Source organism: Stenotrophomonas sp. STM01 (assembly GCF_014852135.1).
GTDB classification, from domain to species: domain Bacteria; phylum Pseudomonadota; class Gammaproteobacteria; order Xanthomonadales; family Xanthomonadaceae; genus Stenotrophomonas; species Stenotrophomonas capsici.
The window spans coordinates 857,507-914,520 of sequence record NZ_JACVBA010000001.1; the positions used below are offsets into that span (position 1 = coordinate 857,507).

A 57,014-nucleotide genomic window follows, 5' to 3' on the forward strand; every position below is an offset into this window, starting at 1 on the left:
TTCGTGCTGCAGGAAAAGCAGTTCGGCCCGTTCAAGCTGGAACTGGGCGGCCGCCATGACCAGGTCAAGCTCGACCCGGCCGACGGCTATCGCCCACGCACCTTCGACGCGACCAACCTGTCGGCCTCCGGCATCTGGAAGCTCAATGATGCGTTGGACCTGCGCTTCGGCCTGGACAGCTCCGAGCGCGCGCCGACCAACGAAGAGCTCTATGCCGCCGGTGCCCACATCGCCACCCGCTCGCTGGAACTGGGCGATGCCAACCTGAAGACCGAGCGCGGGCAGCGTGCGGAACTGGGCATCCACACCCACACCGACCGCCTGGACTTCACCGCATCGATCTACCAGACCAGGTTCAAGGACTTCATCTACCTGGCCGACACCGGCGTGACCGAATCGCTGCCGGTGCGCCAGTGGACCCAGCAGGACGCCACCTTCAAGGGCGCCGAGGCCGAGGCCACCGTGCACATGTTCGAAGGCGACAGCGGTGACTGGGACCTGCGCCTGTTCGGCGACTACGTGAAGGCCAAACTGGATGGCAGCGGCAGCCGCCGGGTCGACATCGCCGTCCCGCACGGCGACCACAACCACAACTACACCGTGGACCTGGCCAACAGCGGCTACCTGCCGCGCATCTCGCCGACCCGCTTCGGCGCCGACCTGCGCTGGTCGCGCGACGGCTGGCGTGCCTCGATGGGGGCGGTGCGTTACGGCAGCCAGAAGGATGTCGCGCAGAACGAGGAGCCCAGTGCCGGCTACACGCTGGTGGATGCACACTTCGCCTACCGCTGGGACCGCAACGCCAGCAACAGCTACGAGGTGTTCCTGGATGGCAGCAACCTGACCAACCGCGAAGCACGCCCGCACACCTCGCTGCTGCGTGACTACTCGCCGTTGCCCGGCCGTGGCGTCGCCTTCGGCATCCGCGCCTGGTTCTGAGCCCGGACAGGCAGGTGCCGGGCATGCCCCGGCACCTGCCTTCCCATCCAAGGGCCAGCACAGCACCGCAGCGTTCCATCCCATCGCGCTCCGATATAGGTGCATATGCACCTATAATCGCGTCCACCGATTCCCCGGATCCCGCGATGGACGCCACCCGCCCCTGCACCTGCTTCCAGCTGCGCCGTGCCGCGCGCCGGGTGAGCCAGCTCTACGACCAGCACCTGGCCGCCGCAGAGCTCAGCCTCAACGCCTATTCGATCCTGCGCCGCGCGCGGGACCCGCGTCCGCTGGGGGAACTGGCCGACGCCCTGGGCATGGACCGCACCACCCTCACCCGCAACCTCAAGCCGCTGATCGAGGCGGGACTGGTGCAGACCCGACCGGGCAAGGCCGATCCCCGCCAGCGCCAGGTCCTCACCACCGCTGCCGGCATGCGTCGCCTGCACAAAGCGCTTCCGCTGTGGCAGCAGGCGCAGGATGACGTCCAGTCGCGTTTCGGCAACGCTGCCACGTCCCAGCTCAACCAGCAGCTCGAGGCACTCGCCCGCGCGCTCGAGCCGGAGAGCCACGCATGAGCGCCACGCCCCTGCAACGCACGCCCTGGGGCATCCTGCTGGTCGCCTCGGCCCTGCTGATGGTGACCATGGGCGTGCGCCAGACCAGCGGCCTGTTGATCGATCCGATCCACGTCTCCACTGGCCTGGGCATCGCCCAGATCAGCTTCTCGCTGGCCATCGGACAACTCGTCTGGGGCGCGGTGCAGCCGGTGTTCGGCGCGCTGGCCGACCAGCGTGGCCCCCTGCCGGTCCTGGTCGGCGGTGGCCTGCTGCTGGCTGCCGGCCTGGCGCTGGCCACGTGGGTGCCGACCGCCTGGGGCCTGAACCTGAGCTTCGGCCTGCTGCTTGCCGCCGGTGCCGGTGCCGGCAGCTTCTCGGTGCTGATCGGCGCCAGCAGCTGGCGCATCCCGCCTGCCCGGCGCTCGATGGCCGCCGGCATCATCAACGCCGGCGGCTCCCTCGGCCAGTTCCTGTTCGCGCCGCTGGTACAGGTGCTGCTCACCGCCTTCGGCTGGGTGCGCACGCTGTACGCGCTGGCGGCCATCGTGCTGGTGTCCCTGCCACTGGCCTGGCCACTGCGCCAGCGCGCACCGCGGGTGGAAGGCGGCGCCGACGGCGAGGCGCTGGGCGTGCAGCTGCGCCGGGCACTGCGCGACCGCAGCTACTGGTGCCTGCACCTGGGGTTCTTCACCTGCGGCGTGCACATCGCCTTCCTGGTCACCCACCTGCCCGGCGAGATCGCCCTGTGCGGCCTGTCGCCAACCGTCTCGTCGATCTCGCTGGCGCTGATCGGCCTGTTCAACGTCGCCGGCAGCCTGATCATCGGCGCGCTGGGCGAGCGCTTCCGCATGAAGTGGCTGCTGTTCTGGATGTACCTCAGCCGTGCGGTGTTGATCATGGTCTACCTGCTGTCACCGCCGACACCCACCACCTTCTACCTGTTCTCCGCCGCGCTGGGCTTCACATGGCTGGCGACGGTGCCGCCTACCGCGGGCCTGGTCGGCAAGCTGTTCGGGCCGCGCCACATGGGCACGCTGTTCGGCCTCACCCTGCTCTCGCACCAGATCGGCGGCTTCTTCGGCGCCTGGCTGGGCGGCGTCGCGCTGGAGCATGGCGGCGACTACAGCTGGATGTGGTACGGCGACATGGTGCTGGCGGCACTGGCCGCGCTGGTCAACCTGCCGATCCGCGAGCAGGCCCCGCGTCCGGCGGCGCTGGCCGCGAGCTGAATCGCCCAGAACCGGGACAGCGGGTTTCACATCGCGTCGATTGAAATCGGACATTTTTGTCCGGATCATGATCTCCATGCCCTCCTTACGTTCCGACGCTGCCGCTCGTCGCGCCCTGCTGTTGGACGCTGCCGATGCCGTGTTCGGTGAACACGGCATCACCGCACCGCTGGACCTGGTGGTCGAGCGGGCCGGCCTGGGCCGCGCCACGCTGTACCGCAACTTCCCCGACCGCGCCGCGCTGATCAGCGCGATGCTGGAGCGCTCGGTGGCCCAGCTGGAGGCCCATATCGCTGAACTGGGCGAACGCGACGATGCGCTGTTCGAACTGCTGGCCGGCATGGCCGGGCGCATCGTGCAGTCGCCGGCGCTGGCCGACTACTGGCGTGCGGTGGACCAGGATGATCCGCAGGTGCGCGATGCCCGCCAGCACGTGCTGGCGCTGATGGAGCCCGCCCTGGAGCGCGCCAAGGCCGCCGGCTTGTGCCGCGCGGACATGCAGCTGCGCGATATCTCGCTGATCTCCAGCATGCTCGGCGCCGCCCTGCGCGGCCGTGACCGCGACGAACGTGCGGTGCTGGCCAAGCGCGCGCTCGAACTGCTGCTGCCCGGACTGGCCACCACGCCATGACCACACTCACGCCCCTGAAGCCGATCCCGGACTGGGAGGACCACGAGAAACCCACCCTGCCCGGTGGTGCCTCGATGCCATGGCACCCGCCGCACCGACGTGCCGCCTATGCGGCGGTGGCGGTGCTGGTCGCCGTCACCGGCGGCCTGGGCAACGCGCTGATCACCGCCAACCTGCCGTGGATCACCGGCCAGATGGGCCTGCAGGCCACCGAGGCGAACTGGCTGGTGGCCGCGTACATGATGGTCAACGTCAGCGCCAACCTGCTGGTATTCAAGTTCCGCCAGGAATACGGCATCCGCCTGTTCGCCGAGATCGGCCTGGGCGTGTACGCCGCGCTGGCGGTGCTGCACCTGTTCGTCGGCAACCTCACCACCACCTTGCTGGTGCGTGCAGGCAGCGGCTTCGCCGGCGCGGCCTGCACCACGCTGGGCACGCTGTACATGCTGCAGGCGCTGCCACGCAAATACGTGGGGCAGATGCTGGTGGTCGGCATGAGCCTGTCGATGCTGGCCACGCCATTGGCCTGGTTGCTTTCGCCCGGCCTGCTCGACCATGGCGAATGGCAGAACCTGTACCTGTTCGAAGCCGGGTTGGCACTGTGTTCGTTCGCCGCCATCGTGGTGCTGAAACTGCCCCCCGGCATCCAGATCAAGGTGTTCGAGCCGGCCGACTTCCTGACCTTCGCGCTGATCGCGCCCGGCCTGGCGCTGCTGGTGATCGTGCTCAACCAGGGCTTCGTGCGCTGGTGGTTCGACACGCCCTGGCTCGGCTGGGCACTGGCCGCGTCGGTGGTGTTGATCACCACCGGGTTGTGCCTGGAACACCAGCGCCGCAACCCGCTGCTGCAGGTGCGCTGGCTGATGGGCCCGACCATGCTGCGTTTCATCGCCGGTGCGTTCCTGATCCGCTTCCTCACCAACGAACAGAACTACGGCGTGATCAACATGCTGCGCACGCTGGGCATGGGGCCGGACCAGATGGCGCCGTTGTTCGCGGTGATCCTGTGCGGCGTGCTGGTCGGCATCGCGGTCGGCGCGCTGACCTTCGGCCCCAAGGCACTGATCCCGCAGTTGCTGGCCTCGATCATCCTGCTCGGCAGCGCCGCCTTCCTCGACCAGCACCGCACCAGCCTGGACCGGCCGATGGACTTCGCGTTGAGCCAGTTCCTGGCGGCGGTGGGCAGTGGCATGTTCATGGGCCCGTTGATGCTGATCGGCATCCGCCAGGCGATGGCACGCGGGTTGGACCACATCGTGTCCTTCGTCGTGGTGCTGTCGCTGACCCAGAACTTCGCCGGGCTGGCCGGCTCGGCCCTGCTCGGCAGCTACCAGCTGCATCGCGAACACGTCTACTCCAGCGCGCTGGTCAGCCAGCTCGACGCCGCCGACCCACAGGTGGCGCAACGCCTGCAGCAACAGCAGCAGGCCTACGCCCGCATCATCACCGACCCGGTACAACTGCGGGCGCAGGCCAGCGCCGCGCTGGCGACCACCGCCAGGCGCGAAGCCAACGTGCGCGCGTTCAACGACGTGTTCGCGCTCAGTGGCTGGGTCGCCATCTGCTTCCTGAGCTGGCTGCTGCTGGAAGTGACATTGCGCAACCCCCGCGTCAAACAGGCGATCCGGCCCGGCAAGGCCACGCCGTCCTCCCGTTGAGGCACCGATGAGCAAGAACACCCCACCCGCCGAAGCCGCCACGCCGGCACCGGTCTCCAAGTACGCCACCCCCAGCCGCACCGCGGTGGTGGTGATGATCGTCGTCGCCCTGCTCGGCCTGGCCCTGATCCTGCGCGCATGGCAGCTGTGGCCGTTCAACAGCAACCACGTGCATACCGACAACGCCTATGTGCGCGGGCAGGTCACGGTGCTGGCGCCCCAGGTCAACGGCTACGTCACCGAGGTACTGGTCAAGGACTTCGACTTCGTCAAACAGGGCCAGCCGCTGCTTCGCATCGACGACCGCATCTACCGGCAGAAGGTGGAACAGGCACAGGCAGCCTTGGCCGACACCCAGGCGCAGCTGGCCAATTCCGACCAGAGTCAGGCCCAGAACCGCGCGCAGATCGCTTCGGCGCAGGCCAACCTGTCCGCCGGCCGCGCCCAGCAACAGCAGAGCCAGACCGAACTGAAGCGCTACGAGCAGCTCGCCGCCCAGCAGCTGGTCTCCAACAGCGACCGCGACAAGCTGCGCGCCAGCGTGCAGTCGGCCAATGCGGGCGTGGCGCAGTCGCAGGCGGCGATCCGCATCGCAGAGGAGAACCTCACCTCCACCCAGGTGGCGCGTCGCGGCCTGGAGGCCAAGGTCGCCAATGCCGAGGCTGCCCTGCAGCTGGCCCAGATCGACCTGGACAACACCGTTATCAAGGCACCGCGCGATGGCCAGGTCTCCGAGGCCACGGTGCGCCTGGGGCAGTACGTCAGCGCCGGCAGCCAGTTGTTGTTCCTGGTCCCGGACACCTTGTGGGTGGTGGCCAACTTCAAGGAAGGCCAGACCTGGAACATGGCCATCGGCCAGCCGGCCACCTTCAGCGTCGATGCCTTCCAGGGCCAGACGCTCACCGGCCACATCGAACAGATCGCGCCGGCGACCGGCTCGGAGTTCTCGGTGCTCAAGCCGGACAACGCCAGCGGCAACTTCACCAAGGTAGTCCAGCGCCTGCCGATCCGCATCGCCATCGATCCCGGCCAGCCGCTGGCCAAGCGCCTGCGCCCGGGCATGTCGGTGGTGGTGGAAGTCGATACCGCAGCCCGCCCCCGGTAGGAGAGGCCAAGGCCGCTCCCGCACGGTGCGTTGCTTCCATGCGTTAGGCTGTGACTCGCCTTGATGCTGGGAGAACCATGATGCGCATCCCTCTGGCCTTTTCGATGCTCGGCATGCTGGCGGCCCCTTGCCTGGCCGCCGACACGCTCTACAGCGGCGGCCCGATCATCACGCTGGACGACCAGCGGCCCTCGGCCGAAGCGATCGTTGTCCGTGATGGCCATATCGCCTTCGTTGGCACGCGCCGTGCCGCGCTGCGATTCAGCCCCGCCGCCACGCAGGTCGACCTGCAGGGCCACGCACTGACCCCCGGCTTCATCGATGCCCATGGGCACGTTTCCGGCGTGGGCCTGCAGGCGTTGTCGGCCAACCTGCTGCCTGCACCCGACGGCGAAGGCAATTCAATCCCCGCGCTGCAGAAGATCATGCGTGACTTCCGCGCGCAGGCCACGGTCCCCGGCGGCTACAAGGTGCTGATCGGCTTCGGCTACGACGACTCGCAACTGGCGGAAAAGCGCCACCCCACCCGCACCGAACTCGACGCCATCGCCACCGACATCCCGGTGATCCTGATGCACCAGTCCGGGCACCTGGGGGCCTACAACAGCAAGGCGCTGGAGCTGGCCGGCATCACCGCCGACACGCCCAACCCGGAAGGCGGCGTGATCCGCCGTGAGCCGGGCAGCCAGGTTCCCGATGGCGTGCTGGAAGAAAGCGCGCACAACCTCGCGCTGGCCAAGCTGATGCCCGCCTTGAGCCTGGACCAGGCCATGGCGATGCTCGAAGCCGGCCAGGCGCTGTACATGAAGTACGGCTACACCACCGCGCAGGACGGCAAGACCGACGCAGGCACGCTGGCGATGCTGCCGATGGCGGGCAAGGCCGGGAAGCTGAAGATCGACGTGGTCGCCTACCCGGACATCCACGTCGCCCTGGAAAGCCCGGCCATGCAGGGCCCGTATTACGCGCCGACCTATACCGACCACTTCCGCATCGGCGGGGTGAAGATCAGCCTGGACGGCTCGCCGCAGGGCAAGACCGCCTGGTTGAGCCGGCCCTACTACCAGGTTCCCGAGGGCGAAAAGCCCGACTACGCCGGCTACCCCGCCTATACCGACGCGCAGGTCGATGAATTGATCGGCAAGGCCTGGCAGCACGGCTGGCAGGTGCTGGCCCATGCCAACGGCGATGCCGCCATCGACCAGCTCATCCACGCCGTCGCCGCCGCCGAAGCCGCCTATCCGCAGCGCCACCTGCTGCCTGTGCTGATCCACGGCCAGACCCTGCGCAAGGACCAGGTCGGCGAGATCCAGCGGCTGGGCATCTTCCCGTCGCTGTTCCCGATGCACACCTACTACTGGGGCGACTGGCACCGCAATTCAGTACTGGGCCCGGAGCGCGCGGAGAACATCTCGCCCACGCGCTGGGTGCTGGATGCCGGCATGAAGTTCACATCGCACCATGACGCGCCGGTGGTGTTCCCGGACGCGATGCGGGTACTGGACGCCACCGTCAATCGCACCACCCGCAGCGGCCATGTGCTGGGGCCGGGGCAGCGGGTGACGCCGGAGCAGGCATTGAAGTCGCTGACCCTGTGGGCCGCCGAGCAGTACGGCGAACAGGCCAGCAAGGGCTCGATCGAAGTCGGCAAGCGCGCCGACCTGGTGGTGCTGTCCGGCAACCCGCTGACCATCGCGCACCGCGACCTGCACACCCTCAAGGTGCTTCAGACCATCAAGGATGGGCAGGTCGTCTATGAGGCGGTGCCATCAGGCCCCTGACACCATCAATCCCGCGCCTTGCGCGCTGGCGCCGGTGCCGTGAATAGGAAAGCCTGCACCGCGATCACGAGGATGAGGTAGCGGCAGCACCACGCCGAACATCGCGAACAACTGCACCGCATCGGGATAGTCGAAGGTGGGCGTGCAGCACGGTCACGCGGATTTGCAGCACCAGCCCGCCCGCTTTATAAACGACACGGCACTGGAAGAAGGGTTCCTCCGCAATCCGATGGGTTCATCGTAGAAGGAATTTCCATGGAACTGCATCTGCTCCGAATCCCGGCCAATATGACCCCGGTCTTCCGACTATTCACATCCCATCGGAAAGGAGTCGTCCGAACGACCTCGTCGGCAGCACCCCATCACCGCACCTCCAGCTGCTTGAGCAACCGCTGATGAAGTTTCATGCGACGGTTCACACCACCTTCCCCTGGATGTTCATGCTTTCTGCTTTCGGCTTGATGGCAAACCCGCCTGCCGAGGAAAGTGGCCCGCTGTACAGCCAACTGGTCGCATTGAACAATCAATTGCGCGATGAAAGTGGACAGCGACGTGTGGCCGCCATCGTTTCCAACTATCGAAGACTCACTACCGGCATTTCCGTGTGCTCACACCCCATAGGCGACGCGGCACGTACCGATGACCTGTTCAGGGCAACCGCATTCACCGAGTTCTATTCGCTGGCGGAAGCTGACGTGGATACCCTCGGCTGCCTGTATCGGGAGCTGTTGACGGACGGCAGGGCCACCGACTGGCACACTCGCACCTATGCAGGCGCCCTTGTCACGGTCGCCCGCTTCGACGATGCCAACCGCCTTTTGGCGCACCTCGAAAGTGGACAGGCTGCCCTCCTGCCACATATCACAGCCACTCCCAGCCTCACCCCAGATGGGCCATGGCGATACCTGTCACTGGAGGATGGCCACAGCGCCGCCACCCGAACCTGGACGCCCGTGGCCGGGCACCTGCAGGTCATCGCCATTGTCCATCCTGCATGTGCCTTCTCGACCCGAGCCCTGACCGACATCGGATCAAACGAGGATCTGCGCTGGCTGCGTGAACGCTTGCTGCTGCTTGTTCCCCCAGATCCCTCGCTACCGGGCAAAGGAATTCTTGACTGGAACAATGCGCATCCGGATCTGCCCATGCAGCGCATGTACACATGGGGTGACTGGCAGCCACTCACCCGTCTCGACACCCCGACGTTCTACTTGATGCAAGGCGATCGTGTCATACAGACATTCGAAGGATGGCCGAATGTCGAAGGCATGGCACGGATGCGTTCCGCCCTGCCCCGCTGAGGGAGATGCCCGACAGCCATTTCCCTGCACTGCCGGAAGCCGCCCTATCGTGCGGCTTCCGGATCGATCACCCCGCGCAGTTCGCGCACAGGCCATGCACTTCCAGCGTCTGCGCCTGCGGCTTGAAGCCCAGCTCCTTGGCGCGGGCTTCAAGCTGGCGGACGATGTCGCGGTCCTCCAGCTCCACCGCGCTGTGGCAGCGGTCGCAGATCAGGAACGGCACCGAATGCTGGTTGCTGCTGGGGTGGTGGCAGGCCACGAACGAGTTGACCGAGGACAGCTTGTGCACGAAGCCGTTGGCCATCAGGAAATCCAGCGCGCGGTACACCGTGGGCGGGGCGTCGGCACCGACGCCCTTGCCTTCACGCACCCATTCCAGCAGTTCGTAGGCCTTGACCGGCTTGCCCGCCTCGGCGATCAGGCGCAGCACGTTGGCGCGGATCGGCGTCAGCCGCAGCCCGCGCTCACGGCACACCCGCTCGACCACCGCGATGAAGCCCGCCGCGTCGTCAACGTGGTGGTGCGGCGCAGTACAGGAGTGCGATTCGGTCATGTCTACCTCGTGGGAATCAGGCCTTGGGAACCTTGATGAGTGCGGCGTCGATGCGTTTCAAGGCTTCATCGCGGCCCGCCAGGTATACGGTATGGGAAATGTCAGGGCTGACCTGGGTGCCGGTGATGGCCACGCGCAGCGGCTGGGCGACCTTGCCCATGCCGATTTCCAGTGCCGCGGCGGTATCGTGCAGGGCCACCCCGACCGCTTCGGCGGTCCACTCCGGCAGCGCCGCCAACAGCTCACGGGCCTTGCCCAGCGCCACGTCGGCACCGGCCTTGAAGTGCTTGGCCACGGCGGCTTCGTCGTACTCGGTCAGCGGGGTGTACCAGACCACGGCCTTCTCGGCCATTTCCTTCAGCGTCTGCACGCGTTCGCGCAGGGCGATGACCACGTCCACCGGGGCCGGGCCGGCGTTCACGTCCAGGCCCAGCTTCTCCAGCTGGTAAACCAGGTGCGGCATGATCGAAGCCGGCTCCTCGGTCTTGAGGAAGTGCTGGTTGACCCAGCCCAGCTTGGCCATGTCCAGGCGCGAGGCCTTGGAGTTGCAGTTGGTCACGTCGAACAGGTCGATCAGTTCCTGGCGGCTGAACAGTTCCTGGTCGCCGTGCGACCAGCCCAGGCGGGCCAGGTAGCTTAGCAGCGCGTCAGGCAGGTAGCCGGCGTCCTTGTACTGCATCACGTCGGCTGCGCCGGTGCGCTTGGACAGCTTGGCGCCCTGCTCGTCCAGGATCATCGGCATGTGGCCGAACTTCGGCACCGGGGCACCGATGGCCTCGTACAGGTTGATCTGGCGCGGGGTGTTGTTGATGTGGTCGTCACCGCGGATGACCTCGGTGATGTTCATGTCCCAATCGTCCACGACCACGGCGAAGTTGTAGGTCGGGTAGCCGTCCGGGCGGAAGATGACCATGTCGTCGAGCTCGCTGTTGGCGATCTCGATGCGGCCCTTGATCAGGTCGTCGAACACCACGCTGCCGTCCAGCGGGTTCTTGAAGCGGATGACGCGGTTCGGGTCATCCTTGAACGGCAGGTTCAGCTCGCGCGCCGCGCCGTTGTAGCGCGGCTTCTCCTGCTTGGCCATGGCGGCCTCGCGCATCGCGTCCAGCTCTTCCTTGGTCTCGTAGGCGTAGTAGGCCTTGCCCGAGGCGATCAGCTGCTCGGCCAATTCCTTGTAACGGGCGACCCGGTCGGTCTGGTAGATCGGGCCCTCGTTGTAGTCCAGGCCCAGCCAGTCCATGGCCTCCAGGATGGCGTCGATGGCCGCCTGGGTGCTGCGTTCCCGGTCGGTGTCCTCGATGCGCAGCACGAACTCGCCGCCACGGTGGCGGGCCTCCAGCCAGCAATACAGCGCGGTGCGGGCGCCACCAATGTGCAGGTAGCCGGTGGGACTGGGGGCAAAGCGGGTGCGGACGGTCATGACAGGCGCAGATGTGGGAATCCGGCCATTTTACCCCGTCCCCCCTCAACCTGCCGTGCCCGCCGCAGGAGCGCCCTCGGACGCGAGGCCGGCGGTCGCGGGGGCTCGGCAGCATCAGGGGGGCGTGAAATGCGCTGGAGAAAGGCCGTGGGCATGTTGAAGGGCGGCGCTTGTGCCTTCAGGGCGAAAAGCGCCCCTTCCCCAACCCTCCCCTGCGCTGCGCGCAAGGGAGGGGGCAACCGCAAATGCAGGAGCCGCGCCTTGCTTCTGGATTCGCCTTTGCTCTGCTTTTGCCCCCTCCCTTGCGCGCAGCGCAGGGGAGGGTTGGGGAGGGGCGCCTTGGCTTTGGCCCTGCCGTTGCTCCAGAAAGCAGGCAGCCGGTCCTGCCCCGGAAACGAAGAAGGGCCGCATCGCGGCCCTTCCTCATTCCCCCATGAACGCCAGCCGCCTTACGGCTCCAGCAACGGCTTGCGCGGGAAACGCTCCTCGCGCATCGCCGCGTTGTACACGAACGAGGCCACGATCGCCGCCGCCTGCTTCAGGTCCTCGGCCTCGGCGTGGTCCCACGTGTCCAGGTGGCTGTGGTGGACGTTGCTGAAGTAATCCAGGCGATCCTGGACGAACTGGAAGCCCGGCAGGCCCACCCGGTCATAGCTGATGTGGTCGGTGCTGCCGGTGTTGCGGCTCACCACCGTCGTCGCGCCCACGTCGTTGAACGGCTTCAGCCACTGCTCGAAGATCGGCATGGCCGCCATGTTCTCCTGCGCGTAGATGCCACGGAAGCGGCCCGAGCCGTTGTCCATGTTGAAGTACACCTGGAACTTGTCGTAATCACGCAGCTTCTGCAGCGCGCCGGTCGGTTCGCGCAGCGAGGCCGGCAGCGCCTTCTGCGCCGGATCGGTGGGCTCCGGGTAACGCGCGAAGTGCTGGGCCACATAGGCCTGCGAGCCGATCAGGCCCTGCTCCTCGCCGCTCCACAGCGCCACGCGGATGGTGCGCTTGGGCTTGGCGCCCACGGCCTTGAGGATGCGCATGGCCTCCATCATCACCGCCACGCCGGCGGCATTGTCGGCCGCACCGGTGCCGGTGTGCCAGGAGTCCATGTGCGCGCCCAGCATCACGATCTCGTCGGCCTTGCTGCTGCCGCGGATCTCGGCCAGCGTGTTGTGGCCCGGCTGGTCGGCTTCATCGGTGAAGCGTGCATCCACGTTCACCCGCAGGCGCACGACCTGATTGTCCTTGAGTGCACGCACCAGCGGATTGAAGTGCTCGGCGATCATCGCCAGCTCCGGGATGCCCACCGACTCACCGGCCTTGCGCGAGCCGCCACCGGCCACGCGGATGATGCCGTTGTCCCAGCCGCTGATGCTGATCGCCGCCAATGCACCTTCCTCGACGAAGAAGGCATTGGTGGCGCGGATCAGCTCCTGGCGCTCGCCGTATTCCTTGACCCGCTTCGCACGGTCATCGGCTGCGCTCTTGGGAATGGTGAACTCCTGCAGGCCTTCCAGCGAGGTCGCATCGTGGCGGTGCGAGTCCGGCTCGGTGCCGCGCTTGTACTCGCGCGCCTCGCCCAGCAGCAGGATCTTGCCGCGCAGCTTGCCCTTGTATTTCTCCAGGTCGGCCAGCTTCTTGATGTCGACCTGGATCAACTCGCCCTCGACCGGACCGTGGGTGCCTGGGGTCCAGGCCTTGGGCAGCGCATGCAGCGGCTGCACGCGTTCGGACAGCATTTCCACGCTGGCCGAGGAGAACTCCCAGCCACGGCCGAAGTCATCGAACGCCTCGTCGTGCACGTTGACCAGGCCCCATTCGTTGAACTTGCCGCGGGTCCAGCGGTTGGCCTCGGCCATCGCCGGTGAGTTGGTCAGGCGCGGACCAATGCTCTCGGTCAGATGACTGAAGGTGTCCATCACCTGCGAGCGGTGGAAGGCCTCCTGGCGGATCTTGCCCACCATGTCCAGGTCCACCTGTTCGGCTGCCTGCGCCGTAGCGCCCACCGCCAACCCCATGCACAACGCCAGCAAACCGCGCTTGATCACCGTGTATCCCCCGGCCTTCGGCCAAATGACGACAAAGCACCGAGTCTAGCCAGCCCTCCATACTGACCGAGCCGGCCAATGGTCATGGTCCGCCGGTCTCAGGGCACGTTTGTCACCACCGCCTGGGCCAGTGCCGGCTGCAACTGGCCTGGCCAGTCGCGGTCGTTGGCCACCTGGGCCTGCGCGCGGTGGGCCTCGAAGGCAGCGAAATCCAGCTCCGCCAGCGCCCATAGCTGCCCTTCGGCGGTCTGCACAAGCACGCCATCGGCCGGAAAACCCACGTCCATCGGTGCGTAGATCGCCGCCTGCCCGGTGTTCACGTCCAGCGCCGGGCTCCATTCGGCCAGCCCGGCGGTCACCGACTGGGCCACGAACATGCGGTTCTCCAATGCCCGTGCCAGGCAACCGATGCGCACCCGGGTCGCGCCGGCAGCGGTATCGGTGCAGCTCGGCACGACCAGCAAGCGGGCACCGGCCTCGTACTGGCGCCGTACCGGCAACGGGAATTCGCTGTCGTAGCAGATCGCCACGCCGACGCGGATGCCGTCCACCTCGAACACCTTCAACACGTCGCCCGGATCGATCAGGCCGGTGCCCTTCTCGAACCCGGTCAGCTGCAGCTTGTCCTGCCACAGGTGCTGGCCATCGGGGGTCAACCAGTCGCAGCGGTTGCGGTAGCGCCCGTTGCCGGTATCGAGCAGGAAGCTGCCCGCCACCACGTGCAGGTCGAACTCGCGGGCCAGTGCCGAGAACAGCGCAAGCCATTGCGGGCGGTATTGCTGGATGGCCGCAAGCGAGGCCGGCAGGTCGCTGAAGATGTGCCTGCGGAAAGTGGCCGCCAGTTCCAGCGACAGGTATTCGGGCAACACCGCGATACGCGCACCGGCGGCGGCCGCCTCGCCCAGCACCTGGCGCTGGCGTGCGGCGAAGGCATCGAAGTCGGCGGGCGAGCCCACCGGGTAACGGGCAACGGCAATCTTCATGCGGCAGGCTCCAGCGTGCGGGTCCAGAACGTCAATGGATGCATCACCTCGCCCTGCCCCACCTCGTGCCACAGCAACTGCAGGGTCATCCCGGGTTGCCGGGCATAGCCGCGCTTGTGCCAGAACACATCGTTGTCGCGGTGTCCCGGCGGGCGCCGCGGGTCATCGGCCGCACGGTCCACCGCGCAGAAGGCCGTGATGGCAAAGCGCCGCAACGCCCGGGCATGCGCCTCGCGCGCATCGAAGAACGCATGGCCGATGCCGCGTCCCCGGTACGACGGCAACAGCACCGACTCGCCGAAATAGAACACCTGCGCCGGGTCAAGGCCCGCTTCCTCGAATGGCTTGCGGAAGGCCGCGCCGTCATCGAGCAACGGCAGGCCGGTGGACGCGCCCACCACGGCGTCGCCATCGCGAGCAACCACGCAGACCGCATCCGGCGTGGCGGCATAGGCGGCCAGGTAGTCACGCTCGTAGTCGAGGCTGCCCTGGTAGAGGTAGGGCCAGTCATTGAACACGCCGATGCGCAGGCGGGCCACGTCATCCAGCACGGGCAGCAGTTCCGGTCCGCGCAATGCGGCGAGGGTGAGGGGCGATTCCATGCGGGAATTCTAGTGCGTGGCAGGCGTCGGGTGCGGCCCCCTCCCCCCAACCCCTCTCCCGCACGCGGGAGAGGGGATTTATCCAACGCACCCTGGAACATCACCGGCTGCGACTCAATGCATCCACCCGTACAGCACCAGGCGTTCCACCGGCAGCACCGCCAGCCACGACTGCGCATCCAAGGTGGCGGCGGCATACATCGGGCTGGTGCCGGCGGCGCCCTGCCCAGCTCCTCCGCGCACCTGTCGCCAATGGCCATAGCGGGCCGGTGCATGCCGCGGCAGGCCGGCGCGGGCCTGCCGTGCCTGCGCGAAGAACACCAGCCCTTGCCGTTGGATGGCAGCGGCGGTGCGGCTGGCAAGGCGCAGGACCACGATGCCGCCGGCATCACCGCCGAAGATGCTCTCCAGCACGATGCCGGCCATCTGATCCGGCGACATCCCGAACTGCAGCAGCCCACTGGTTTCAATCGCGGCAGGCAGCAACTGCTGCGCACGACGATGGATCGATATGCGATTCATTGCGGTCACTTCCTGGGAAACGGGGTGGCCTTCGCCACCCCGTTTCGATCACGGCAGGGTCGGCGGTGCGGCCGGCTTGCCCAGCGCGCGGTTGCTCAGCTCGTACCAGTCCATCTTGCGGGTGATCCACATGATCACCGCCAGGATGCCGAACAGCAGCAGCGAGCCCATCAGCAGCGAGTTGGTCTCCGAGGCCAGCAGCAGGTACAGCACGCCGTACAGCAGGGTCAGCATGGTCGAGAACACCAGCGCGTACTTCCAGCTGCGCAGCACGCCGCTGAGATAGAAGCCCTGCAGGCCGATACAGGCCGCCGCGGAGACCAGGTAGGCCTGCCAGAACGGAATGTGCTCGGAAAGGCTGACCAGCAGCAGGAAGAAGATCGCCAGCGCCAGGCCGACCAGCAGGTACTGCAACGGGTGGATCTTCAGCTGCTTGATCAGCTCGAACAGGGCAAAGCCGACGAAGGTCAGCAACACGAACAGGATGCCGTACTTGGTCGCGCGGTCGGCCTGGGTGTAAACGTCCACCGGGTCCACCAGCGCCACGTTCAACGCCTCGACGCTGCCGCCTTCGCCACGGATGGCACGGACCAGCTGCGTCTGCGCCGCCGAGGCCAGCGAGGACACCGCCCATTCGGCCTTGAACCCGCTGCCGTCGATGCTGCGCTCGTTGGGCAGGAAGCTGCCGCCGAACAGGGGATGCTGCCACGGCGAGTTCAACGCCACCCGGGTGTCGTCGCCGATCGGCGCGACCGACAGCGAACGCGTGCCGCCGAGCACGAACTCCAGCTGCACCTTGCCACCTTCGGCCAGGACGCCCTGGCTGGCGTCCGCCAGCACCGACAACGGTGCATGCAGGCCCTTGGAGGTGTCCTGCATCACGCCGGCGCCCGGTTGCAGGGTGACCGACTTGCCGTCCACGCGCAGGTTCGGGGTACCGACCAGGCCGCGCACGTCGGACAGGCCCAGTGCCAGATAGGGCCGCCCATACACCCGGCCCGGCACCGCGTTGTAGCGGGATTCGGCGAACTCGGCGCTGAGCTGGGCATGCCAGCGGTAGACCGGTACCTTGAACAGGCCGATGCGGCGCTCGTCGGTTTCCAGCTTGCCCTGCACGTCCAGCCGTGCTGGCATCTGCAGGTCATAGCCCTGCTCGGTGCGCAGCTCGGTCTTGCGCTGGGCGCTGCCCTCCACGGCCACTTCCACCTCGCGCGTCTGCGTCCATGGCAGCACCCGTACCGGGCCGACCAGCGTCTGCTCGCCGGCGTAACTCTGCGCCACCCGCTCCACCGCCTCGTCGCGGTAGCGTTCGCGCTCGTTGATGGTGCCGCGGATCAGCAACAGGGGAATCAACAACAACAACGCCAGGCCGCCGACGATGGCGAAGCGCAACAACAGCTTGAGGGAAGTCATGTCCCGTCCTCGTGTGGAAACGGGGCCAGCTTCGGGGCTGCCGGTGAGCAGGGTTTGTGTCGAACTTGAAGCGAGTGTGAAGTCAGCCGGCCGGCAGCAGCAGGCGGGCCTCGGCGCCCCCTTCGGGCGCATTGCGCAGGCCGGCCTGGCCGCCATGCAGGCGCGCCACTTCGGCCACGAACGGCAACCCCAACCCGGAACTGCGCTGGCCGGTGCCTGGCCGGGCCAGCGAATAGAAGCGCTCGAACACGCGTTCCAGCGCGTAGTCCGGAACCCCGGGGCCGGCATCACGCAGGCGGACCTGCCACTCCCCCCCCTGCTGCTCCAGCGCCAGCTCGATGCGGCCACCGGCCGGCGAGAAGGCAATGGCGTTGTCGAGCAGGTTGGACAGTGCCTGCCGCAGCAGGAACGCATCGCCCTGCACCAATGCGCGCTCGGGCAACTGGCTGTCCAGCAGCAGCTGCGCGGCCTGCAGCCGCGGCGCGGCGTCCTCGGCCAGGCTGCGACACAGCGCGACCAGGTCCACGTCGGTACGCCGCTGCAACCAACCGTGCTGTTCCACCTCGGCCAGCCGCAGCAGCTGGTCGATGGTCTCGGTCAGGCGCCGCTCCTGCTGCACGATGTTGCCGGCGAAGCGTTGGCGCTCGGCCTCGGGCAAGGGTTCCTGCAGCAGTTCGGCCGCCCCGCGGATGGCGGCCAGCGGGCTTTTCATCTCGTGCGTGAGCGACTGCACGTACTGCTCGACGTAGGCCTTGCCCTCGAGCTTGCGGCGCATGGTTTCCAGCGCCTGCCCGAGGTCGCCGATCTCGTCATGGCGGCGCCGCGGCGGCGGCACCGGCTCGCCGGCACTGACGGCCTTGGCATAACGACTCAGGCTGCCGATGCCGCGTGCCAGCCACCAGGTCATCAGCAGGCCGATCAGCGCCGACAGCCCGATCAGCCAGGCGCCGCGCGCCACGATGGCGCGCTGGCTGGCAGCGATGAACGGGTCGAAGGTGTCGTTGGGCTGGGCCAGGGTCAGCACGCCGATCAGCGTGCGGCCATCGGCCGGGTCGTACACCGGCGCGGCCACGTGCATCACCGTGCTGGTCTCGTCACCCGGGGTGCGCGCACTGGAGCGGGCGCCGTACTGTCCGCGCAGGGTCAGGTAGACGTCGTTCCAGCGCGAATTGTCGCGCCCCACGTCCTGCCCCAGCGAGTCGTAGATGACGATGCCCCTGGCGTCGGTCACGGTCACCCGGTAATCGATGCTGCGCTTGGGGAAGCGCCACACCATCGCGCGCGGGTCGCGCCGTTGCGCGGTGGCCATGTGCGCGGCGAACGCGCCGTCGGCCATGTGCCCGGCCTTCAGGTCCGGCGCGGCGATCACCGCCAGCACGTTGGCCGCGTCCACCAGCGTGGACTCCATCGCTTGGCGCACCCCCGGCTTGACCTCGTTGACGAACACGCGCATCACGAAGAACGCGGCGATGCCCACGATCAGGAAGAAGCCCAGGAACAGTTTCAGGCCGAGCCGCATCTAGATTTCCAGTGCGTAGCCCACGCCACGGTGGGTGCGGATCGGGTCGTCCTGCGCTCCTGCCGCGCGCAGCTTGGCGCGCAGCGTCTTGACGTGGGTGTCGATGGTGCGGTCGGCGCTGTCGCTGGCATGGTCCCAGCCGCGCTCCATCAGCTGGCTGCGGCTGAGGATGGACCCCGGGCGGGCCAGCAGCGCCGCCAGCAGGGCGTACTCGTAGCGGGTCAGGTCCAGCGGCGTGTCGCGGTAGCGGATGCGCCGGCCCTCGCCGTCGATGGCGAAGGCGCCGTGGACTTTCCACCCCGCACTGGCCGGCGTGGACGGCGCCGGCACGCTGCGACGCAGCCGCGCACGCACCCGCGCCACCAGTTCGCGCGGCGAGAACGGCTTGGTCACGTAGTCATCGGCGCCCAGCTCCAGCCCCAGCACGCGGTCGAACTCGTCGTTGCGCGCGGTCAGGAAGATCACCGGCACCTGGCTGAAGGTGCGCAGCTCCCGGCACACCTCGAAGCCCCCCAGGTCGGGCAGGCCCACGTCCAGTACCACCACGTCGGCCCCGTCCGCACGCAGCGTGGCCAGGGCCTGCCGCCCCAACGCGCAGTGCTCGGCGGCGTAGCCTTCGCTGCGCAGGGCATACAACAGGGTATCGGCGATGGCGGCCTCGTCTTCGACGACGAGTACCCGGGCAGGTTGATCGGACATGCGCCCAGCATAGCCGCCACCCGGGCGCCCCCGTACACTTCCCCCATGAATTACCGCCACGCCTTCCACGCCGGCAACCATGCCGACGTGCTCAAGCACATCGTCATGCTGGCGATGATCGACGCGCTCAAGCGCAAGGACTCCCCGTTCTTCGTCCTGGACACCCATGCCGGACGCGGGCGCTACCTGCTCTCGGCCGAGGAAAGCCGCAAGACCGCCGAGGCCGACGACGGCATCCTGCAGTTGATGGCCCTGCCCCAGCTGCCGGAGGTGGTCGAGCAGTACCTGCGCGCGGTGCAGGCCGACAACCCGGTCGGCGCGCTGATTTCCTACCCCGGCTCGCCACTGATGGCCGCCCGTGCCCTGCGCGAGCAGGACCGCATGGCCGCCTGCGAGCTGCAGAAGGAGGAGGCCGCGGCGCTGAAGGAGCTGTTCGCCCACGACCGCCGCGTGCAGGTGCACCCGGGCAACGGCTACGACAGCATCCGCGCCTTCCTGCCACCCAAGGCCGGTGCCACCAAGATCGGCCGCGCCCTGGTCTTGATCGACCCGCCGTACGAGGTCCAGGACGCCGAGTACCCGCAGATCCTCGCCACCGTGCGTGAAATCCTGACCCGCATGCCGCAGGCGCAGATCGCGGTCTGGTACCCGATCAAGCAGCGCCGCAGCCTGCAGCAGTTCTTCCGCAAGGCCAGCCACCTGCCGGCCAAGTCGGTGCTGCTGGCCGAGTTCATGGTCCGCCCGGACGACTCCCCGCTGCGCCTGAACGGCAGCGGCATGCTGCTGGTCAACGCCCCGTGGCAGTTCGACCAGGTCATCGCGCCCGCCCTGCCCGTGCTGAAGAAGCACCTGGGCGAAACCGGTGCCTCGACCCGCCTGGAGTGGCTCAAGGCCTCCGAATAACGCCTTTTTGACACCCGCCGGAAGCTGAACGAATCGCCGTGTTGATCGCGTTCACAGAACTTAGCAGGGCGGGTGACAGAATCGACGGGTCTTTGGAGGAACCGTAGTCATGGCTACCCGTAATCGCATGCCCCCGTGGCATGAAAATTTCAAGGCGCCCAGTGGTCGCGAGTTGTTGATCCGCCCCATCCGTCCGGAAGACGGCGCACCGCTGCAGGGCGCATTCGCCCTGTTCGGGCCGGAAGAAGTGCGGGATCGCTACCTGCAGGCAGTGGACTCCCTGTCCGACGAGACGGTCCAACGCCTCACCCACCCGAATCCGAAGTCGGAGATCGCACTGGTGGCGGCCGAGCCGCTGCCCCCGGGTGAAGCCGTGGTCGGCGCCGTCGCCCGCGCCACCATCATCCCGGGCACCCGGGATGCTGAATACGCCATCCTGGTCAGCCGTTTCCTCGCCGGCCAGGGCCTGGGCCGGCAGTTGATGCGCAAGCTGGTCAAGTGGGCACGCGGCAAGTACCTGGACCGCATGTACGGCGATATCGCCCAGGACAACGAGCCGATGCTGCAGCTGGCCGCGTCGCTGGGCTTCAAGCAGGTTCCCCATCCCACCGGTGCCCCGGGCCTGGTACGCATGGAGCTGGACCTGGCCGGCTGAGAACCAAGGAGGGGAACACGCCGCGCGCTTGCTCCCCTCCCCGCCAGGCGCCCGGTTTCGCGCACGCGAACCGCAGGGCAGGCATCGGCAAACCGGTGCCTGCCCTTTTCGTCTGCGTCGTCTGGAATGCCCCTGCGCCACAGCGCCGTCGCGGCGGTCCCCGGCAGGTGGTCTGTTAAGATCGGCGGTCCATGTCAGCCCACCCCTACCCCATTCCGCCGCTGCCCCGTTCGGGCCAGCTCCGCGCCTGGTGGCGCGCCCCGGCATCCAGCACCGCCCTGGCCTGGCACGTGGCCCGTGCCGCGGACGTGCATGGCAAGCCGCTGTTGCTGGTCACCCGCGACAACCAGAGCGCCAACCAGGCCGTCGCCGACCTGCAGACCCTGCTAGGCACCGGTCCCGGCGTGCTGCCGGTGCTGTCGTTCCCGGACTGGGAAACCCTGCCCTACGACCAGTTCAGCCCGCACCCGGACATCATTTCCCAGCGCCTGGCCGCGTTGCACCACCTGCCCACGCTGACCCGCGGCATCGTGGTGGTGCCGGTGCAGACGTTGCTGCAACGGCTGGCCCCGCTGAGCTACATCGTCGGTGGCAGCTTCGACCTGAAGGTCGGCCAGCGCCTGGACATGGACGCGGAAAAGCGCCGGCTGGAAAGCGCCGGCTACCGCAACGTCGGCCAGGTGATGGACCCGGGCGACTTCGCCGTGCGCGGTGGCCTGCTCGACGTCTACCCGATGGGCGCCGAGGCTCCGCTGCGCATCGAGCTGCTGGACGAGGACATCGATTCCATCCGCGCCTTCGACCCCGAGTCGCAGCGCTCGCTGGACAAGGTGGACGCGGTGAAGATGCTGCCCGGCCGCGAAGTACCGATGGACGAAGCCAGCCTGGCGCGCGTCCAGGCCGCGCTGCGCGAACGCTTCGACGTCGACACCCGGCGCAGCCCGCTCTACCAGGACCTGAAGGCCGGCGTGCTGCCCTCCGGCATCGAGTACTTCCTGCCGTTGTTCTTCGACAGGACCGCGACCCTGTTCGACTACCTGCCCAGTGGTTTCCTGACCGTGGTCGGTACCGGCGTGGCCGAGGCCTCCGACGCGTTCTGGACGCAGACCGGCAGCCGCTACGAACAGCGTCGCCACGACATCGACCGGCCGCTGCTGCCGCCGGAGGAGATCTACCAGTCGCCGGACAACCTGCGCGAGCAGTTCAACAAGCAGCCGCGCGTGGAAGTATGGCCGGCCGACCATCCGCGCATCGCCGAGGCGCAGCCGCTGGGCGACCAGCCGCTGCCGCCGCTGCCGGTCGCCGCCAAGGATGCCCCCGCCGGCCAGGCACTGAAGTCCTTCATCGACAACTATCCCGGCCGGGTGCTGATCGCCGCCGACTCGCCGGGGCGCCGCGAGGCGCTGCTGGAAGTCCTGCAGGCCGCCGAGCTACGCCCGCCGGTGGTCGCGGACTTCACCGCGTTTCTCCCTTCCCCGCTCGGCGGAAGCGGGCCGGAGGGGCCGGAGGGAGGGCGTGCCAATGGCAAGAGCAAGCGCGCCGCCCTCCCGGAAGGAGACGGGCTTGCCAGGTTCGCCATCACCGTCGCGCCGCTGGACGACGGCTTCGCCCTGACCGAGCCGCCGCTGGCCGTGCTCACCGAGCGCCAGCTGTTCCCCGAGCGTGCCGGCCACGCACGGCGGACCCGCCGTGCCGGGCGCGAGCCGGAAGCGATCATCCGCGACCTCGGCGAGCTGACCGAAGGCGCGCCCATCGTCCATGAGGACCATGGCGTCGGCCGCTACCGCGGCCTGATCGCGATGGACGTGGGCGGCATGCCAGGCGAGTTCCTCGACATCGAGTACGCCAAGGGCGACCGCCTGTACGTGCCGGTCGCGCAGCTGCACCTGATCAGCCGCTACTCCGGCGCCTCGCCGGAAACCGCGCCGCTGCACTCGCTCGGCGGCGAGCAATGGACCAAGGCCAAGCGCAAGGCCGCCGAGAAGGTGCGCGACGTCGCCGCCGAGCTGCTGGAGATCCAGGCCCGCCGCCAGGCCCGCGCCGGATTGGCGCTGGACATCGACCGCGCCATGTACGAACCGTTCGCCGCAGGCTTCCCGTTCGAGGAAACCCCCGACCAGCTGGCCGCGATCGAAGCCACCCTGCGCGACCTGCAATCCAGCCAGCCGATGGACCGCGTGGTCTGCGGCGACGTCGGCTTCGGCAAGACCGAGGTCGCCGTGCGCGCCGCCTTCGCCGCCGCCAGCGGTGGCAAGCAGGTGGCGGTGCTGGTGCCGACCACGCTGCTGGCCGAGCAGCACTACCGCAACTTCCGCGACCGCTTCGCCGATTACCCGCTCAAGGTGGAAGTGCTCTCGCGCTTCAAGAGCACCAAGGAAATCAAGGCCGAGCTGGACAAGGTGGCCGAAGGCACCATCGACGTGATCGTCGGCACCCACCGGCTGCTGCAGCCGGACGTGAAGTTCAAGGACCTGGGCCTGGTCATCGTCGACGAGGAACAGCGCTTCGGCGTGCGCCAGAAGGAAGCCCTCAAGGCGATGCGCGCCAACGTGCACCTGCTCACGCTCACCGCCACGCCGATCCCGCGCACGCTCAACATGGCCATGGCCGGCCTGCGCGACCTGTCGATCATCGCCACGCCGCCGCCGAACCGGCTGGCGGTCAAGACCTTCATCACCGCCTGGGACAACGCGCAGCTGCGCGAGGCGTTCCAGCGCGAACTCGCGCGCGGCGGCCAGCTGTACTTCCTGCACAACGACGTGGAAAGCATGGGACGGATGCAGCGCGAGCTGTCCGAGCTGGTACCCGAGGCGCGCATCGGCATGGCCCACGGCCAGATGCCCGAGCGCGAACTGGAGCGGGTGATGCTGGATTTCCAGAAGCAGCGCTTCAACGTGCTGCTGGCCAGCACCATCATCGAGTCGGGCATCGACATCCCCAACGCCAACACCATCATCATCAACCGCGCCGACCGCTTCGGCCTGGCCCAGCTGCACCAGCTGCGTGGCCGCGTCGGTCGCTCGCACCACCGCGCCTATGCCTACCTGCTGGTGCCGGACAAGCGTTCGATGACGCCTGATGCGGAGAAGCGCCTGGAAGCGATCGCCTCGATGGACGAACTCGGTGCCGGTTTCACCCTGGCCACGCACGACCTGGAAATCCGCGGTGCCGGCGAACTGCTCGGCGAGGACCAGAGCGGGCAGATGGCCGAGGTCGGCTTCAGCCTGTACACCGAGCTGCTGGAACGCGCGGTGCGCTCGATCAAGGCCGGCAAGCTGCCCGACCTGGACACTGGACAGGAAGTGCGCGGCGCCGAGGTCGAGCTGCATGTACCTGCCCTGATCCCGGACGACTACCTGCCGGACGTGCACACCCGCCTGACGCTGTACAAGCGCATTTCCAGCGCGCGTGACAGCATCGCCCTGCGCGAGCTGCAGGTGGAGATGATCGACCGCTTCGGCCTGCTGCCGGACCCGGTCAAGCACCTGTTCGCGATCGCCGAACTGAAGCTGCAGGCCAACACGCTGGGCATCCGCAAACTGGAACTGGGCGAGAACGGCGGCCGGATCGTGTTCGAGGCGCAGCCCAACATCGACCCGATGGCGGTGATCCAGCTGATCCAGAAGCAGCCCAAGCTCTACCAGATGGACGGCCCGGACAAGCTGCGCATCAAGCATCCGTTGCCGGAGAGCGCGGACCGCTTCAACGCGGCACGAGCGCTGCTGACCACATTGCATCCCGGCAGTTCCTGAACGGGGAAAATCGTGAAATTTGCGTGAAAGGGGAGGCGTGCGGAAAATGCCCCCCTTCCCTTTCGCCGCGCCCTGTCCCGCAACCCGATACCGCATGTCGCCGATCAGCACGCCCGTGGGCCTGTCCCTTCCGCCGGATGACCCGTCCTGCACGATCACCGTGCTGGCCGCGGCGCTGGACCAGCGCGACAGCTACACCGACCACCACTGCGACCGCGTCTCGCGGCTGGCACACGCGATGGGGCGCCACTGCGGCCTGGACGAGGAACGCCTCGGGCATCTGGTGCTGGCCGCGCGCTTCCACGACGTGGGCAAGATCGGCGTGCGCGACGACGTGCTGCTGCACCCGGGCAAGCTTGATGACCCACGGCTGTCGGCCATGCGCACTCACCCAGAGCGCGGTGCGCGGCTGTTCCTGGCCACCGGCCGCGACGACGCCCTCCAGGTGGCCGCACTGATCCGCCACCACCACGAAGCGTGGGATGGCAGCGGCTACCCGCATGGCCTACAGGGCGAGGAAATCCCGATGGAATCGCGCATCCTCACCATCGTCGATGGTTTCGACGCGATGACGTCCGAGCGTCCCTACCGCGGGCCGATGCCGGCCCAGCGCGCCGTCGAACTGCTGTCCAATGAACGCGGCCGGTTGATCGACCCCCGCCTGTTCGGCGAATTCATGGGCCTGATGCGCCAGGGCGAACTGCCGGCCTAGAGCACCGGCGACATCATCGCCACCGCGTTCTGCACCAGCCGTGCGTGCAGCGGCCACTGCCGCACCTGCGGCAGGCTGACCGGGGTCGCCACCTGCAGGTACTTCTGCTGGCGCTGGCGCAGCACGCCGACCACCGCCGGATCGGCGATCAGCAGGTTGTTCTCGAAGTTCAGCTCCAGGCTGCGGCGGTCGATGTTGGCCGAGCCGACCAGCGCCACCTCGCCGTCGAACGTGAGCGACTTGGCATGCAGCAGGCCCAATGGATACTCGTGCACCTGCACGCCGCACTGCAGCAGGTCGGCATAGGTGCTGCGGCTGGTCTGTCCCACCAGCCAGGAATCATTGCGCGCCGGGAAGATCACCTGCGTGGCCACGCCCCGTCGCGGTGCCGCGCACAGCGCGCGCAGGATCGATTCGTCCGGCACGAAGTACGGCGTGGAGATCACCAGTTCGCGGCGCGCGGCGTAGATGCAGGCCACGAACATGTCGGCCATGGCGTTGTGGCGGGTGATCGGCCCGGTCTCGAAGGCCATCGCACGGCTGCCACGGTCGCAGGTGGCTGCCGCACCCCGCGCCGCGTAGCCCTCCATCGCGGTTTCACCGGTTTCCGGAATCCAGCCGCTGAGGAACAGGTACTGCAGCTGGCGCACCACCGGCCCTTCGCAGCGCAGCAGCAGGTCGATCCACGGCGCATAGGCCGGCTTCACCCGGAACTCGGCATCGGCGCAGTTCTGGCTGCCGCAGTAGGCGATGCGGTTGTCGATGACCACGATCTTGCGGTGGTCGCGCAGGTCCATGCGGCTGAAGGCCATGTGCTGCAGGCGGTTGACGTCGTCCAGCGTCTTGAGCAGCGCCACCCCCGCCCCGGCGAGCTGGCGCCAGCGCGGGCCATCGATGAACGCGCGCGAGCCCAACGCATCCACCATCACCCGGCAGGCCACGCCCCGGCGCGCCGCCGCCGCGACCGCATCGGCCACCCGCCCGCCGGCGCCATCGTCCAGCCAGATGTAGAAGGCGATGTGCACGCTCTCGGTGGCGCGATCGATGTCGGCGACCAATGTCGCCATCGCGGCCCGGCAATCGGCCACCGGATCATCGGCGGCGCTCCCCTCGGCACCCAGCAACGCGATGCGGTTGCCCGCCTGTGCGTGGAAGCCGTTGATCGAATGCGCCAGCTCGAACAGGGGCGCGATGTTGTCGGCCAATGCGGCATCCGGGCCAGCCACCGGCTGTCCCGGGTCGGCCTCGTGCAGGCGGCTCATGTTGTGCCGCACCTGCTGCAAGCGCCGGAACCGTGAACGGCCAATGCTGGTTTCGCCCAGCAGCAGGTAGGCCACCATGCCGACCAACGGCGCCAGCATGATCACCGCCACCCAGGCCGCGCGCGACGCCGGCGCACGGTTCGGCCGGGTCAACGCCCGCGCCGCGGTCAGCAGGTGCGCGATGAAAACCAGCACCGTGCCACCCAGCTGCAGCAGGCCCTGCCAGTTGCCAGGATCGAACGTCATTGCCCCCTCTCTCCCCGAACTCGCCTGCGCTGCCGGACGGCGACATCCATAGCATGCGACCGGTGTTGCCGCTGTCGGCGTACTGCAAGCGCGGCCGCCGTCATGGCCATGGCGCTTGACCGATGGCCGGTCGCAGTGAATATATGATTCATATATACTCCATATAAACCTCCCGGGAGATGACCCGCATGGGCATCGTGAACATCGACGACGACCTGCACGACAACCTCCGCCGGGCCAGCACGGTATCGGGGCGTTCGATCAATGCCCAGGCCGGCTTCTGGATCCGTATCGGCATGCTCTGCGAGCTCAACCCGCACCTGAGCTACCAGGAACTGGTCGCGCGGGAACTGGCGGCGGCCGGGGTCCGGCCCGCGCCGTTGTTGGCGCCCAGCCCATGATCAAGCAACCCCACGAACTGGCCCTGATGGCCGAATCCGGCCGCCTGCTGGCATCGGTGTTCGAAGCGCTGGACCGGTTGCCGCTGGAAGGCCTGAGCACCCTGCAGGTCAACGACTGGGTCGAGCGCTTCATCGTGCAGGAACTGAAGGCCCGCCCGGCCAGCAAGGGGCAATACGGCTTTGCCTATGTGCTCAACAGTTCCATCGACAACGTGGTCTGCCATGGCATTCCCTCCGCCTCGGACATCCTGCGCGAGGGCAGCATCGTCAACCTCGACATCACCCTGGAGAAGAACGGCTACATCGCCGATTCCAGCAAGATGTACCTGATCGGCGAGGTCAGCCATGCCGCGCGCCGGCTGGTCAATGCCACCCGCGAAGCGATGTGGAAAGGCATCGCCAGCGTGCGCCCCGGCGCGACGCTGGGTGACATCGGCTTCGCCATCCAGCGCCATGCCAAGGATGCCGGCTATTCGGTGGTCAAGGAGTACTGCGGGCACGGCATCGGCCGCGAGATGCACGAGGAGCCGCAGGTGCTGCACTACGGCCATCGCGGCGCCGGCCTGGCGCTGGAGCCGGGCATGACCTTCACCATCGAGCCGATGATCAACCAGGGCCGCGCCGCCATCGACAGCAGCGACGATGGCTGGACCGTCACCACCCGCGACGGCAAGTTGTCCGCGCAATGCGAGCACACCGTCGAGGTCACCGACAGCGGCGTGCGCGTGCTCACCCTGCGCACGGAGGAGCGCGCGTTGGCCGAGCGCCTGCTGGGCAAGGCCGGCTGAGTTCGACGCCCGGCGCGTCACCCCGCAGCATGCTCCTGCAGTCGAGGCGATCTGCGCGACGAAGACCGCACGAGCGGAACGCCACGCGTCACCCGACGAAAGAAGGCCCGGCAATGCCGGGCCTTCTTCGTTCCACTCACGCCATCATGCTGGCGTGCCGGTTACCAGATCACCACGCGCTTGTCGTCGGCGCGCACCATCGCATCGCCGGCCTTGCACTGGAACGCGGCCGCGAACGAGGGCATGTTCGACGGTGCGCCGTTGGCGCGGAAGTTGGCCGGTGCGTGCGGATCGGTGTTCAGGCGCACACGCAGCTCGCCGTCGGTGAAGTTGCGGCGCCACACCGTGGCCCAGTTCATGAAGAAGCGCTGGTCCTGGGTGTAGCCGTCCACCGGTACATTGGCCTTCGGGTCTTCCTTCAGCGCCATCTGCAGCGCGTCGTAGGCCACGGTCAGGCCGCCGAGGTCACCGATGTTCTCGCCCAGGGTGAGCTTGCCCTTCACGTTCACGCCCGGCAGTGCCTCGTAGCCATCGAACTGGGCGACCAGCTGGTCGGTGCGGCTGGTGAAGGCCGTGCGGTCGGCATCGGTCCACCAGTTGTCGAAATTGCCGTTGGCGGCGAACTGGCTGCCCGAGTCGTCGTAGCCGTGCATCATCTCGTGGCCGATCACCGCGCCGATGCCGCCGTAGTTCAAGGCCGGGTCGGCCTTGGCGTCGAAGAACGGCGGCTGCAGGATGGCGGCCGGAAACACGATCTCGTTCTTGGTGGCGTTGTAGTAGGCATTCACCGTCTGCGGAGTCATGCCCCACTCGGTCCGGTCCACCGGCTTGCCGATCTTGCCCAGCATGTAGCGGTAGTTGAACGCGCGCGCGGCCTGCACGTTGGCCAGGTAGTCCTCGCCATTGGTGGCCAGGCCCGACCAGTCACGCCACTTGTCCGGATAACCGATCTTCGGGGTGAAGCTGGCCCACTTCTCCAGCGCCTTCTTCCTGGTTTCCTCGCCCATCCACGGCAGCGTTTCCAGCCGCGCCTTCAGCGCCACCGACAGGTTTTCCACCAGGTGCTGCATGGCCACCTTGGACTCGGCCGGGAACACCGCATCCACGTACAGCTGGCCCAATGCCTCGCCCATCGAGGCGTTCACGGCCTCCAGCACGCGCTTCCAGCGCGGCTGCATTTCCTGCTGGCCACGCAGGGTCTTGCTGAAGAAGTCGAAATTGGCCTGCTCGAAGTTCCGGCTCAGGTACGGTGCGGCGTCATCCACGGCGTGGAAGCGCAGGTAGGCCTGCCAGGTGCTGGCTGGCACGTCGGCGAGCATGCTGTTCACTTCGGCGAAGAAGCCCGGTTGGGCCAGCGAGAACTTGTCCTTGGCCGGGATCTGCAGGGTGTCGAACAGCGCGGTCCAGCTGAAGTTCGGGGTCTGCTTGTCGGCGTCGGCGGCACTGAGCGGGTTGTAACGCTTGGCCGGGTCGCGCAGCTCGATGCGCGACAGCGAGGCCTTGGCCAGGCGGGTTTCAAACGCCATCACTGCATTGGCCTGCTCCTTGGCCTGCGCGGCATCCACGCCGGACAGGGTCAGCAGCTGTTCGATGTAGGCCACGTAGGCCGCGCGGATCGCGGCCTGCGATTCGTCGAAGTAGTAGCCCTTCTCCGGCAGGCCCAGCCCGCCCTGGCCGACATAGGCGATGACGTTGGCCGAGTCCTTGAAGTCCGGGCTGGCATACAGCGCGAACAGCCCGCCATTGCCGCGCGCGAAGCTGTCGCGCAGGTAGCCGCCGATGGCGGCGGTGTCGTTCAGTGCGGCGATCTTGTCCAGTTCCGGCTGCAGTGGCGTGATGCCTGCCGCTTCGATCGCGGCCTCGTTGTTGCCTGTCTTCCAGATGTCGCCGATCTTGGCCTCGTTCGAACCGGCCGCGGCCTTGCCGTTGGCGGCCTGCTCGACCAGCGCATGCTGCACTTCCAGCGAGCGCTCGCGCAGGATCTCGAAGCTGCCCCAGGTCACCTGGTCACCCGGCACCGGGTTGGCGGCCAGCCACTTGCTGTTGACGAAGCCGTTGAGGTCGGCGCAGGCCTGCACGGCCGGATCCAGGTCGGCGGCGTTGAGCGAGATCAGCGCGGTCTTCAGCTGCGACGCGTCGAACGCCGGCTTGGCGTCGGCGGCCGGGGTGGCGGGAACCTCGGTCTTGCCGCAGGCGGCAAGCGAAGCGGCGATGGCGACCGTCAGCGACAACGGGACAAGCTTGTAAAACGACATGGACATCTCCGGGCCAAACAGGGAAAGGCGCCGCAGGCACGTGCGGCGCAGCTTGGGAGCGTAGGGCATACCGGTCCGCAACGGGATCGGCCGAAGGTCACAGCGCGTGGCTCATCCCAACGCGTCGCGCCAATTCAGCCACCATGCCTTCGGCGGCCGCGGCACCTGCTCCCACCAGCGGTTCATGGCATGCACGCTGCCCTGCTGCCAGGCCTGGCGGTGGGCCGGATCCGGGACCGTTTCACCGAACATCGCTGCCAGGCGCGGATACAGCGGCCCCGACGCCAGCGCCGGGTAGCGGGTCAGCAGGGTGAGTATGGTGAAGCGATCATCGTCGGTCGCGCGCTCGGCCACCTGCGCCTCGACACCGGTCACGCGCTCGCCCTTGGCCATTGCCAGGTCCAACTGCTCGACCCGTGCCGCGAACGCGACGCTTGCCGTCTCGGCCAGCGGAATGCCGCTGCGCGACGCATCAAAGCGCAGATGCGAGCCAGCCGGCACCAGGGTTTCCTGCCCCTGCACGCGGTGCATCACCCAGCCACTGAGCACACGGATGTCGCCTTCGCCCTGGAGATTGCGCTGCATTTCGAACGCGCAGCCCAGGTCCACGGTTTCGGCATCACCGGCGGCAATGCCGAAGTGGCCCGGTGGTGCCCAGATGCGGGCACGCACCCGGCCGTCCAGCAATTCCAGGCGGTGATGCCCGGCGCGCGTGTCGACCAGCCGGACCCGCGTCCCCGGCAACACCTGCATGCGGCCGATGCGGGCCACTTGGACGGTGGCGGTTTCCCCTGCCGAGGTCGCCAGCATCTGCCCGACCCGCAGCGTGCGCGGCAGCGCCGGGGCGTCGGTTTCAACCGCCCAATCGTGGTGCTCGCTCCATTGCAGCCGCCACGGCAACCACGCCGCGATCCCGACCGCACAGGCCACCAGCACCGCGGCCATCGCCAGGGCAGGCCGCCGCCAGCGCGGCGCGCGCCATGTGGGGGGCAGCGCCCAGGCCTGTCCTTCGGCCGGCACATGCCGGTAGCGGCCCAGCAGCGCTTCAAGCCGCACCAGTTCGTCGTCACCCGGCAACGTGGGATCCCACAGCGGGTCTGGCCTATCCACCATCGTTGTTCTCCTCCTGCCGCTGCGCGATGCCCAGCGCCTCGCGCAGCCGGCCCATGCCGCGGTGCAGGTTGACCCGGACCGACTGCGGCGTCAGCCCGGTGAGCGCGGCGATCTCCGCGCCACTCAGGCCTTCGACCAGGCGCAGGATCAGTGTCTCGCGATAGGCCAGCGGCAACGCGCGGATGGCCTGCAGTGCCTCGCCGGCCTGGGCCATCGATTCCGGCCCGACCCCACCCCAGGGCGGATCGGCGCAGTCGCCGATGGCCACGGTTTCGACCGTTGCCGCCGGCCGCATGCGGCGCGCGATCATCGCGATCCATGGCCCGAAACGCTCCGGTTCACGCAGTTGGTCCAGCCGGGCGAATGCCAGCACGAAGGTTTCCTGGGTCAGGTCGTCCACCCGCGCACGCGCCACCGCGCCCAGGTGGATGGCATGCACCAGTGGCGCGAAGCTGCGGTACAGCCAGGCGTAGGCCGCCTGCGATCCGCGCCGGGCGTCCTGCACCTGCCGTGCGATGTCCTGTGGCGGAAGCGCGGGCTTCATGTCCTTGGGGATCGGGGGTGACCTGGATCAAGAGGGTAGCCGGGGCCGAAGCGTTAACACATGTCCGGCGGTTAACGCTTCGATCGGGCGAACGCTCCTGATCGACACGCCGCTCCGGAGAACCGTCATGCCCTGCTCCCCTTTTCCACTGGCCGGCCCCGTGCTCCTCAGCGTGCGCGGCGGTGCCTTGTTGATGCTGCTGGCCGCTTGCGCCCGCGCCGATGCCGGCCCGCCCCCGGTGGTCGGCCTGCCCTGCGAAGACTGCGAGGTCGCCTTGATCGGCCTGCCCGACGCTCCGCCCGTCGTGATGCACCTGGCGCCGGACACCGAGCCGGGCGAACGGCTGCGCCTGCAGGGCCGGGTGAGCGATGCACGCGGACGGCCGCGCGCGGGCGTGATCGTGTATGCCCACCAGACCAACCGCGACGGCATCTACCCGGGCGAACGCAGTGATCCCGACCCCGGTGTCCGCCGTCATGGCCGGCTGCGCGGCTGGGCCACCACGGCATCGGACGGAAGCTACCGCTTCGACACGATACGCCCGGGCAGCTACCCGGGAACGCGGATGCCGCAACACATCCACCTGTACATCATCGAGCCCGGCTGTGCGCTGTACTACATCGACGATGTGCTGTTCAGCGATGATCCCCACCTCACCGCCGCCGTCGCACGCAAGGCCGACCTTCGCCGGGGTGGCAGCGGCATCGTCACCCCTGCAAAGGCTCCCGGTGGCTGGCAGGCCCGCCGCGACATCGTGACCGGCCAGAACATTCCCGGCTATCCGGCATGCCCGGCATGAACGCATCGGCCGTCGAACGGTATCCACTGGTGTTGCGCGTGCTGCATTGGCTGCTGGCGGCGCTGCTGATGCTGCAGCTCGGCCTGGGCCTGGCGGCCGAGCACGCGGTGCCGCCTGCCATCGCCGATCGCCTGCTCGCCGTCCACTTCCCGCTGGGCATCGTGATCCTGTGCCTGATGACCCTGCGCCTTGTGCTGCGCCTGACACTGCACGCACCGGCGGCGCGGCGCGATGAGCCCCGCTGGCGCCAGCACGTGCGGTCAGGCGTGCATGCCGCGCTGTATGTGTTGGTCCTGCTCCTGCCGATCAGCGGCCACGTGATCTGGGTATGGATGGGGGCGGACCGGCACCTGCCGGGCGGCTGGGAAGTGCCCGCCTTCTTCATGCCCCCCGAAGACGAGACCGGGCGTGTCCTTGCCTGGTACGTGCATGTCTACGGCGCATGGTTGTTGCTGGCATTGGTGGTGCTGCACGTAGCCGCTGCATTCCATCGCCAATGGACGCGTGGCGATGGCTTCATCGCACGCCGGATGGGCTGGAGTAGCCAGCCACCGCGCCGTCCATGCACTGCGAAGCGCCGCACCTGACACGCGCGCATCCGTCGCGAATCGTTGCCTGCCGGTAGCCACCGCTTGCCGGCGATGCGGCACATGCATCATGGTTGCGCGGAATGATCCAGCGTGCCGCCTGCGGCTCACGCGCTGGCACACCTGCCTCCCTTGCCTGAACCTCCATGATCAAGACCCTCTTCTTCGACTTCGATGGCGTGTTGACCACCGACCCGAGCGGTTCAGCGACGACGCTGCGCGCGCTCGCCGAGCAGTCCGGCCTGGACGAGCAGGTCCTCTGGGCGGCCATCGAACCCTTCAACCGCGACCTGATCCTGGGCCACACCACCCACGCCCGGATCTGGCCCGATGTCTGTGCACGGCTGGGCACCGCGATTCCCTTCGAACACCTGACCACCGCGTTCCTGCAGACGCCCATCCACCAGCCGGTGCTTGCGCTGGCAAGGGAACTGCGCGCGGAATTCGCCATCGGCATGATCACCGACAACAAGTCCGATCGCATGGATGTGATCGTCAGGCAGCATCGACTGGAGGAGGTCTTCGACCCCATCGTCGTCTCCGCCGAGGTCGGCCACAGCAAGCGTGGGGCGGCAATCTTCCGGGAGGCGCTGCGCCGGGCCGGTGCCGAGGCAAGGACATCCTTGTTCATCGACAACACCCTGCGCAACCTGTACGGCGCGGCAGCCATCGGGATGAAGACCTTGCTGTTCGATGGCACCACGGAAGGTGCCGCGGAACTGCGCAGCGCCCTGCAGCTCATCTTCACCAGCAACTGAAGGACGGCCGAAGCCGGGACCTGCCGTCGTTCGATGAACATCGCACAGGGCAGCGCGGCCGGACCTCATGGCAGCGGCGTACGGCGCAGGCCGGCCAGCATTTCACCCCCCTCATTGGAGGCGGGGAATCTTCCCGACCGGTGACGCAGGCTCAACGCACCCGCAGTGACGCGCCCAGTACCGCCACGCCGGCCAGCGCGGTTGCCGCCAGCAGGAACGCCGCCGGCAGGGACCAGTGCTGGGCAACGAAGCCGATCGAGGCCGGCCCCAGCAACACGCCGGCGTAGCCCAGGGTCGTCACCGCCGGGATCGCCACGCTCTCCGGCATGCGGGTCTGGCGTCCGGCCAGGCTGAACATCACCGGCACGATGTTGGCGCAACCGATACCCACCAGCGCATAGCCCAGCAACGCCGCGCCGAATGCCGGGACCAGCGTCGCCAGGAAGAAACCGCCGCTGCCGACCAGGCCGCCGATCAGCACCGCACGTGCGCTGCCCAACCGGTTGACCAGACCGTCGCCGAACAGGCGCGTCACCGTCATCGCCACGTTGAAGGCGACAAAGCCCCACCCGGCATGCGCGAGCTCCACGCCACGCACCTCGTGCAGGAACACCGCACTCCAGTCCAGCATCGATCCCTCGGCCAGGAAGCTGACGAAGCAGACCAGGCCGATCAGCACCACCACGCCACGCGGCAACGCGAACGCCGCTTCCCCCTGGGGCGCGCGTTCGGTGCGCCAGCAGCGCATCGACGCCACCGTCACCAGCACCACGCCCAGTGCGGTTGCCAGGGTGGCCGCCAACGCACCGGCGCCGGTCGACAGCAGCAACGCCACCAGCGCCGCACCACACAAGGCACCGATGCTGTAGAACGCGTGGAAGCCGGACATCATCGCCCTGCCCGACTCGCGCTCGACGAACACCGCCTGGATGTTCATCACGCAATCCATCGCGCCGATCGCCGCGCCGAATACCAGCAACGAAAGCCCGATCGCCAACGGCGTGGGGGTGAGCGCAAGCAACGGCAGCGCCGCCACGATGATCACCACGGTCACCTGCATCACCGCACGGCAGCCGAAACGCGCTGCCAGCAGGCCGGCCAGCGGCATCGCCAGCAACGAGCCCAGACCCAGGCACAGCAGCACCACGCCCAGCAGGGCGTCATCCAGGCCGGCGCGCACCTTTGCATACGGCACCAGCGGCGCCCAGCAGGAAATGGCGAATCCGGGGACGAAGAAAGCGGCGCGCGTGGCCATCTGTTGGCAACGCTGGAGGGCATGCAGGTCGGTCATGGAAACATCGGCACAGGGGGAGAGAACCGAAGCCGCACGCGGCAACGGGCGAAGATCAATCAGGCCGCGCCGACCGGCACCAGGTGCAGCTGCGCCGGCCCGGCCAGGAACTGCTCGCGCAGCTCGGCGGGCAGGTCGTCGGCAACGACAAGGTGATCCACCTGCGCGAGCGTGCCGATGCGATACGTGGCGCGCATGCCCAGCTTGCCCACGCCTGCGACGATGATGGCCACACCGCTGGCCTGGATCATGGCCTGCTTGAACGCCACTTCTTCGGCATGGATTCCCCAGACACCGGTCTCCGGGTCCACCGCGCAGGTGCCGGGAATACAGATATCCACCTGCAGTTCGGCAAGCTGGCGCTGCGCGATCACGCCGATGGCGCCACCACTTGCCGGATCCACGCGGCCGCCGATCATCACCACCTCGGCGACCGGGTCACCGCACAGCGCCGCGGCGACGGTGGGCGCGTTGGTGATCACGGTGACCGCCTTGCCGCGCAGTGCCTGCGCGATCTCGACATTGGTCGAACCGGCGTCCAGCAGCACGGTCTGCCCCGCTTGCACCAACGATGCCGCATGGCTGGCCAACGCGCTGCGCTCTCCGTCCCGGCGCTGCATGCGTTGTGGCAACCCGTCGAAGTGCGCGGTCGGCAACAGCGCGCCGCCGTATACCCGCCGGCACAGGCCCTTGCCCGCCATGTCGCGCAGGTCACGACGGATGGAATCCTCGGAGACCTCGAAGCGTGCGGCCAGCTCGCTGGCCACTACGCGTCCGTGGGCCTTGAGCAAGGCCAGGATCCGCTGTTGGCGCTCCTGCGGCAGCACCTCGTTGTGGGGGAAATTCATGTGACCCGGCTCCGTTGATCGCGGGAAGCGTTGGGGACGCGCCACGGCTTGCAGCCCGTTCGGCGTCATTGCGACGCCAGCAATCATGCATAAACGCGATTAAACGTGCAACAACCTGCATTCAGGGCCACCCCGCTCCGGCGCAGGCAGTGGTGCGGGTACGCATCGCCACCCCCGGCGCCAAGGCGCGGGGCGTCCTACCGCCACACAGGCCGATGGACCCACGCAATCCACGGCAGGACACCGCAACCGTCCGTGCGATCAGGACCGGGGATCAGGCTCCCTGGCCGGCAGTTCGAAGCTGTAGCCCACCCCGTAGATCGAACGCACGCCGTCTCCCTGCATGCCGGCCTCGCGCAGCCGGCGACGAAGGTTGCGCACATGGCTGTCCACGGTGCGGTCGGTCACCACCCGGTGGTCGCTGTACAGATGGTTGAGCAGTTGCTCACGCGACCACACCCGGCCCGGGCTACCCAGCAAGGTGCGCAACAGGCGGAACTCGACCGCCGTCAGGTCCAGCACGCGGCCATGCAGGAAAGCGCGATTGCCGGTTTCATCGATGACCAGGCCCGCTTGCCGGGGCTCCGCCTGGCCGTGGCGGTAGCGGCGCAACACCGTCCCCACCCGCGCCACGACTTCCTTGGGACTGAACGGCTTGCACACGTAGTCGTCGGCACCGACCTCCAGCCCGAGCAGGCGATCGATCTCCTCCACACGCGCGGTCACCATGATCACCGGCACATCACTCTCCGCGCGGATGGCACGGCACAACTCCACGCCATCACGCCCCGGCAGCATGATGTCCAGCAACACCAGGGCGGGCCGGCGTGCGTGGAAGGCGGCCATCACCTGGTTGCCGTCGGCCACCCAGTCACTGCGGTAACCGGCTGCGTGCAGGTAGTCGCGCAGCACTGCCGCCAGGCGCGGTTCGTCCTCGACCACGAGCACTTCAATGGCGGCGTCGATGGATGTGCTCATGCGTGCAGTGGCAGTTCCACCACGATGGCCAGCCCACCGAGCGCGGACGCTTCGGCGTGGATGGCGCCGCCATGGGCCAACACGATGTTGCGGCAGATCGCCAGGCCCAGCCCGCTGCCGCCACTGGCGCGATTGCGCGAGGCATCCACCCGGTAGAACCGCTCGAACAGGCGCCCACGCTTGTCCTCGTCCACGCCCGGCGCGCTGTCCTCGATGCTTATCCGCACGTGCCGTTCATCGCGCAGCGCATGTACCGCGACGCTGCCGCCGCGGTCGGTGTAACGCAACGCGTTCTCCAGCAGGTTGGCGAACAACTGCTGCAGGCGCCGTTCATCCCCCTGCACCGGCAGCGGGCCGGGCGCGGATGACACGACCAGCGCCAACCCCGCGTCGTGGAAGCGCGAGCGCATGCCTTCCACCGTCGCGCGCAGCACCGCATCCAGGTCCAGCGGCACATGTTCGTAGGCCAACTCGCCGGACTGGGTCAACGCCAGCTCGTGCAGGTCGTCGATGAGCTTGCCCAGCTGCCGCACTTCGCCCTGCAACGGTGCCAGCGTCGCCGCGCTCATCGGCCGGATGCCGTCCTGGATGGCCTCCAGTTCCGCACGCAGCACCGACAACGGCGTGCGCAGCTCATGCGAGATGTCGGCCATGAACTCACGCCGGTTCCGCTCGCTGTTCTCCAGCGCGCCGGCCATGCGGTTGAAGTCCTGCGCCAGCCGCCCCAGCTCATCGTCGGCGCCGGGCACGATGCGTGTGGCGTAGTCCCCGCCGGCCAACCGGTGGGTCGCCGCCCCCATGCCCTGGATGCGCTTGCGCAGGGGCCGGGTCAACAGCCACGCCAACGTACCGGCGACCAGCACCGCGACGATGCTGATCGCCCACCAGCGCCGCACCTGCGCCTCCATGAAGCGCTGCTCGTTGCGCGCCAATATCTTCTGGAACGGCACCATCGCCAGCCAGCCCACGGTATGGCCTTCCACCACGATCGGGCGGCGGATCGCACTGCCATCGACATCGGCGTTGCCGATCACGCGTCGGCCCTGCGCATCAAGCAACGCGAAGCGGGCCACCGCGCCGGTCTGGTCCGACACCGGTGGCGCACTCAGCAAGGCTTCGTCGGCAACCGGGTCGCCCACGTGGGGACGGATCAGCCGCAGCCAGACCTTGCGCTGGCCGCGCACGAACTCCCAACTGCCATGTTCGGCGTACTCGGCCTGCAGGCGCGGCAACAGCAATTCCATGCGACCGATGCCCTGGCCATTGAGGTAGCCCAGGAAACCCCTTTCGAACAGCCATTTGCCGGCCACGCCATTGACCAGCAAGGCGACCGCGCACATCAACAGCATGGCGCAGAAGATCTTGGCGGCGATTCCGAATTTCATGGTGCGCGGATGTGGACGGGCCGTGACGGGATGGCCCCATTAGCGGCGCCCTGCCGCCGCGATGCAAGCCCGCGCCATCAATCTCCATATTTGCTGCACATTTGCCTCGCAGGCTGGCGTCACCTGGAAACCACCGAGTGCCCCCCATGCCCGCTGCTGTTCCACCCCGCACTGCCCTGGTTCCGTTGGCCCTGCTGGTCTGCGGCGTGCTCACGGCCTGTTCGTCCAAGCAGGCGACGCCCTCCCGCGAGGTGACCGTCTCGGTACAGCCGGTCACTGTCCAGCGAATGGCCATGGAGCAGACGTTGCCGGGCCGGACGGTGGCGTTCATGACCTCGGACGTACGCCCCCAGGTGGGCGGCATCATCCAGAAGCGGCTGTTCACCGAGGGCGAGCAGGTGAACGCCGGCCAGGTGCTCTACCAGATCGACCCGGCCAGTTACCAGGCAGCCTACGACAACGCGCGCGGCACCCTGGCCCAGGCCGAAGCGGCGGTACTCTCCGCGCGCCCCAAGGCCGAACGTTATGAAAGCCTGGTCAAGGCCGATGCGGTCAGCAGGCAGGACGGCGACGATGCCCTGGCCGCGCTGCGCCAGGCCGAGGCGGCGGTGGTGGCCGCTCGCGCCGGGCTGCAGAGCGCGCGCATCAACCTGGACTACACCCGCATCACCGCCCCCATCAACGGCCGCATCTCCACCTCCACCTATACCCCCGGTGCCCTGGTCACCGCGGGCCAGACCACCGCACTGACCACCATCCAGCAGCTGGACCCGATCTACGTGGACGTCAGCCAGACCAGTGCCCAGCTGCTGGCGCTGCGCCGGCAGCTGGCCTCCGGCGCACTGCAGTCCGTGGACGGCAAGGCACAGGTCAGCGTCACCCTGGAGGACGGCAGTACCTACGCGCACACCGGCACCCTCGAGTTCGTGGGCACCGCCGTGGACACCGGCACCGGCAACGTCACCCTGCGCGCGGTGCTGCCCAATCCCGACGGCCTGCTGCTGCCCGGCATGTACGTGCGCGCGGTGCTGCCGATGGCCATCAATGACAAGGCCATCCTCGTGCCGCAGAGCGCGGTCACCCGCAATACGAAGGGGGAAGCCACCGTCAAGCTGGTGGGCGAAGGCGACAAGGTGGTCGAGCAGGTGGTGACGCTGGGCGATGCCGTCCGCAACCAATGGGTGGTCACCGCGGGGTTGAACGCCGGGCAGCGGCTGATCGTGGCCAATGGCAGCAAGGCCAGCGCCGGGCAGACGGTCAAGGTGCAGGCCGCCAACGCCGCCGCGGCCACCCCCGCCACCGCCACTCCCGGCACCAAGTAAGGATCGGCCATGGCACGTTTCTTCATCGACCGGCCGATCTTCGCGTGGGTCATCGCCATCGTCATCACCCTGGCCGGCACGCTGGCGGTGTTCTCGCTGCCGCTGGAGCAGTACCCGGACATCGCCCCGCCGTCGGTCTCCATCCGTGCCAACTACACCGGCGCCTCCGCGCAGACCGTGGAGAACGCCATCACCCAGGTCATCGAGCAGCAGATGACCGGGTTGGACAACCTGATGTACATGTCCTCCAGCAGCAGTTCCTCCGGCGGCGCGCAGATCACCCTGACCTTCGAGTCCGGCACCAATGCCGACACCGCGCAGATGCAGGTGCAGAACAAGCTCCAACAGGCCGAATCCAAGCTGCCTGATGCGGTCAAGAACACCGGCGTCACCGTCACCAAGTCCTCCGGCAACATCTTCATGGTGGTGGCCTTCAGCTCGGCCGACGGCTCGATGCAGAAGAACGACATCGCCGACTACATGGTCTCCTCGGTGCAGGACCCGATCAGCCGTGTCTCCGGCGTGGGCAACGTGCAGGTGATGGGAGCCCAGTACGCAATGCGGGTCTGGCTGGACCCGGAGAAGCTGCGCACCTATTCGCTGATGCCGTCGGACGTCAGCAATGCGATCAGCGCGCAGAACGCCGATGTGTCGTCCGGCCAGCTCGGCGCCCTGCCCGCCGTGGACGACCAGGGCCTGAACGTCACCGTGACCGCGCGCAGCCGGCTGCAGACCCCCGAGCAGTTCCGCCAGGTGGTGATCAAGTCCGATCCCGGTGGTGCGGTCGTGCACCTGTCCGACGTGGCCACCGTCGAGCTGGGCGGGGAGAGCTACAACGTCATGTCCACCTTCAACGGCAAGCCCGCCGCCGGCATGGGCATCGAACTGGCCAGCGGTGCCAACGCACTGCAGGTGGCCGACGCGGTGCAGGCCCGCCTGCAGCAGCTCAAGGCGTTCTTCCCCACCGGGCTGCAGTACCAGGTGGCGATGGATACCACGCCGTTCGTGCGCATCTCCATCGAAGAAGTGGTCAAGACCCTGATCGAGGCCATCGTGCTGGTGGTGCTGATCATGTACCTGTTCCTGCAGAGCTGGCGGGCGACGCTGATCCCGGCAGTCGCGGTGCCGGTGGTGCTGATGGGCACCTTCGGCGTGCTGTCCCTGCTGGGCTATTCGATCAACACCCTGACCATGTTCGCGATGGTGCTGGCCATCGGCCTGCTGGTGGACGATGCCATCGTGGTGGTGGAGAACGTCGAGCGCGTGATGGCCACCGAACACCTGTCCGCGCGCGAGGCCACCCGCAAGTCGATGCAGCAGATCACCGGCGCGCTGGTCGGCATCGCGCTGGTGCTGACGGCGGTGTTCCTGCCCATGGCGTTCTTCGGCGGCTCCACCGGCATGATCTACCGCCAGTTCTCGGTGACCATCGCCTCGGCGATGATCCTCTCGGTGCTGGTGGCCATGACCTTGACGCCAGCCATGTGCGCAAGCCTGCTGGTCGCGCCCGGCCCGGACGGCCACGCCGTGCATCGCGGTCGCCTGGGCCGCTTCTTCGCCGGCTTCAACCGGCGCTTCGACGCCAGCGCCGAACGTTACCAGCACGGCGTGCAGCGCCTGCTCGGCCGCCGTTCGCTGGGCGTGGCCTGCTATGCCGTGCTGTTGCTGGTGATGGGCCTGCTGTTCTGGCGCCTGCCCACCTCGTTCCTTCCCGCCGAGGATCAGGGCACCCTGATCGTGCAGGTCAAGCTGCCTTCGGGCACCACCATGCAGCGCACCCAGGCCGTGATGGACCAGCTCACCGCCTATGCGCTCGAGCAGCCGGAGGTTTCGACCATCATGGCCAACGCCGGCTCCGGTGGTGGTGGCGGCAACAGCGCGCAGAACTCGGCACAGGCCTACATCCGCCTGAAGGACTGGTCGTTGCGCGAGGCCAGCGCACAGGAGGTGGGCGTGCGCATCACCCAGGCCATGTCCCGCATCCCCGATGCCCAGATCTTCGCGGTAACCCCGTCCGGCATTCCCGGCATGGGCCAGACCGGTGGCTTCACCTTCCAGCTGCAGGACCTGGGCGGCGCAGGCCATGAAGCGTTGGTCGCCGCCCGCGACCAGCTGCTCGGCAGCGCCGGCCAGGAATCCGCCCTGGCCAGGGTGCGCTATACGGCGGTCGACGATGCGCCCAGCTTCAAGGTGGAGATCGACGATGCCAAGGCCGGCGCGCTGGACCTGGCCACCAGCGACATCAACAACACCCTCTCCACCGCCTTGGGCGGCACCTACGTCAACGATTTCATCAACCGCGGCCGGGTGAAGAAGGTCTACGTACAGGGCGAGGCCTCCGCGCGCATGCTGCCGGCCGACGTCGGCCGCTGGTCGGTGCGCAACAGCGATGGCCAGATGGTGGCGTTCTCCGCCTTCTCCACCTCCTCGTGGGATTTCGCGCCGGCGACACTGACCCGCTTCAACGGCAGCGGCTCGATGGAGATCAGTGGCGAAGCCAATGCCGGCACCAGTTCGGGCACGGCCATGGAGACGATGGAACGGCTTGCCGCGACGTTGCCGACGGGCATGGGCTTCTCCTGGTCGGGGATGTCCTACCAGGAACGCCTGGCCGGCAACCAGGCACCCTTGCTGTACGGCGTCTCGCTGCTGTTCGTGTTCCTGTGCCTGGCCGCCCTGTATGAAAGCTGGTCGGTGCCGTTGTCGGTGATGTTGGCCGTTCCGATCGGCGTGGTGGGCGCGCTGCTGCTCACCAGCCTGCGCGGGCTGGAGAACGACGTGTACTTCCAGGTCGGCCTGTTGACCACCGTCGGCCTGGCCGCCAAGAACGGCATCCTGATCGTGGAGTTCGCCAAGGAACTGGAAGAACAGGGCCAATCGTTGCTGCAGGCGGTGCTGCATGCCGCGCGCATGCGCCTGCGTCCGATCCTGATGACCTCGTTGGCCTTCCTGCTCGGCGTGCTGCCGCTGGTGGTCAGCAGCGGTGCGGGGTCGGCCGGTCGGCATTCGCTGGGCACCGGCGTGTTCGGCGGCACGCTCGCCTCCACCGCGCTGGGCATCTTCTTCGTCCCGCTGTTCTACGTGATCGTGCGTACCCTCTCGCCGCGCAAGGCGCGTCCGCAGGCGACCGAAGTAGAGAATCCGTCGTGACCCGAACCTGTCTCCCGCCCGGACCGCGCCGCGCCATGCTGCTGGCTGGCTGCCTGCTCGCACTGGCCGGATGCACCAGCCTGGCACCGCGCTACACACGGCCGGCCGCACCGGTCAGCGACGCCCTTCCCGCGGCTGTTCCCGCCATTGCAAGTGACGCGGGCACCGTGGTCGACCTGCCGTGGCGGCAGGTGTTCCTGGACACCCGCCTGCAGCAGGTGATCGCACTGGCGCTGGAGAACAACCGCGATCTGCGCATCGCCCTGCTCAACATCGAAACGCAGCGTGCCCAGTACCGGATCCAGCGGGCTGCATCGTTGCCGTCGATCGATGCATCCGCCGCACAGTCACGCAGTCGCGGCACCGACGCCTCGGGACAAAGCGGCGTCAGCCGCAGTGCCAGCGCCGAGGTCGGCATTGCCAGTTGGGAGCTGGATCTGTTCGGCCGCGTCCGTAGCCTCAAGGACCAGGCCCTGGAGAACTGGTTGGCCACCACGGAAACCCAGCGCGGTACCCGCCTGACGCTGGTTGCCGAGGTGGCGAGCGCATGGCTGACGCTTTGCGCCGACCAACAACGGCTGGAACTGGCCCGGCAGACCCTGCACAACCAGCAACAGACACTGGCACTGACCCAGGAGCGTCATGCGCAGGGCATCGTCTCCGGGCTGGATCTGTCGCAGGTCGAGGCCAGCGTGCACAGCGCGCGCACGGACGTGGCCAGCTATACCGTGCAGCTGGCACAGGACCGCACTGCATTGGAGCTGTTGGTCGGCACCCGCCTGGAAGACCCCTTGCTGCCGTCCAGCGAAGCACTGGACAGCGCCGTGGCGCTGGCACCGATTCGGTCGGGTCTGGATTCACGGGTACTGCTGGACCGGCCCGACGTGCTGGCCGCCGAGCACGCCCTGAAGGCGGCCAATGCCAACATCGGCGCGGCACGTGCCGCCTTCTTCCCCAGCATCGCGCTCACCGCCAACACCGGCCGCAGCAGTGACGCGCTGTCCTCGCTGTTCAGCGGGGGCCAGCGCACCTGGTCGTTCGTCCCCAGCATCAGCATCCCGATCTTCCATGCCGGTGCGCTCAAGGCCGAACTGGACGTCGCCACGCTCGGCAAGCATATCGAGGTTGCCCGCTACGAAAAGAGCATCCAGAGCGCCTTCGCCGAAGTCGCCGATGCCCTGGTCGCCCGCGCCAACCTCGATGAACAACTGGAGGCACAGCGCGCACTGGTCGCGGCCAACCAGCGCGGCTTCACCCTCGCCGACACCCGCTACCGCACCGGCGTGGACAGCTACCTCGAAGCGCTGGACGCGCAGCGTTCGCTGTACAGCGCCCAGCAGGCGCAGATCACCCTGCAGCTGTCTGAAGCAAACAACCGGGTGACGCTGTACAAGGTGTTGGGCGGCGGCGCCGACGCACACACCACCGACATCGCCGCCGCCCCACCTCCGTAGGAACGGCTTCGGCCGCGAGGTCGCTGCCGTGTGATTGCCGAAGGCGCCCCGTCCAACGATGACGGGACGACAGAAACCACCGCGTCGGTCACTTCCCCAGCTTCGGGGCGAACGCCGCTCCTACCCATCCGCGCCCTGTCCGCCCCCGTAGGAGCGGCTTCGGCCGCGAAGCCACAAACCAACGCCTGCATCCCCCGCCCCCTTCAGATGCACCTGTCAAACGGCCAGCAATCTCCACGCGACCTGCGCTGCAGGTCTCGGATGATTCCTAGCCGATGCACCCTTTGGGTGCGGCCGCAGCGATGGGAGCGGCAGCGCCGGCACCTGCAACGGCATCAGCGGCGCTTCAAACGCCATCACTGGCGTTTTTCCCGCCATCAAGGGCACTTCAACCTTCAGCCTTGGCGCTTTTTCCGGCATCGCTGACGCTTCAGGCGACATCAATGCCCCTTGAAGGGGCGTCGTGCAATCACAAGTGGCACGGATGGCCTCTCAAACCGCATCCGTGCCGCTTTTCCCAGCGGACGACGCACGCTCGACGGGGGCATTGCCATGTTCGGCAACCCGCCACCGACCGCATCCTGCCAGCCCGGCCCGACGCCAGCACCCCTTCCCAGGGTCGCCGGCATCCGCCCCCTTCGGCACGTTGCAGGAAGCGTCAGCCCTGCGTCGTCTCCACCGCGTCGGCGGCAAGCGCCAGTGCCGCAGCGGCGCTGGCGCCCTTGCGCTCGCTGTAGCGGTCAACCAGGTAGTCGCTGCGACCACGCACCAGCAGCGTGAACTTCATCAGCTCCTCCATCACATCCACCACGCGATCGTAGTAGGGCGAAGGACGCATGCGTCCGTTTTCGTCAAACTCCTGCCAGGCCTTTGGGACCGAAGACTGGTTGGGGATGGTGACCATGCGCATCCAGCGCCCCAACACGCGCAATGCGTTGACCACATTGAACGATTGCGAACCGCCGCATACCTGCATGACCGCCAGCGTGCGGCCCTGGGTAGGACGTACGCTGCCTTCTTCCAACGGCAGCCAGTCGATCTGGTTCTTGAACACACCCGTCAAGGTGCCGTGGCGCTCCGGTGACACCCATACCTGGCCTTCGGACCACTGCGACCACTCCCGCAGTTGCCGCACCTTGGGATGGTCCTTGTCGCAACTGTCGAGCATCGGCAGCCCGTGTGGATCAAAGACGCGCGTCTCTGCCCCCAGTTGCAGGAGGACACGCTCCGCCTCCAGCGCCAGCTTGCGACTGAACGATTGCGGGCGCAGCGAGCCGTACAGCAGCAGGATGCGTGGCCGATGCAGGCCATCGGAGGCTGCCCGCAACCCACCATCCGGCACCGGCAGCAGATCGAGGTTGATGTTGGGCAGGGCGTCAATTGGGGATTGCTGATCGATATTCATTCCATTATTCTAGAATTATGAAAACGAATCAGGCAATCGCCGCCCTTACCGCGCTCGGCCACGGCACCCGGCTGGCTGCATTCCGCCTGTTGGTGGAGGCCGGCCCCGACGGCCGCATGGCCGGTGAAATCGCCGAATCCCTGGCCGTCCCCAACGCCACCCTTTCCTTCCACCTGAAGGAACTGCTGCATGCAGGCCTGGTGCAGAGCGAAAGCGTCGGACGCAATGTCTGTTACCGCGCCGACTACACCGCCATGAACGCGTTGATGGCCTACCTCACCCACAACTGTTGCGCCGGCTCGCCCGACATCCGCTGTGCCCCCGCCCCCACAAACTCCTGCTGCTGAGGCGCCCATGCCCGCCCGCATCCGCGCTCCTCACCCGACCGACCTGCCCCGGCTGGTGGCGCTGCTTGCCGCCGCCGGGCTGCCGGTCGATGACCTGGCAACGGGACAGATCGACTTTCTCGTCGCCATGGAGGATGGGCAACTGCTCGGCATCATCGGCGTGGAAGCCGTACCACCGGATGGCCTGCTCCGTTCGTTGGCGGTGGCTCCCGGTGCACGCGGCAGTGGACTCGGCGGGCGCCTGCTGCAGGCCATGGAGGCACATGCCGCCGCGCGCGGCGTCCGCCGCCTGACACTGCTGACCACCACGGCCGCACCGTTCTTCCAGCAGCGTGGCTATCAGCCCGTGCTGCGGGCCGATGTCGCCCCGGCCATCCAGGCCACCGCCGAGTTCCGCAGCCTCTGCCCGGCCTCGGCGACCTGCATGCACAAGCACCTGGCCGTGGATTGAACACCCAGCCGAGGCCGTTCATCGCCGACCGGCATCCGGCATCCATCCGCTGCACCCGTTGAAACCCGACTCTTTCCCTGACGGACACGCCATGAGCATCAACGTTCTCTTCCTGTGCACCGGCAACAGTGCCCGTAGTGTGCTGGCCGAAGCCACCCTGCGGGCCTGGGGCGGCAACCGTTTCGTCGCATTCAGTGCGGGTAGCCAGCCCACCGGCACGGTCAATCCATTCGCCTTGGCCCAGTTGTCCGCGGAAGGCATTGCCACCGCCGGCCTGCGCAGCAAGTCCTGGGACGAGTTCACGCAACCCGATGCCCCCCGCATGGACCTGGTCATCACGGTCTGTGATTCGGCCGCCGCTGAAACCTGTCCGGTGGTGTTCGGCGACTTCCTGCGTGCCCATTGGGGACTGCCGGATCCGGCGGCGGTGGAAGGCAGTGACGAAGAAAAGCGCGCGGCATTCGCGCTGGCGCATGCCGTGGTAAAGGCCCGGCTGTTGGCGCTGCTTGCCGTCCCAGCGACGCAATGGCAGGACCGCCTGCAGCTCCAGCACGCCCTTGATGGCATCGGGCAGGTGCAGCCGGAAACGGGACGCCGGGACAATGACTGAGGGCACCGCCCGGCTGGGCCTGTTCGAGCGTTACCTGACCTTGTGGGTGGCGGTGTGCATCGCCGTTGGCACCGGTCTGGGGCACATGTTCCCCGGGGCATTCGTGCAGTTGGGCGCGCTGGAAGTGGCGCGCGTGAACCTGCCGGTCGCCGTGCTGATCTGGCTGATGATCATCCCGATGCTGTTGAAGGTGGACTTCGGGGCGATGCGCCAGGTGGGCCAGCATTGGCGGGGTATCGGCGTCACCCTCTTCATCAACTGGGCCGTCAAGCCGTTCTCGATGGCGTTGCTGGGCGGTCTGTTCCTGCGCCACGTCTTCGCCGCATGGCTGCCACCTGGGCAGGTGGACTCCTACATGGCGGGGCTGATCCTGCTGGCGGCCGCGCCGTGCACCGCGATGGTGTTCGTCTGGAGCAACCTGTGCCGGGGCGATGCCAACTTCACCCTGAGCCAGGTCGCGCTCAACGACGCGATCATGGTGCTGGCCTTCGCGCCCCTGGTGGCCGTGTTGCTGGGCCTGTCGTCGATCACCGTGCCATGGGCGACGCTGGCGCTTTCGGTCTCCCTGTACATCCTGCTGCCCGTCGCGGTGGCCACGTTGCTGCGACGCTGGCTGCTCGCGCGCGGCGGCCCGCCCAGGCTGCAGCAGGTACTGCAGCGGCTGGCACCCGTATCGCTGCTGGCACTGCTGGCCACGCTGGTGCTGCTGTTCGGCTTCCAGGGCCGGCAGATCATCGAGCAGCCACTGGTCATCGCCATCCTCGCCGTGCCCATCCTGTTGCAGGTTTACTTCAACGCCGGGCTCGCCTACCTGCTCAACCGGCGTCTCGGTGTTGCCCACTGCGTGGCCGGACCATCGGCATTGATCGGCGCCAGCAACTTCTTCGAGCTGGCCGTCGCCGCAGCGGTCAGCCTCTTCGGCGTGCACTCCGGCGCCGCGCTGGCGACCGTGGTCGGCGTGTTGATTGAAGTGCCGGTGATGCTGACCGTGGTGGCCATCGTCAACCGCTCGCGTCGCTGGTATGACGCGGGAGTCATCCCTCGACCCTAGCGTGCCTGGCGGCTCACGCTGTTCCTGCAAGGAACGCATCCTGCGTAGGAGCGGCCTCGGCCGCGAGGCTGGCGGTGCTCGATCAATCGTGCGACCAGCAACCTCATGGTTGCTGGCAACACGGCCCTTCAACCCCACCGTGCTTCGCGACTGAAGCCGCTCCTGCAAGGAACGCCCCATCCACAGGAGCGGCCTTGGCCGCGAAACTTGCGCTGCCTGATCGGCAGTGCGGCCGGCATTCTCATGCTTGCCGGCAGCACGGCGCTTCAACTGCCGCGTGCGTCGCCGCTCGCGCCGCGCCTGCAAGGCCGCGCAGGATCAGTGACTGCGCCGATTCGGCAGGAACGCGGCCACCATGCCCAGCAATGGCAGGAACGAGATCACCTTGTAGACCCACAGGATGCTGGTGTGGTCGGCCAGCACGCCCAGTACCGCAGCACCCAGGCCGCCCATGCCGAACGCGAAGCCGAAGAACAGGCCCGAGACCGTGCCGATGCGATGCGGCATCAACTCCTGCGCGTACACCAGGATGGCCGAGAACGCCGAGGACAGCACGAAGCCGATGATCAAGGTCAGCACCGTCGTCCATTCCAGGTTCGCGTAGGGGAGCATCAACGCGAACGGCGCCACGCCCAGGATCGACGCCCAGATCACCGGCTTGCGACCAATGCGGTCGCCTACCGGCCCGCCGATCAAGGTGCCCGCCGCCGAGGCCAGCAGGAAGCCGAACAGGTGCAACTGCGCGCTCTGCACCGACACGTGGAACTTCTGCATCAGGTAGAACGTGTAATAGCTGCTCAAGCCAGCGATGTAGAAGTATTTGCTGAAGATTAGCACCAGCAGGATCGCGATCACCCATGCCACCGTGCGCTTGGGCAGCAGCGACTCACTGCTTGCCATGCCCGCCTTTGGCTTGCTGGCGCTGACGACCAGGTGCTGCTGGTACCAGCGGCTGACATAGGTCAGCAAGCCGATGCCGATCAGCGCCGCGCCGCCGAACCAGGCGACGCTGCGCTGGCCGTTGGGAGCGATCACCGCTGCGGCCAGCAACGGCCCGATCGCCGTGCCGGCGTTGCCGCCCAGCTGGAACACCGACTGCGACAGGCCATGCCGTCCGCCCGAGGCCAACCGCGCGATGCGCGAGGATTCCGGGTGGAAGATGGCCGAACCGATGCCGACCAGCATCGCCGCGACCAGCACCGTGCTGAAGTTCGGCGCATAGGCCAGCAGCAACAGGCCGCACAGCGTGGAGGTCATGCCCATCGGCAGGGAGTACGGCGCCGGACGCTTGTCGGTACGCAGGCCGATCAACGGCTGGAACAGCGAGGCGGTGAGCTGGTAGGTCAGGGTGATCATGCCCACCTGGGTGAAGCTCAGGTGGAACTGCGCCTTGAAGATCGGATACAGCGCCAGGATCAGCGACTGCATCATGTCGTTGACCAGGTGCGAACTGCTGATCGCCGCCAGCACGCCGACGGCGGCCGGGCGCCGCGCGGGGGTACTGGAAGCGGCCACGGGTGGAGCGGTGGAGGACATGGCGTTACCACGGAAAGAGGGGAGCCGGCGCATGGTAGAGTCGCTCGCTACGCCCTTCCTGCGCGATATGGTCATGCACCCTCTCGAAAAGGACACCGACAACCGCAAAGGCCGGCGCCTGCCGCTGCCGGCGGGCCCGGAGACGGCGGTGTATTGCAGGGCACGGGATTACGAGGCGGACACGCTGATCCCGCTGCACCACCACCCCGATCGCCACCAGCTCGTGTATGCCGAGACCGGCGTGCTGGTCGTGCGCGCCGGCATGGGCCGCTGGGTGGTGCCCAGCACCCGTGCAATCTGGATGCCGGCCGGCACCGGCCACCAGGTGCATTGCATCGGCCAGGTGCAGATGCGCAGCCTCTACGTCACGCCGGCCGCGATGCGGCAGCCGCCCGCCGGCCCATCGGCGGTCTCGGTCACGCCGTTGCTGGCGGCACTGATCCGCGCCGCGGCCAGCGTGCAGCAGCCCTATGTGGAGGATTCACGCGATGGCCGGGTGATGCGCCTGATCCTGGACGAGATGCAGACCCTGCCGGTGCTGCCGCTGCACCTGCCCGAGCCGAAGGACGCGCGCCTGCGCATGATCGGCCGGCAGCTGGAGCGACACCCGGACGATGCGTCCACCCTGCACGACTGGGCGCAGCGCCTGCGGGTCGACGTCAAGACGATCCAGCGCCTGTGCACGCGCGAGCTGGGCATGACCTTCGGGCAATGGCGCCAGCAGGCACGGCTGCTGCGCGCACTGGAGCGGCTGGCGGTCGGCGAGAAGGTCATCGACGTGGCCCTCGCATTGGGCTACGAAAGCCCGAGCGCGTTCACCACCATGTTCAAGCGTCGCTTCGGCCTGACCCCCAGCCAGTTCTTCCGCTGACGCCGCCGGCAGGAGTGGCTTCAGACGCGAAGCTCGTGGGTGCCGTCGTGGCAATGCGTGCGATTGCAAACCGAGGCGTTGAGGCGCCATCGGCTTCGCGACTGGCGTCGCGCCTACGGGAGCGCATCGGTGTGCATTGCCGGCGGGGGCGGCGGTTGCTTCATGTAACGTTCGCCGTCGTATTCGAAACCACTGATCTGGCCCTGTCCGTCGCGCAGGAACTGCAGGGGCTCCGGTGCGTCCAACGGCCCGCCCTGCGCGCCAAACAGGTCCACGGTCGCCGGTTGCAGCTCACGCGCGAGCGCTCCCATCTGCAGGTGCAGGCCATGCCCCGTCTCGGTGACCGCCGCCTCCACCGGCAGGCGCTCGGCACGGAACCATGCCGTGTACGCGGCACGCACCCCGGCGTCTGGCTGCCATGCCCAGCCCTGCCAGCGCGCCTGTGCGCGTTCCTTGGCCTGGCGCGCCTGCAGCCCGTCCAACTGCTCGGCCACCCGCGTCGGGTACACCTGCCGGCGTGTCCGCGCCCAGGTGTCCGCCTCCGGGTGGTCCACCAGGTACTGGAAGAACTGCACCACCGTGCGCGAGGTGAACCAGCCGGTGGCGTTGTCGGAATTGGAGAACACCCCGATGCCCACGCCCAGGTCCGGCGAGAACGCCATCATGCTGCGCGCACCGGTGTAGCTGCCGCCATGGATGTACAGCGTATGCCCCTCGAAGTCGCAGACGTTCCAGCCGAATGCATAGCCGTGGAAGGGAAGCTCATAGGCGTTGCGGGCCTTCGGGTCGACCTGCACGCCGATGGCATGTGCCTTGTCGACCACCCCGGGCGCGATTGAGGGTGGCAACGTCCCGCCCAGCTGCAGCCGCAGCCAGCGGCCCAGGTCGCGCGGCGAGGTCATCACGCCGCCGGCCGAATGCATGATGGCGTCCGGCTTCGGTGCCACCACCTGCCACCCCCGCCCTTCCCCCAGCCACTGATGGTTGTAGGCCAACTGGGCGGGATCGAACACCGAGGTGCGCGCGGCGGTCTCACGCATTCCCAGCGGCGTGAACACCAGTTCCTGCAACCAGTCCTGCCAGTGCCTGCCGGTACGCTGGTACAGGAGGGCGGCGTAGATGTTGTAGCCCAGGTTGTCGTAGTCGAAGCCGGCCGGCCGCGCCGTCGCCAGCGTGGCAAGCAACTGCGGGTACAGCACGGGGTCCGGCGCGCCGATGTAGGCCTCCATCGTGGTGAGCGCATCGGCATGCAGCGGCACGCGGTGATTGAGCAGGTCGGCCAGGGTCCACGCCGCGGGATCCACGCCGCCGGGCAGGCGCAGCTGCGGCCAGTGATCGGCCAGGGTGCTGTCCAGGCGCAGCACGCCGCGTTGATCAAGCAGGTGTGCCAGCAAGCCCATGTACGACTTGGTCTGCGAGGCGACGTACATCGGCGTGTGCATCGTCAAGGGCGCGCCGCTGGCGGTGTTGCGCTGGCCGCGGGTGTAACCGAGCAGTTGCCGGTCACGATCCACCACCACGACCGCGTAGCCCGGCCCCAAGCCGGGGATGCCATCAAGGAAACCCTGCAGACGTCGCGACGCCTGCTCCGGTGTCGCCGCCGTAGCCGATAGCGCGGTCGCGGCGACAAGCAGCAGGCACAACTGGCAGCGATGGAGGAAACGGTGGCGCATGGTGCGATTCCACGGGGACATGCGGCGATGCTGCAGCGGCGAAGGGGCCGGCGTATTGAACGGATCGAACCTGCGCGCCCTTCCAATCAAGCGCGCAACACCCTGGCCAGGCGTGCCGGTGTCAGGCCACTGTATTGGCGCGCCACGCGGCTCAGGTGCGCCTGGTCGGCGAAGCCGGCCTGGCATGCCGCCGCTGACAGCGACTGGCCGGCCGCCAGCAGCGGCAGTGCACGCTGCAGTTGCGCGCGCAGCCGGAACGCCGAGGGCGCGCAGCCCATCCAGCGCGCGAATGCACGCGCGAAATACACCGGGTGCAACCCGTGTTCCTGCGCCAGCGCCGTCACCGGCACCGCTTCCTCGCCCAGGCGCTCGCACGCCAATGCCAGCCAGCGCGGCGGCGTTCCCGCTGGACGTTGATCCACCTGGACCATCATCGCCAGCAGCTCCCACAAGCGCGCTTCCATCTCCTCTGCAGGAAGTCCTCCCCTTGTCAGCTGCGCCAGCGTGGAGCCGCCCCGCGCCAGCATCGCCGGTGCCGCACGCTCGCGCCATTGCCAGCCCCCGTCAACGCCAAGCTCCCTCTCCAGATCGAACCGGCCCGGCAGATTGATGCCCAGGATCAACGCCCCGGACGGCCCGTAGTCATTGGCATGCACCTGCCCCGCGGGCTTCACGCCAACGGCCGATGTCGCCAGCCGCACTTCGCGATGTGGCGTCTGCTCGCCCAGCGTTCCGACCAGCAGCAGCGAGAGCTGATGGCACTCATGCACGTGCCGCGACATGCGCAGTCCGGGCGTATACCACCCCACCCGCGCGGACAGCCGTTCACCCACGAACAACGTACGGCTGGCGCTGCCTGCCTGGGTTTGCGGCGATGGAAGCGACGGCATGGACGTGGGCAATCACCGCAGGGGTTCAAGCACAGTCTAGTGAGCGCATGTCGCGCCGCGCCTGCCATTGGTCGTGGTGCCAGGCACCCCGCCGACGGGCAGTGGCCGGGTGGCCGCGGGGTCACGCCTGCTGCGCGGCCTCATCGATCAAGGCCGCCACTTCCTGCGGATGCGACGCCAGCGATGCATGGCTGGCCTCCAGGGTCAGCACGCGGCGCGGCTTGATGCGCCCGGACATCGCCCTCTGGTTCTCGGGGGCGATCATCCGGTCGCGGGTCGAAAGCTGGTACCAGCTCGGCTTGTGCCTCCACGCCGGGTCGGTGATGGCGTCACCGAAGGTGCTGGCCAACGGTGCCTTCTGGGTCACGCCCATCACGAAGCCCTCCTCCGGCGACAGGTCCTGGCAGAAGCTCTCGTGGAACTTGGCCGGGTTCAACCACAGGTAGCCATCGCTGTCCGGCGCAAGGTTCGGCGCGGCCTCGGGCAGGTGCCGCTGGGTGATGCCCCCCGGGCTTTCACCGGCATCGGGGGCGAACGCGGCGATGAAGACCAGTGCCTTGACGTTGTCCAGGTTGCCCGCCTGGCTGATCACCGCCCCGCCATAGGAGTGCCCCACCAGCACGACCGGGCCCTGCACCTGCGCCACCATCTTGCGGGTGCGCTCGACGTCGTCGGCCAATGAGGTCAACGGGTTCTCGACCGCACGGATGTCGGTGTAGCCGAGCCGCTTCAACTCCAGGATGACCTTGGCCCAATGGGCGGCGCCGCCCCAGAACCCATGGACCAATACCACTGCCGGCTTGTTCATGACGTTGTTTCCTGCGCTGGGGAAAGAGACCCTGGCACCGCTGCGCGCTGCCAAGGCACGCACGACAGTGACGGAGTGCGCAATCTTTCAGCCCGGCCGTAAATGGCCCGTGAGGAATCGGCGGGATAAACAAAAACCCGGCTTGCGCCGGGTTGCCGTGGCCATGCGCCCTGCGGCCGTGGCCTGCTCCGCCTGGCCGCCGCCGGTAGCGCCCCCTGCCCTCAGGGGAGGGAGGCCGGCTGCGCCAGCAGGTACTCCAGCCCCTGCATGAATCCGCGCGGCGCAACGGTCAGGTGGTCCTCGTCGTTGAGTACCTCCAGCTGCAACTGCAGCGATGCATAGCGGCGCGATGCCAACACCTTCTGCATCCGTCGTGCATCCTCGACCATGTCGGCGTCGCCACCGTGCTCCCGTGCTTCACGCTCACCGACGTACATGTAGATCCGTGCCGGCAGGTCACGATGCGCTGCAGCGAAGCGGCTCTCCTGACGTTCCATCACGTGCCGGTCGTACCAGTACGACGGGCTGCCGAGGATGTAGCCGGCGAACAGTTGCGGACGCTCGAACAGAATCTGGGTGCCCAGCAAGGCGCCGTAGGAGTGGCCGAGGAACAACCTGCGTTGTTCGTCGGTGCGGTAGTGCTGTGCGATGAACGGCAGTACCTGGCTGTCCAGATAGCCCAGATAGGAAGCACCGCCACCGTGCACGCTATCGGCAGGCGTGCCGCTGGGGGCGTTGGGAGTGGGCGTGTAGTCGCGGCGACGGCTGGGCATGCCGCCCTCGCCCTTCGCGTAGGACAGGCCCACCAGGATGAAGTCCTCGATGCGCGGGCCTTCCACGTTCAAGCGACGTGCCATCTGCCGGATCAACGGAAAGGCGTAATCCGCATCGGTGACGTAAAGCACGGGATAGCGCCGGTCGGGGTTCTCGGCGTAACCGGCCGGCAGGGCGACGAACACCTGGTAGACCCGGGCCGATACCGGGTCCGGCACATCCCACACTTCACTGCCGATGACTTCGTAGGGCTGGCCGCCACCACGTTGTGCGAGCTGTGCGGTTGCAGGTTGCGCTGGAACCACTGATGCGCTCTGTGCCAGCGCGCTCCCTGTCAGCAACAGGGCAAGACATCCTGCAATCACCTTTCGCTTCACGCTTCACTCCTGTGCATTTTCCGTACCGGATCATGGCACAGGGCCAAGCACGGCCACAAAGCAGGACACCCGGCACGAGGCCGGGTGTCCAGGAGAAACGGGGGTGCCGGCTTACTTCGCCTTGCCCTGGTTGGCGACCGCTTCGGCCGCCTTCTTCGCCGCTTCCGGATCACCGAGGTAACGGAACGACTGCACGGTCAGGTCATCGTTCAATTCGAACAACAGCGGGATGCCGGTCGGGATGTTGAGCTCGAGGATTTCTTCCTTGCTCACGTTGTTGAGGTACTTGTACAGCGCGCGCAGCGAGTTGCCATGCGCGGTGACCAGCACGGTCTTGCCGTCCTTCAACTGCGGGGCGATCGCGTCGTGCCAGTACGGCAGCACGCGATCCAGCGTGGTGGCCAGCGATTCGGTGGCCGGCAGCGCGTTGCGGTCCAGGCCAGCGTAGCGGCGGTCATGGATCGGATGGCCCGGGTCCTCCAGGTCCATCGGCGGCGGCGGGATGTCGTAGGAACGGCGCCACACCTTGACCTGCTCCTCGCCGTGCTTGGCGGCGGTCTCGGCCTTGTCCAGGCCCTGCAGGCCACCGTAGTGGCGCTCGTTCAGGCGCCAGGACTTGTTGACCGGCAGCCAGTCCTGACCCATCTCGGCCAGCGCCCCCTGCAGGGTGTGGATGGCGCGCTTGAGCACCGAGGTGTGGGCGACATCGAACTGCAGGCCCTCTTCCTTCATCAGGCGACCGGCGGCGGCGGCCTCGCTGCGGCCCTGCTCGGTGAGATCCACGTCCACCCAACCGGTGAAACGATTGTCGAGGTTCCACTGGCTCTGGCCATGGCGCAACAGCACGAGTTTGCGGGTCACTGCGGATATCTCCGGGTTGGGGAAGGAAGGCCGTCGATTGTAGCCCGTCCCCCTGACCCCCGCCCCGTTGCGGGGCGGGAAGTGGCAGGCTTGGGGGCATGGACACTTCAACGCCCGCACCCGACTACGCGCGCCTGCGCCAGCAGCAACGCGAGCTGGCGGCACAGGTCGAACTGGTCGATGCCTTCCAGGGCCTGCCTGGTCGCATCGCCGGCGTGGACACCGGCTTCGAGGAAGGCGGCAGCATCACCCGCTCGGCGGCGGTCCTGCTCGACGGCCAATCCCTGCAGCCCCTGCATTCGGCGCTGGCACGTCGCCCGACCGCCCTGCCCTATATCCCCGGCCTGCTCAGCTTCCGTGAACTGCCGGCTGCGTTGGAGGCGTTGGCGCAACTGCCCGCGCCGCCGGCACTGGTGATGGTGGACGGGCACGGCATCGCCCACCCGCGCGGGTTGGGCATCGCCGCGCACCTGGGCGTACTCACCGGCCTGCCCAGCATCGGCATCGGCAAGAGCCGCCTGGTCGGCGACTACGAGGAGCCGGGCCCGCAGCGCGGCGACCATTCGCCGCTGTTGTTCAAGGGCCGGCAGGTGGGGTGGGTGCTGCGCAGCAAGCCGCGTTGCAAACCGCTGTTCGTCTCGCCCGGCCACCGGGTATCGGTGGCGCAATGCCTGCCGCTGGTAGTGGCCTGCCTGGCCGGCTACCGGTTGCCGGAACCGACACGGCTGGCGGACCGCTTGGCGTCGCGGCGGTAGCGGGCCTGGTCAAGGCGTGCCGCCGCCCCCGTGCAAAACAATCCGTTGCCGCACTGGTCACGACAGCCTCGCGCCGGGCATGCCATCCTCGCCCCCTCGGTCCACAGCCAAGGAGCAGCCATGACCACGATCATCAGCCCGCGCGTCCACGACCTGGGCGGCTTCCAGGTGCGTCGCGCCGTCCCCAGCCTGCAGGCGCGCAGCGTGGGGCCGTTCGTGTTCGTGGACCACATGGGGCCGGCGATCTTCACCCCCGGCGAAGGCATCGACGTCCGCCCGCACCCGCACATCGGCCTGGCCACGGTCACCTTCCTGTGGGCCGGCCAGATCGGGCACCGCGACACCCTGGGATCGGAGCAGGTCATCCGCCCGGGTGACGTCAACTGGATGACCGCCGGGCGTGGCATCGCCCACTCCGAGCGCACCCCGCTGGCCGCGCGCGAAC

Annotated in this window: 51 protein-coding genes (2 of these 51 running past the window's edge); 27 read left to right on the forward strand and 24 right to left on the reverse strand. The window is 67.8% G+C overall.

What is annotated here, in order from left to right:
* The 8 genes from IB227_RS03940 to IB227_RS03975 form a co-directional block, all read left to right on the forward strand.
* Positions 1–939: the 3' portion of a TonB-dependent receptor gene (locus tag IB227_RS03940; RefSeq protein WP_192286379.1), read on the forward strand. 1,251 nt of this gene lie to the left of the window's left edge; 939 of the gene's 2,190 nt are visible here — the last part of the coding sequence; its start codon lies beyond the left edge, outside the window; it ends in the stop codon at positions 937–939.
* A gap of 146 nt (positions 940–1,085) precedes the next feature.
* Positions 1,086–1,517: a MarR family winged helix-turn-helix transcriptional regulator gene (locus IB227_RS03945; protein ID WP_192286380.1), complete on the forward strand. Its 432-nt coding sequence runs from the start codon at positions 1,086–1,088 to the stop codon at positions 1,515–1,517.
* Positions 1,514–2,728 carry an MFS transporter gene (locus IB227_RS03950; protein ID WP_192286381.1) on the forward strand — a complete coding sequence of 405 codons (1,215 nt, stop codon included), beginning with the start codon at positions 1,514–1,516 and terminating at the stop codon, positions 2,726–2,728. The genes IB227_RS03945 and IB227_RS03950 overlap by 4 nt, the downstream gene beginning before the upstream one ends.
* Before the next feature lie 76 nt (positions 2,729–2,804).
* Complete coding sequence (locus tag IB227_RS03955; protein WP_192286382.1) at positions 2,805–3,359, forward strand: TetR/AcrR family transcriptional regulator; 555 nt, start codon at positions 2,805–2,807, stop codon at positions 3,357–3,359.
* A complete protein-coding gene (locus tag IB227_RS03960) occupies positions 3,356–5,017 on the forward strand; it encodes an MFS transporter (RefSeq protein ID WP_132864604.1) in 1,662 nt (553 codons plus the stop codon). Before IB227_RS03955 ends, IB227_RS03960 begins: the two co-directional genes overlap by 4 nt.
* 7 nt (positions 5,018–5,024) lie before the next feature.
* Positions 5,025–6,122 (forward strand): HlyD family secretion protein, encoded by a 1,098-nt coding sequence (locus IB227_RS03965; RefSeq protein ID WP_192286383.1) that lies wholly within the window; start codon positions 5,025–5,027, stop codon positions 6,120–6,122.
* Between the two features lie 80 nt (positions 6,123–6,202).
* The gene (locus IB227_RS03970) at positions 6,203–7,903 is read left to right on the forward strand and encodes an amidohydrolase (RefSeq protein ID WP_225591582.1); all 1,701 of its coding nucleotides are present in this window, start codon (positions 6,203–6,205) and stop codon (positions 7,901–7,903) included.
* A gap of 395 nt (positions 7,904–8,298) precedes the next feature.
* Positions 8,299–9,204: a hypothetical protein gene (locus IB227_RS03975; RefSeq protein ID WP_192286385.1), complete on the forward strand. Its 906-nt coding sequence runs from the start codon at positions 8,299–8,301 to the stop codon at positions 9,202–9,204.
* Between the two features lie 67 nt (positions 9,205–9,271).
* Here IB227_RS03975 and IB227_RS03980 read toward each other — a convergent pair whose 3' ends face one another.
* The 9 genes from IB227_RS03980 to creB form a co-directional block, all read right to left on the reverse strand.
* On the reverse strand, positions 9,272–9,757 hold the full coding sequence (locus IB227_RS03980) for a Fur family transcriptional regulator (protein WP_132864607.1): 486 nt from the start codon (positions 9,755–9,757) through the stop codon (positions 9,272–9,274).
* 16 nt (positions 9,758–9,773) lie between these two features.
* Positions 9,774–11,177 (reverse strand): glutamate--tRNA ligase, encoded by a 1,404-nt coding sequence (gltX, locus tag IB227_RS03985; protein ID WP_192286386.1) that lies wholly within the window; start codon positions 11,175–11,177, stop codon positions 9,774–9,776.
* A gap of 449 nt (positions 11,178–11,626) precedes the next feature.
* Complete coding sequence (locus IB227_RS03990; protein WP_192286387.1) at positions 11,627–13,219, reverse strand: M20/M25/M40 family metallo-hydrolase; 1,593 nt, start codon at positions 13,217–13,219, stop codon at positions 11,627–11,629.
* A 98-nt stretch (positions 13,220–13,317) separates the two neighbouring features.
* Complete coding sequence (locus IB227_RS03995; protein ID WP_192286388.1) at positions 13,318–14,202, reverse strand: carbon-nitrogen hydrolase family protein; 885 nt, start codon at positions 14,200–14,202, stop codon at positions 13,318–13,320.
* On the reverse strand, positions 14,199–14,804 hold the full coding sequence (locus tag IB227_RS04000; protein WP_192286389.1) for a GNAT family N-acetyltransferase: 606 nt from the start codon (positions 14,802–14,804) through the stop codon (positions 14,199–14,201). The genes IB227_RS03995 and IB227_RS04000 overlap by 4 nt, the downstream gene beginning before the upstream one ends.
* A gap of 114 nt (positions 14,805–14,918) precedes the next feature.
* On the reverse strand, positions 14,919–15,326 hold the full coding sequence (locus tag IB227_RS04005) for a hypothetical protein (RefSeq protein ID WP_192286390.1): 408 nt from the start codon (positions 15,324–15,326) through the stop codon (positions 14,919–14,921).
* Between the two features lie 48 nt (positions 15,327–15,374).
* The gene (gene creD / locus IB227_RS04010; RefSeq protein ID WP_132864613.1) at positions 15,375–16,739 is read right to left on the reverse strand and encodes a cell envelope integrity protein CreD; all 1,365 of its coding nucleotides are present in this window, start codon (positions 16,737–16,739) and stop codon (positions 15,375–15,377) included.
* Between the two features lie 82 nt (positions 16,740–16,821).
* Positions 16,822–18,258 (reverse strand): two-component system sensor histidine kinase CreC, encoded by a 1,437-nt coding sequence (gene creC / locus IB227_RS04015; RefSeq protein WP_192286391.1) that lies wholly within the window; start codon positions 18,256–18,258, stop codon positions 16,822–16,824.
* A complete protein-coding gene (gene creB / locus IB227_RS04020; protein ID WP_132864615.1) occupies positions 18,259–18,957 on the reverse strand; it encodes a two-component system response regulator CreB in 699 nt (232 codons plus the stop codon).
* 45 nt (positions 18,958–19,002) lie between these two features.
* On the opposite strand from creB, the gene rlmJ reads away from it, so the two are divergent.
* From rlmJ to IB227_RS04040, 4 genes are all read left to right on the forward strand, one after another.
* Positions 19,003–19,860, forward strand: coding sequence for a 23S rRNA (adenine(2030)-N(6))-methyltransferase RlmJ (gene rlmJ / locus IB227_RS04025; protein ID WP_192286392.1), 858 nt, complete (start codon positions 19,003–19,005; stop codon positions 19,858–19,860).
* A 109-nt stretch (positions 19,861–19,969) separates the two neighbouring features.
* Positions 19,970–20,515 (forward strand): GNAT family N-acetyltransferase, encoded by a 546-nt coding sequence (locus IB227_RS04030; RefSeq protein ID WP_192286393.1) that lies wholly within the window; start codon positions 19,970–19,972, stop codon positions 20,513–20,515.
* A gap of 191 nt (positions 20,516–20,706) precedes the next feature.
* Positions 20,707–24,267, forward strand: a complete 3,561-nt coding sequence (gene mfd / locus IB227_RS04035; RefSeq protein WP_192286394.1) for a transcription-repair coupling factor — start codon at positions 20,707–20,709, stop codon at positions 24,265–24,267.
* A gap of 94 nt (positions 24,268–24,361) precedes the next feature.
* Positions 24,362–24,979 (forward strand): HD domain-containing phosphohydrolase, encoded by a 618-nt coding sequence (locus tag IB227_RS04040; protein WP_192286395.1) that lies wholly within the window; start codon positions 24,362–24,364, stop codon positions 24,977–24,979.
* On the opposite strand, the gene cls is transcribed toward IB227_RS04040, so the two are convergent.
* A complete protein-coding gene (cls, locus tag IB227_RS04045; RefSeq protein WP_192286396.1) occupies positions 24,976–26,487 on the reverse strand; it encodes a cardiolipin synthase in 1,512 nt (503 codons plus the stop codon). The two genes, IB227_RS04040 and cls, sit on opposite strands and share 4 nt — an antisense overlap.
* A gap of 188 nt (positions 26,488–26,675) precedes the next feature.
* Between cls and IB227_RS04050 the strand changes: the two genes are divergently transcribed.
* Positions 26,676–26,888, forward strand: coding sequence for a ParD-like family protein (locus IB227_RS04050; RefSeq protein WP_132864621.1), 213 nt, complete (start codon positions 26,676–26,678; stop codon positions 26,886–26,888).
* Positions 26,885–27,676 (forward strand): type I methionyl aminopeptidase, encoded by a 792-nt coding sequence (map, locus tag IB227_RS04055; RefSeq protein WP_192286397.1) that lies wholly within the window; start codon positions 26,885–26,887, stop codon positions 27,674–27,676. The genes IB227_RS04050 and map overlap by 4 nt, the downstream gene beginning before the upstream one ends.
* 161 nt (positions 27,677–27,837) lie before the next feature.
* On the opposite strand, the gene IB227_RS04060 is transcribed toward map, so the two are convergent.
* The 3 genes from IB227_RS04060 to IB227_RS04070 all read right to left on the reverse strand — a co-directional run bounded on the left by IB227_RS04060 (position 27,838) and on the right by IB227_RS04070 (position 31,588).
* Positions 27,838–29,931, reverse strand: a complete 2,094-nt coding sequence (locus IB227_RS04060) for a M13 family metallopeptidase (RefSeq protein WP_192286398.1) — start codon at positions 29,929–29,931, stop codon at positions 27,838–27,840.
* Positions 29,932–30,042: 111 nt separating this feature from the next.
* On the reverse strand, positions 30,043–31,044 hold the full coding sequence (locus IB227_RS04065) for a hypothetical protein (protein WP_192286399.1): 1,002 nt from the start codon (positions 31,042–31,044) through the stop codon (positions 30,043–30,045).
* The gene (locus IB227_RS04070) at positions 31,034–31,588 is read right to left on the reverse strand and encodes a sigma-70 family RNA polymerase sigma factor (RefSeq protein ID WP_192286400.1); all 555 of its coding nucleotides are present in this window, start codon (positions 31,586–31,588) and stop codon (positions 31,034–31,036) included. The genes IB227_RS04065 and IB227_RS04070 overlap by 11 nt, the downstream gene beginning before the upstream one ends.
* A gap of 127 nt (positions 31,589–31,715) precedes the next feature.
* Between IB227_RS04070 and IB227_RS04075 the strand changes: the two genes are divergently transcribed.
* The 3 genes from IB227_RS04075 (at position 31,716) to IB227_RS04085 (ending at position 33,732) form a co-directional block, all read left to right on the forward strand.
* Complete coding sequence (locus tag IB227_RS04075) at positions 31,716–32,387, forward strand: hypothetical protein (RefSeq protein ID WP_192286401.1); 672 nt, start codon at positions 31,716–31,718, stop codon at positions 32,385–32,387.
* Positions 32,384–32,974 carry a cytochrome b/b6 domain-containing protein gene (locus IB227_RS04080; protein WP_192286402.1) on the forward strand — a complete coding sequence of 197 codons (591 nt, stop codon included), beginning with the start codon at positions 32,384–32,386 and terminating at the stop codon, positions 32,972–32,974. Before IB227_RS04075 ends, IB227_RS04080 begins: the two co-directional genes overlap by 4 nt.
* Before the next feature lie 146 nt (positions 32,975–33,120).
* Positions 33,121–33,732, forward strand: a complete 612-nt coding sequence (locus IB227_RS04085) for an HAD family hydrolase (RefSeq protein WP_192286403.1) — start codon at positions 33,121–33,123, stop codon at positions 33,730–33,732.
* Positions 33,733–33,883: 151 nt separating this feature from the next.
* On the opposite strand, the gene IB227_RS04090 is transcribed toward IB227_RS04085, so the two are convergent.
* The 4 genes from IB227_RS04090 to baeS form a co-directional block, all read right to left on the reverse strand.
* Positions 33,884–35,023: an MFS transporter gene (locus tag IB227_RS04090; RefSeq protein WP_192286404.1), complete on the reverse strand. Its 1,140-nt coding sequence runs from the start codon at positions 35,021–35,023 to the stop codon at positions 33,884–33,886.
* A gap of 59 nt (positions 35,024–35,082) precedes the next feature.
* Positions 35,083–35,871: a DeoR/GlpR family DNA-binding transcription regulator gene (locus tag IB227_RS04095; RefSeq protein WP_192286405.1), complete on the reverse strand. Its 789-nt coding sequence runs from the start codon at positions 35,869–35,871 to the stop codon at positions 35,083–35,085.
* 261 nt (positions 35,872–36,132) lie between these two features.
* Positions 36,133–36,849 (reverse strand): response regulator, encoded by a 717-nt coding sequence (locus IB227_RS04100; RefSeq protein WP_192286406.1) that lies wholly within the window; start codon positions 36,847–36,849, stop codon positions 36,133–36,135.
* Positions 36,846–38,234 carry a sensor histidine kinase efflux regulator BaeS gene (gene baeS / locus IB227_RS04105; RefSeq protein ID WP_192286407.1) on the reverse strand — a complete coding sequence of 463 codons (1,389 nt, stop codon included), beginning with the start codon at positions 38,232–38,234 and terminating at the stop codon, positions 36,846–36,848. The genes IB227_RS04100 and baeS overlap by 4 nt, the downstream gene beginning before the upstream one ends.
* A 146-nt stretch (positions 38,235–38,380) precedes the next feature.
* On the opposite strand from baeS, the gene IB227_RS04110 reads away from it, so the two are divergent.
* The 3 genes from IB227_RS04110 to IB227_RS04120 are packed head-to-tail and all read left to right on the forward strand — an operon-like array spanning position 38,381 to position 44,160.
* Entirely contained in the window at positions 38,381–39,556 is a 1,176-nt protein-coding gene (locus IB227_RS04110) for an efflux RND transporter periplasmic adaptor subunit (protein WP_192286408.1), read from the forward strand.
* A 9-nt stretch (positions 39,557–39,565) separates the two neighbouring features.
* On the forward strand, positions 39,566–42,706 hold the full coding sequence (locus IB227_RS04115; RefSeq protein WP_192286409.1) for an efflux RND transporter permease subunit: 3,141 nt from the start codon (positions 39,566–39,568) through the stop codon (positions 42,704–42,706).
* Positions 42,707–42,741: 35 nt separating this feature from the next.
* Positions 42,742–44,160 (forward strand): efflux transporter outer membrane subunit, encoded by a 1,419-nt coding sequence (locus tag IB227_RS04120; protein WP_192287267.1) that lies wholly within the window; start codon positions 42,742–42,744, stop codon positions 44,158–44,160.
* Between the two features lie 658 nt (positions 44,161–44,818).
* Here IB227_RS04120 and arsH read toward each other — a convergent pair.
* Complete coding sequence (arsH, locus tag IB227_RS04125; RefSeq protein WP_192286410.1) at positions 44,819–45,565, reverse strand: arsenical resistance protein ArsH; 747 nt, start codon at positions 45,563–45,565, stop codon at positions 44,819–44,821.
* A gap of 17 nt (positions 45,566–45,582) precedes the next feature.
* On the opposite strand from arsH, the gene IB227_RS04130 reads away from it, so the two are divergent.
* From IB227_RS04130 to arsB, 4 genes are all read left to right on the forward strand, one after another.
* Positions 45,583–45,912 (forward strand): metalloregulator ArsR/SmtB family transcription factor, encoded by a 330-nt coding sequence (locus IB227_RS04130; protein ID WP_192286411.1) that lies wholly within the window; start codon positions 45,583–45,585, stop codon positions 45,910–45,912.
* 7 nt (positions 45,913–45,919) lie between these two features.
* Complete coding sequence (gene arsN2 / locus IB227_RS04135) at positions 45,920–46,363, forward strand: arsenic resistance N-acetyltransferase ArsN2 (protein WP_192286412.1); 444 nt, start codon at positions 45,920–45,922, stop codon at positions 46,361–46,363.
* A gap of 91 nt (positions 46,364–46,454) precedes the next feature.
* Positions 46,455–46,973 carry an arsenate reductase ArsC gene (locus IB227_RS04140; RefSeq protein ID WP_192286413.1) on the forward strand — a complete coding sequence of 173 codons (519 nt, stop codon included), beginning with the start codon at positions 46,455–46,457 and terminating at the stop codon, positions 46,971–46,973.
* Between the two features lie 13 nt (positions 46,974–46,986).
* A complete protein-coding gene (gene arsB / locus IB227_RS04145; protein ID WP_192287268.1) occupies positions 46,987–48,024 on the forward strand; it encodes an ACR3 family arsenite efflux transporter in 1,038 nt (345 codons plus the stop codon).
* A 318-nt stretch (positions 48,025–48,342) separates the two neighbouring features.
* On the opposite strand, the gene IB227_RS04150 is transcribed toward arsB, so the two are convergent.
* A complete protein-coding gene (locus tag IB227_RS04150) occupies positions 48,343–49,560 on the reverse strand; it encodes an MFS transporter (RefSeq protein ID WP_192286414.1) in 1,218 nt (405 codons plus the stop codon).
* A 73-nt stretch (positions 49,561–49,633) separates the two neighbouring features.
* Here IB227_RS04150 and IB227_RS04155 point away from each other — a divergent pair, with 73 nt between their 5' ends.
* Positions 49,634–50,431: a helix-turn-helix transcriptional regulator gene (locus IB227_RS04155; RefSeq protein ID WP_192286415.1), complete on the forward strand. Its 798-nt coding sequence runs from the start codon at positions 49,634–49,636 to the stop codon at positions 50,429–50,431.
* 113 nt (positions 50,432–50,544) lie between these two features.
* Here IB227_RS04155 and IB227_RS04160 read toward each other — a convergent pair whose 3' ends face one another.
* The 5 genes from IB227_RS04160 to gpmA form a co-directional block, all read right to left on the reverse strand.
* Entirely contained in the window at positions 50,545–52,125 is a 1,581-nt protein-coding gene (locus IB227_RS04160) for a serine hydrolase domain-containing protein (protein WP_192286416.1), read from the reverse strand.
* A 65-nt stretch (positions 52,126–52,190) separates the two neighbouring features.
* Positions 52,191–52,994 carry an AraC family transcriptional regulator gene (locus tag IB227_RS04165; protein WP_192286417.1) on the reverse strand — a complete coding sequence of 268 codons (804 nt, stop codon included), beginning with the start codon at positions 52,992–52,994 and terminating at the stop codon, positions 52,191–52,193.
* A 121-nt stretch (positions 52,995–53,115) separates the two neighbouring features.
* Complete coding sequence (locus IB227_RS04170) at positions 53,116–53,802, reverse strand: alpha/beta hydrolase (RefSeq protein ID WP_192286418.1); 687 nt, start codon at positions 53,800–53,802, stop codon at positions 53,116–53,118.
* Positions 53,803–54,023: 221 nt separating this feature from the next.
* Positions 54,024–54,881 carry an alpha/beta hydrolase-fold protein gene (locus tag IB227_RS04175; protein ID WP_318639522.1) on the reverse strand — a complete coding sequence of 286 codons (858 nt, stop codon included), beginning with the start codon at positions 54,879–54,881 and terminating at the stop codon, positions 54,024–54,026.
* Positions 54,882–55,064: 183 nt separating this feature from the next.
* Positions 55,065–55,814, reverse strand: coding sequence for a 2,3-diphosphoglycerate-dependent phosphoglycerate mutase (gene gpmA / locus IB227_RS04180; protein WP_132864650.1), 750 nt, complete (start codon positions 55,812–55,814; stop codon positions 55,065–55,067).
* 98 nt (positions 55,815–55,912) lie between these two features.
* Here gpmA and nfi point away from each other — a divergent pair, with 98 nt between their 5' ends.
* Positions 55,913–56,569 carry a deoxyribonuclease V gene (gene nfi / locus IB227_RS04185; RefSeq protein WP_192286420.1) on the forward strand — a complete coding sequence of 219 codons (657 nt, stop codon included), beginning with the start codon at positions 55,913–55,915 and terminating at the stop codon, positions 56,567–56,569.
* A 120-nt stretch (positions 56,570–56,689) separates the two neighbouring features.
* Positions 56,690–57,014 carry the start of a pirin family protein gene (locus IB227_RS04190; RefSeq protein WP_132864652.1) on the forward strand. The gene runs 539 nt beyond the window's last position, so only the first 325 of its 864 coding nucleotides appear in the window; it begins with the start codon at positions 56,690–56,692; its stop codon lies beyond the right edge, outside the window.

Coding starts and splice junctions, on each gene's coding strand:
- IB227_RS03945 (WP_192286380.1), top strand. CDS start 1,086: ATGGACGCCACCCGCCCCTGCACCTGCTTCCAGCTGCGCCGTGCCGCG.
- IB227_RS03950 (WP_192286381.1), top strand. CDS start 1,514: ATGAGCGCCACGCCCCTGCAACGCACGCCCTGGGGCATCCTGCTGGTC.
- IB227_RS03955 (WP_192286382.1), top strand. CDS start 2,805: ATGCCCTCCTTACGTTCCGACGCTGCCGCTCGTCGCGCCCTGCTGTTG.
- IB227_RS03960 (WP_132864604.1), top strand. CDS start 3,356: ATGACCACACTCACGCCCCTGAAGCCGATCCCGGACTGGGAGGACCAC.
- IB227_RS03965 (WP_192286383.1), top strand. CDS start 5,025: ATGAGCAAGAACACCCCACCCGCCGAAGCCGCCACGCCGGCACCGGTC.
- IB227_RS03970 (WP_225591582.1), top strand. CDS start 6,203: ATGCGCATCCCTCTGGCCTTTTCGATGCTCGGCATGCTGGCGGCCCCT.
- IB227_RS03975 (WP_192286385.1), top strand. CDS start 8,299: ATGAAGTTTCATGCGACGGTTCACACCACCTTCCCCTGGATGTTCATG.
- IB227_RS03980 (WP_132864607.1), bottom strand. CDS start 9,757: ATGACCGAATCGCACTCCTGTACTGCGCCGCACCACCACGTTGACGAC.
- gltX (WP_192286386.1), bottom strand. CDS start 11,177: ATGACCGTCCGCACCCGCTTTGCCCCCAGTCCCACCGGCTACCTGCAC.
- IB227_RS03995 (WP_192286388.1), bottom strand. CDS start 14,202: ATGAAGATTGCCGTTGCCCGTTACCCGGTGGGCTCGCCCGCCGACTTC.
- IB227_RS04000 (WP_192286389.1), bottom strand. CDS start 14,804: ATGGAATCGCCCCTCACCCTCGCCGCATTGCGCGGACCGGAACTGCTG.
- IB227_RS04005 (WP_192286390.1), bottom strand. CDS start 15,326: ATGAATCGCATATCGATCCATCGTCGTGCGCAGCAGTTGCTGCCTGCC.
- creD (WP_132864613.1), bottom strand. CDS start 16,739: ATGACTTCCCTCAAGCTGTTGTTGCGCTTCGCCATCGTCGGCGGCCTG.
- creC (WP_192286391.1), bottom strand. CDS start 18,258: ATGCGGCTCGGCCTGAAACTGTTCCTGGGCTTCTTCCTGATCGTGGGC.
- creB (WP_132864615.1), bottom strand. CDS start 18,957: ATGTCCGATCAACCTGCCCGGGTACTCGTCGTCGAAGACGAGGCCGCC.
- rlmJ (WP_192286392.1), top strand. CDS start 19,003: ATGAATTACCGCCACGCCTTCCACGCCGGCAACCATGCCGACGTGCTC.
- IB227_RS04030 (WP_192286393.1), top strand. CDS start 19,970: ATGGCTACCCGTAATCGCATGCCCCCGTGGCATGAAAATTTCAAGGCG.
- mfd (WP_192286394.1), top strand. CDS start 20,707: ATGTCAGCCCACCCCTACCCCATTCCGCCGCTGCCCCGTTCGGGCCAG.
- IB227_RS04040 (WP_192286395.1), top strand. CDS start 24,362: ATGTCGCCGATCAGCACGCCCGTGGGCCTGTCCCTTCCGCCGGATGAC.
- cls (WP_192286396.1), bottom strand. CDS start 26,487: ATGACGTTCGATCCTGGCAACTGGCAGGGCCTGCTGCAGCTGGGTGGC.
- IB227_RS04050 (WP_132864621.1), top strand. CDS start 26,676: ATGGGCATCGTGAACATCGACGACGACCTGCACGACAACCTCCGCCGG.
- map (WP_192286397.1), top strand. CDS start 26,885: ATGATCAAGCAACCCCACGAACTGGCCCTGATGGCCGAATCCGGCCGC.
- IB227_RS04060 (WP_192286398.1), bottom strand. CDS start 29,931: ATGTCGTTTTACAAGCTTGTCCCGTTGTCGCTGACGGTCGCCATCGCC.
- IB227_RS04065 (WP_192286399.1), bottom strand. CDS start 31,044: ATGGTGGATAGGCCAGACCCGCTGTGGGATCCCACGTTGCCGGGTGAC.
- IB227_RS04070 (WP_192286400.1), bottom strand. CDS start 31,588: ATGAAGCCCGCGCTTCCGCCACAGGACATCGCACGGCAGGTGCAGGAC.
- IB227_RS04075 (WP_192286401.1), top strand. CDS start 31,716: ATGCCCTGCTCCCCTTTTCCACTGGCCGGCCCCGTGCTCCTCAGCGTG.
- IB227_RS04080 (WP_192286402.1), top strand. CDS start 32,384: ATGAACGCATCGGCCGTCGAACGGTATCCACTGGTGTTGCGCGTGCTG.
- IB227_RS04085 (WP_192286403.1), top strand. CDS start 33,121: ATGATCAAGACCCTCTTCTTCGACTTCGATGGCGTGTTGACCACCGAC.
- IB227_RS04090 (WP_192286404.1), bottom strand. CDS start 35,023: ATGACCGACCTGCATGCCCTCCAGCGTTGCCAACAGATGGCCACGCGC.
- IB227_RS04095 (WP_192286405.1), bottom strand. CDS start 35,871: ATGAATTTCCCCCACAACGAGGTGCTGCCGCAGGAGCGCCAACAGCGG.
- IB227_RS04100 (WP_192286406.1), bottom strand. CDS start 36,849: ATGAGCACATCCATCGACGCCGCCATTGAAGTGCTCGTGGTCGAGGAC.
- baeS (WP_192286407.1), bottom strand. CDS start 38,234: ATGAAATTCGGAATCGCCGCCAAGATCTTCTGCGCCATGCTGTTGATG.
- IB227_RS04110 (WP_192286408.1), top strand. CDS start 38,381: ATGCCCGCTGCTGTTCCACCCCGCACTGCCCTGGTTCCGTTGGCCCTG.
- IB227_RS04115 (WP_192286409.1), top strand. CDS start 39,566: ATGGCACGTTTCTTCATCGACCGGCCGATCTTCGCGTGGGTCATCGCC.
- IB227_RS04120 (WP_192287267.1), top strand. CDS start 42,742: ATGCTGCTGGCTGGCTGCCTGCTCGCACTGGCCGGATGCACCAGCCTG.
- arsH (WP_192286410.1), bottom strand. CDS start 45,565: ATGAATATCGATCAGCAATCCCCAATTGACGCCCTGCCCAACATCAAC.
- IB227_RS04130 (WP_192286411.1), top strand. CDS start 45,583: ATGAAAACGAATCAGGCAATCGCCGCCCTTACCGCGCTCGGCCACGGC.
- arsN2 (WP_192286412.1), top strand. CDS start 45,920: ATGCCCGCCCGCATCCGCGCTCCTCACCCGACCGACCTGCCCCGGCTG.
- IB227_RS04140 (WP_192286413.1), top strand. CDS start 46,455: ATGAGCATCAACGTTCTCTTCCTGTGCACCGGCAACAGTGCCCGTAGT.
- IB227_RS04150 (WP_192286414.1), bottom strand. CDS start 49,560: ATGTCCTCCACCGCTCCACCCGTGGCCGCTTCCAGTACCCCCGCGCGG.
- IB227_RS04155 (WP_192286415.1), top strand. CDS start 49,634: ATGCACCCTCTCGAAAAGGACACCGACAACCGCAAAGGCCGGCGCCTG.
- IB227_RS04160 (WP_192286416.1), bottom strand. CDS start 52,125: ATGTCCCCGTGGAATCGCACCATGCGCCACCGTTTCCTCCATCGCTGC.
- IB227_RS04165 (WP_192286417.1), bottom strand. CDS start 52,994: ATGCCGTCGCTTCCATCGCCGCAAACCCAGGCAGGCAGCGCCAGCCGT.
- IB227_RS04170 (WP_192286418.1), bottom strand. CDS start 53,802: ATGAACAAGCCGGCAGTGGTATTGGTCCATGGGTTCTGGGGCGGCGCC.
- nfi (WP_192286420.1), top strand. CDS start 55,913: ATGGACACTTCAACGCCCGCACCCGACTACGCGCGCCTGCGCCAGCAG.